Origin of the sequence: Actinomyces israelii DSM 43320 (genome assembly GCF_000711965.1) — a bacterium.
Taxonomy (GTDB): Bacteria; Actinomycetota; Actinomycetes; order Actinomycetales; family Actinomycetaceae; genus Actinomyces; species Actinomyces israelii.
Genome location: NZ_JONS01000001.1, coordinates 114,627 through 171,831, shown reverse-complemented (window position 1 = coordinate 171,831; position 57,205 = coordinate 114,627). Strand labels below are relative to the sequence as shown.

52 protein-coding genes (2 of these 52 only partly in view) are annotated in these 57,205 nt (G+C 72.6%); 33 read left to right on the top strand and 19 right to left on the bottom strand.

Annotated elements, in window-relative coordinates; genetic code table 11:
• Positions 1-1,422, bottom strand: partial view of an alpha/beta hydrolase family protein gene (locus O145_RS00755; protein ID WP_043558288.1) — the 5' portion only. 126 nt of this gene lie to the left of the window's left edge; only the first 1,422 of its 1,548 coding nucleotides appear in the window; the start codon lies at positions 1,420-1,422; its stop codon lies beyond the left edge, outside the window.
• Positions 1,423-1,579: 157 nt separating this feature from the next.
• Complete coding sequence (locus O145_RS00750; protein ID WP_411265932.1) at positions 1,580-2,647, bottom strand: DUF3097 domain-containing protein; 1,068 nt, start codon at positions 2,645-2,647, stop codon at positions 1,580-1,582.
• 149 nt (positions 2,648-2,796) lie between these two features.
• Between O145_RS00750 and hrcA the strand changes: the two genes are divergently transcribed.
• Positions 2,797-3,858: a heat-inducible transcriptional repressor HrcA gene (gene hrcA, locus O145_RS00745; RefSeq protein WP_043558282.1), complete on the top strand. Its 1,062-nt coding sequence runs from the start codon at positions 2,797-2,799 to the stop codon at positions 3,856-3,858.
• Positions 3,859-3,975: 117 nt separating this feature from the next.
• Positions 3,976-5,103 carry a molecular chaperone DnaJ gene (gene dnaJ, locus O145_RS00740; protein ID WP_043558280.1) on the top strand — a complete coding sequence of 376 codons (1,128 nt, stop codon included), beginning with the start codon at positions 3,976-3,978 and terminating at the stop codon, positions 5,101-5,103.
• Between the two features lie 85 nt (positions 5,104-5,188).
• Here the strand turns inward: dnaJ and O145_RS00735 are convergent, their stop codons facing one another.
• Positions 5,189-6,043 carry a LysR family transcriptional regulator substrate-binding protein gene (locus tag O145_RS00735; protein ID WP_156966557.1) on the bottom strand — a complete coding sequence of 285 codons (855 nt, stop codon included), beginning with the start codon at positions 6,041-6,043 and terminating at the stop codon, positions 5,189-5,191.
• Positions 6,044-6,091: 48 nt separating this feature from the next.
• Positions 6,092-6,919, bottom strand: coding sequence for a YggS family pyridoxal phosphate-dependent enzyme (locus O145_RS00725; protein ID WP_043558272.1), 828 nt, complete (start codon positions 6,917-6,919; stop codon positions 6,092-6,094).
• Positions 6,920-6,995: 76 nt separating this feature from the next.
• Between O145_RS00725 and O145_RS00720 the strand changes: the two genes are divergently transcribed.
• Positions 6,996-7,802 carry a 16S rRNA (uracil(1498)-N(3))-methyltransferase gene (locus tag O145_RS00720; protein ID WP_043558268.1) on the top strand — a complete coding sequence of 269 codons (807 nt, stop codon included), beginning with the start codon at positions 6,996-6,998 and terminating at the stop codon, positions 7,800-7,802.
• A gap of 85 nt (positions 7,803-7,887) precedes the next feature.
• Here the strand turns inward: O145_RS00720 and O145_RS00715 are convergent, their stop codons facing one another.
• Positions 7,888-8,493 carry an SMI1/KNR4 family protein gene (locus O145_RS00715; protein ID WP_156966556.1) on the bottom strand — a complete coding sequence of 202 codons (606 nt, stop codon included), beginning with the start codon at positions 8,491-8,493 and terminating at the stop codon, positions 7,888-7,890.
• A gap of 94 nt (positions 8,494-8,587) precedes the next feature.
• Between O145_RS00715 and O145_RS19500 the strand changes: the two genes are divergently transcribed.
• Entirely contained in the window at positions 8,588-8,713 is a 126-nt protein-coding gene (locus O145_RS19500; RefSeq protein ID WP_267489897.1) for a hypothetical protein, read from the top strand.
• Positions 8,704-9,333, top strand: coding sequence for a DUF4241 domain-containing protein (locus O145_RS00710; protein WP_043558266.1), 630 nt, complete (start codon positions 8,704-8,706; stop codon positions 9,331-9,333). Before O145_RS19500 ends, O145_RS00710 begins: the two co-directional genes overlap by 10 nt.
• 122 nt (positions 9,334-9,455) lie before the next feature.
• On the opposite strand, the gene O145_RS00705 is transcribed toward O145_RS00710, so the two are convergent.
• Together O145_RS00705 and O145_RS00700 are read right to left on the bottom strand one after the other, a co-directional pair.
• The gene (locus O145_RS00705) at positions 9,456-9,794 is read right to left on the bottom strand and encodes an Imm51 family immunity protein (protein ID WP_084682267.1); all 339 of its coding nucleotides are present in this window, start codon (positions 9,792-9,794) and stop codon (positions 9,456-9,458) included.
• 736 nt (positions 9,795-10,530) lie between these two features.
• Complete coding sequence (locus tag O145_RS00700; RefSeq protein ID WP_043558264.1) at positions 10,531-11,466, bottom strand: CPBP family intramembrane glutamic endopeptidase; 936 nt, start codon at positions 11,464-11,466, stop codon at positions 10,531-10,533.
• A 192-nt stretch (positions 11,467-11,658) separates the two neighbouring features.
• Between O145_RS00700 and O145_RS00695 the strand changes: the two genes are divergently transcribed.
• The 13 genes from O145_RS00695 (at position 11,659) to O145_RS00635 (ending at position 27,380) form a co-directional block, all read left to right on the top strand.
• Positions 11,659-12,222, top strand: coding sequence for an STM3941 family protein (locus O145_RS00695; RefSeq protein ID WP_043558261.1), 564 nt, complete (start codon positions 11,659-11,661; stop codon positions 12,220-12,222).
• A gap of 61 nt (positions 12,223-12,283) precedes the next feature.
• Complete coding sequence (locus O145_RS00690) at positions 12,284-12,886, top strand: TetR/AcrR family transcriptional regulator (RefSeq protein ID WP_043558259.1); 603 nt, start codon at positions 12,284-12,286, stop codon at positions 12,884-12,886.
• Between the two features lie 58 nt (positions 12,887-12,944).
• Entirely contained in the window at positions 12,945-13,736 is a 792-nt protein-coding gene (locus tag O145_RS00685; protein ID WP_411265934.1) for an ABC transporter ATP-binding protein, read from the top strand.
• Positions 13,733-14,479 (top strand): ABC transporter permease, encoded by a 747-nt coding sequence (locus O145_RS00680; RefSeq protein ID WP_043558256.1) that lies wholly within the window; start codon positions 13,733-13,735, stop codon positions 14,477-14,479. The genes O145_RS00685 and O145_RS00680 overlap by 4 nt, the downstream gene beginning before the upstream one ends.
• 88 nt (positions 14,480-14,567) lie before the next feature.
• Positions 14,568-15,086: an HXXEE domain-containing protein gene (locus O145_RS00675; protein ID WP_043558254.1), complete on the top strand. Its 519-nt coding sequence runs from the start codon at positions 14,568-14,570 to the stop codon at positions 15,084-15,086.
• A gap of 406 nt (positions 15,087-15,492) precedes the next feature.
• A complete protein-coding gene (locus O145_RS00670) occupies positions 15,493-16,362 on the top strand; it encodes an EamA family transporter (protein WP_043558251.1) in 870 nt (289 codons plus the stop codon).
• Positions 16,363-16,515: 153 nt separating this feature from the next.
• Positions 16,516-17,700: a PhoH family protein gene (locus tag O145_RS00665; protein ID WP_043558248.1), complete on the top strand. Its 1,185-nt coding sequence runs from the start codon at positions 16,516-16,518 to the stop codon at positions 17,698-17,700.
• Positions 17,697-18,155, top strand: coding sequence for an rRNA maturation RNase YbeY (ybeY, locus tag O145_RS00660; protein WP_043558245.1), 459 nt, complete (start codon positions 17,697-17,699; stop codon positions 18,153-18,155). Before O145_RS00665 ends, ybeY begins: the two co-directional genes overlap by 4 nt.
• Positions 18,152-19,432, top strand: coding sequence for a hemolysin family protein (locus O145_RS00655; protein ID WP_043558242.1), 1,281 nt, complete (start codon positions 18,152-18,154; stop codon positions 19,430-19,432). The genes ybeY and O145_RS00655 overlap by 4 nt, the downstream gene beginning before the upstream one ends.
• Before the next feature lie 9 nt (positions 19,433-19,441).
• Positions 19,442-20,524 carry a GTPase Era gene (gene era / locus O145_RS00650; RefSeq protein WP_052374442.1) on the top strand — a complete coding sequence of 361 codons (1,083 nt, stop codon included), beginning with the start codon at positions 19,442-19,444 and terminating at the stop codon, positions 20,522-20,524.
• Between the two features lie 57 nt (positions 20,525-20,581).
• Entirely contained in the window at positions 20,582-22,324 is a 1,743-nt protein-coding gene (locus O145_RS00645) for an alpha/beta hydrolase family protein (protein ID WP_043558239.1), read from the top strand.
• Between the two features lie 207 nt (positions 22,325-22,531).
• A complete protein-coding gene (locus tag O145_RS00640) occupies positions 22,532-26,098 on the top strand; it encodes a proline dehydrogenase family protein (protein ID WP_043558236.1) in 3,567 nt (1,188 codons plus the stop codon).
• 301 nt (positions 26,099-26,399) lie between these two features.
• Entirely contained in the window at positions 26,400-27,380 is a 981-nt protein-coding gene (locus O145_RS00635; protein ID WP_052374440.1) for an acyltransferase family protein, read from the top strand.
• Between the two features lie 169 nt (positions 27,381-27,549).
• Here O145_RS00635 and O145_RS00630 read toward each other — a convergent pair whose 3' ends face one another.
• From O145_RS00630 to O145_RS00620, 3 genes are read right to left on the bottom strand one after another with little or no spacing between them, the layout of a single operon-like run.
• The gene (locus O145_RS00630) at positions 27,550-27,774 is read right to left on the bottom strand and encodes a helix-turn-helix transcriptional regulator (protein ID WP_043558233.1); all 225 of its coding nucleotides are present in this window, start codon (positions 27,772-27,774) and stop codon (positions 27,550-27,552) included.
• The gene (locus tag O145_RS00625; protein WP_043558230.1) at positions 27,774-28,613 is read right to left on the bottom strand and encodes an ABC transporter permease; all 840 of its coding nucleotides are present in this window, start codon (positions 28,611-28,613) and stop codon (positions 27,774-27,776) included. Before O145_RS00625 ends, O145_RS00630 begins: the two co-directional genes overlap by 1 nt.
• Positions 28,610-29,461 (bottom strand): ABC transporter ATP-binding protein, encoded by an 852-nt coding sequence (locus O145_RS00620; protein WP_043558226.1) that lies wholly within the window; start codon positions 29,459-29,461, stop codon positions 28,610-28,612. Before O145_RS00620 ends, O145_RS00625 begins: the two co-directional genes overlap by 4 nt.
• A 366-nt stretch (positions 29,462-29,827) precedes the next feature.
• Between O145_RS00620 and leuA the strand changes: the two genes are divergently transcribed.
• The 3 genes from leuA to uppS are packed head-to-tail and all read left to right on the top strand — an operon-like array spanning position 29,828 to position 33,208.
• The gene (gene leuA / locus O145_RS00615; RefSeq protein ID WP_043558223.1) at positions 29,828-31,606 is read left to right on the top strand and encodes a 2-isopropylmalate synthase; all 1,779 of its coding nucleotides are present in this window, start codon (positions 29,828-29,830) and stop codon (positions 31,604-31,606) included.
• Positions 31,607-31,641: 35 nt separating this feature from the next.
• Complete coding sequence (gene recO / locus O145_RS00610) at positions 31,642-32,391, top strand: DNA repair protein RecO (protein WP_043558222.1); 750 nt, start codon at positions 31,642-31,644, stop codon at positions 32,389-32,391.
• Between the two features lies 1 nt (position 32,392).
• Positions 32,393-33,208 (top strand): polyprenyl diphosphate synthase, encoded by an 816-nt coding sequence (gene uppS, locus O145_RS00605; RefSeq protein WP_043558219.1) that lies wholly within the window; start codon positions 32,393-32,395, stop codon positions 33,206-33,208.
• A gap of 43 nt (positions 33,209-33,251) precedes the next feature.
• On the opposite strand, the gene O145_RS00600 is transcribed toward uppS, so the two are convergent.
• The 4 genes from O145_RS00600 to O145_RS00585 are packed head-to-tail and all read right to left on the bottom strand — an operon-like array spanning position 33,252 to position 36,719.
• Entirely contained in the window at positions 33,252-33,701 is a 450-nt protein-coding gene (locus O145_RS00600; protein WP_043558216.1) for a Fur family transcriptional regulator, read from the bottom strand.
• A gap of 24 nt (positions 33,702-33,725) precedes the next feature.
• Positions 33,726-34,691 (bottom strand): metal ABC transporter permease, encoded by a 966-nt coding sequence (locus tag O145_RS00595; RefSeq protein WP_052374438.1) that lies wholly within the window; start codon positions 34,689-34,691, stop codon positions 33,726-33,728.
• Positions 34,688-35,683 (bottom strand): metal ABC transporter ATP-binding protein, encoded by a 996-nt coding sequence (locus O145_RS00590; RefSeq protein WP_043558213.1) that lies wholly within the window; start codon positions 35,681-35,683, stop codon positions 34,688-34,690. Before O145_RS00590 ends, O145_RS00595 begins: the two co-directional genes overlap by 4 nt.
• Before the next feature lie 25 nt (positions 35,684-35,708).
• Positions 35,709-36,719, bottom strand: coding sequence for a metal ABC transporter substrate-binding protein (locus tag O145_RS00585; protein ID WP_043558504.1), 1,011 nt, complete (start codon positions 36,717-36,719; stop codon positions 35,709-35,711).
• A gap of 211 nt (positions 36,720-36,930) precedes the next feature.
• Here O145_RS00585 and O145_RS00580 point away from each other — a divergent pair, with 211 nt between their 5' ends.
• Both O145_RS00580 and O145_RS00575 read left to right on the top strand, forming a co-directional pair.
• A complete protein-coding gene (locus O145_RS00580; RefSeq protein ID WP_043558211.1) occupies positions 36,931-38,322 on the top strand; it encodes a glycine--tRNA ligase in 1,392 nt (463 codons plus the stop codon).
• A 263-nt stretch (positions 38,323-38,585) separates the two neighbouring features.
• Positions 38,586-39,824, top strand: a complete 1,239-nt coding sequence (locus O145_RS00575) for a YibE/F family protein (RefSeq protein ID WP_411265933.1) — start codon at positions 38,586-38,588, stop codon at positions 39,822-39,824.
• A 31-nt stretch (positions 39,825-39,855) separates the two neighbouring features.
• On the opposite strand, the gene dusB is transcribed toward O145_RS00575, so the two are convergent.
• Positions 39,856-41,046: a tRNA dihydrouridine synthase DusB gene (gene dusB, locus O145_RS00570; RefSeq protein ID WP_273165931.1), complete on the bottom strand. Its 1,191-nt coding sequence runs from the start codon at positions 41,044-41,046 to the stop codon at positions 39,856-39,858.
• Positions 41,047-41,238: 192 nt separating this feature from the next.
• Between dusB and O145_RS00565 the strand changes: the two genes are divergently transcribed.
• The gene (locus O145_RS00565; RefSeq protein ID WP_043558206.1) at positions 41,239-41,970 is read left to right on the top strand and encodes an SDR family oxidoreductase; all 732 of its coding nucleotides are present in this window, start codon (positions 41,239-41,241) and stop codon (positions 41,968-41,970) included.
• Positions 41,971-42,101: 131 nt separating this feature from the next.
• Positions 42,102-42,614, top strand: coding sequence for a SixA phosphatase family protein (locus tag O145_RS00560; RefSeq protein WP_043558203.1), 513 nt, complete (start codon positions 42,102-42,104; stop codon positions 42,612-42,614).
• Between the two features lie 36 nt (positions 42,615-42,650).
• Here O145_RS00560 and serB read toward each other — a convergent pair whose 3' ends face one another.
• Positions 42,651-43,355 carry a phosphoserine phosphatase SerB gene (gene serB / locus O145_RS00555; protein ID WP_043558201.1) on the bottom strand — a complete coding sequence of 235 codons (705 nt, stop codon included), beginning with the start codon at positions 43,353-43,355 and terminating at the stop codon, positions 42,651-42,653.
• Between the two features lie 232 nt (positions 43,356-43,587).
• Positions 43,588-44,832 (bottom strand): glucose-1-phosphate adenylyltransferase, encoded by a 1,245-nt coding sequence (locus tag O145_RS00550; RefSeq protein ID WP_043558198.1) that lies wholly within the window; start codon positions 44,830-44,832, stop codon positions 43,588-43,590.
• A 304-nt stretch (positions 44,833-45,136) separates the two neighbouring features.
• Between O145_RS00550 and glgA the strand changes: the two genes are divergently transcribed.
• Complete coding sequence (glgA, locus tag O145_RS00545) at positions 45,137-46,366, top strand: glycogen synthase (RefSeq protein ID WP_043558195.1); 1,230 nt, start codon at positions 45,137-45,139, stop codon at positions 46,364-46,366.
• A 33-nt stretch (positions 46,367-46,399) separates the two neighbouring features.
• Here the strand turns inward: glgA and O145_RS00540 are convergent, their stop codons facing one another.
• Positions 46,400-47,119 (bottom strand): hypothetical protein, encoded by a 720-nt coding sequence (locus O145_RS00540; protein ID WP_043558193.1) that lies wholly within the window; start codon positions 47,117-47,119, stop codon positions 46,400-46,402.
• 100 nt (positions 47,120-47,219) lie between these two features.
• On the opposite strand from O145_RS00540, the gene O145_RS00535 reads away from it, so the two are divergent.
• The 7 genes from O145_RS00535 (at position 47,220) to ppk2 (ending at position 55,531) form a co-directional block, all read left to right on the top strand.
• Positions 47,220-48,032, top strand: a complete 813-nt coding sequence (locus tag O145_RS00535; RefSeq protein WP_043558191.1) for an ABC transporter ATP-binding protein — start codon at positions 47,220-47,222, stop codon at positions 48,030-48,032.
• 41 nt (positions 48,033-48,073) lie between these two features.
• A complete protein-coding gene (locus O145_RS00530; RefSeq protein WP_043558189.1) occupies positions 48,074-48,538 on the top strand; it encodes an NfeD family protein in 465 nt (154 codons plus the stop codon).
• A gap of 136 nt (positions 48,539-48,674) precedes the next feature.
• On the top strand, positions 48,675-49,832 hold the full coding sequence (locus O145_RS00525) for an SPFH domain-containing protein (RefSeq protein WP_043558186.1): 1,158 nt from the start codon (positions 48,675-48,677) through the stop codon (positions 49,830-49,832).
• Between the two features lie 122 nt (positions 49,833-49,954).
• Entirely contained in the window at positions 49,955-51,703 is a 1,749-nt protein-coding gene (locus O145_RS00520; RefSeq protein ID WP_043558183.1) for an ABC transporter ATP-binding protein, read from the top strand.
• The gene (locus tag O145_RS00515; RefSeq protein ID WP_043558181.1) at positions 51,700-53,694 is read left to right on the top strand and encodes an ABC transporter ATP-binding protein; all 1,995 of its coding nucleotides are present in this window, start codon (positions 51,700-51,702) and stop codon (positions 53,692-53,694) included. The genes O145_RS00520 and O145_RS00515 overlap by 4 nt, the downstream gene beginning before the upstream one ends.
• Positions 53,691-54,575 carry a TrmH family RNA methyltransferase gene (locus tag O145_RS00510; RefSeq protein WP_043558178.1) on the top strand — a complete coding sequence of 295 codons (885 nt, stop codon included), beginning with the start codon at positions 53,691-53,693 and terminating at the stop codon, positions 54,573-54,575. Before O145_RS00515 ends, O145_RS00510 begins: the two co-directional genes overlap by 4 nt.
• Before the next feature lie 119 nt (positions 54,576-54,694).
• Positions 54,695-55,531 (top strand): polyphosphate kinase 2, encoded by an 837-nt coding sequence (gene ppk2 / locus O145_RS00505; RefSeq protein WP_043558498.1) that lies wholly within the window; start codon positions 54,695-54,697, stop codon positions 55,529-55,531.
• Between the two features lie 96 nt (positions 55,532-55,627).
• On the opposite strand, the gene O145_RS00500 is transcribed toward ppk2, so the two are convergent.
• Positions 55,628-57,205, bottom strand: partial view of a glucose PTS transporter subunit IIA gene (locus O145_RS00500; RefSeq protein WP_043558176.1) — the 3' portion only. 525 nt of this gene lie beyond the right edge of the window; only the last 1,578 of its 2,103 coding nucleotides appear in the window; the start codon falls outside the window, past its right edge — the gene reads right to left on this strand; it ends in the stop codon at positions 55,628-55,630.

The following is a 57,205-nucleotide window of genomic DNA, read 5'->3' as shown; positions in this document are numbered from 1 at the left end:
GGCGAGCGCCAGGTTGACCTCGACGGTGCTGGCCGTGTCGCCCTGCTGTATGCCGGTGCGGATGCGCCAGCTGGGGGCCACGGTCGAGCTTCCGGCGCCCGCGCCGGAGCCCAGGAAGTGCATGGGGTTGTACATCTGCTCGCGGGTCAGCACATCGACGCCGAGACCGTCGGCCGTGGTGAAGTCCGAGTCGTAGGAGGCCGAGCCGTAGTCCGACGACCATCCCGTCAGGGACGCGTACCCCGACTCCTTGGCGGCCAGGACGTCGCGCGAGACCCGCGAGAAGTGCCGGGTCTCCTGCCCGACGCCGAGCACCGTGTTCTCGGTCTGCCCGCGGTCGACGCCGTCCAGGGCGCCCACGTCCTTGCTCGGGCTCTTCTGGCTGGTCACGAAGTCCGCCAGCCCGGTGATCGTCGCCGTCTTCGTCGTCGAGTCGTAGGCGACCCACTGGGTGCCGGCGTTGAGCGAGGCGATGTAGTCCTCGACGGTGGCGTAGGTCGTGGCGTCGGCCGGCTGCGACGAGCCGGGGCCCTGGCCGCCCGAGGGCCCGCCGCCGCTGGGCGGGGCTCCGCCGTCGGGGCCGCCCGGCGCCCCGCCGCCCATGCCGGCCATCTGGGTCGCGTCGGGCGTGTAGGGGAACTCGGTGGCCGCGAGGAAGGCGTTGAGGGAGTCGGTGACGACTCCGACGAGGTGGTCGTAGTAGCTGCCCTTGAGGTAGACGCCGGTTCCGGAGGCCTCCAGGCTCAGTGCGGTTCCCGCGGCGTCGGTCAGGCCCATGGCGTTGACGTGCCCGGCGTAGGCGGCGGCCAGGTCCTTGGAGTAGGCCTCGGTCCAGGTGCCCGGGGCCCGAGCGCCCTCGGAGGAGAACTGGCCCATGTTCCACTCGTAGGCGGCGCTGGCCTCGTTCAGGCTGGTGATGGGGCACCAGCACATGGCGCCGGCGATCGCGTCGGACAGGGGCCCGCCGTCGGCGCCCGCCGTCGCCGCCCCGAGGGCCTCCAGGTAGGGCGTGTACAGCGCGGAGTCGCCCGAGGCACCCATGACGGCGGACTGGGCGCCGCCCCCGGAGTGCCCGAAGACGAAGACCCGTTCCACGTCCCCCGGCAGGCCGGCGGCGTTGTACCGCAGGTAGCGCACCGCGGCCTTGTTGTCGACGGCCGACAAGTAGGCGCCCGGGACGAAGATGCCGAGCGTCTCGTGGGCCGTGTCCTGCGGCGCCGTCACGTAGCTCAGGCCGAGCTGGTAGTAGACGTCGTTGTCGGCGTCGTGGCTCCAGGCGGCGGTGTCGAGCACGAGCGAGGCGGGCGCCGGTCCGACCGATGAATGCGGGTCCGACGCGGTGCCGGAGGAGCAGGCGGCCAGCGGCCCGAGGGCCGCGGCCAGGGGGGCGGCGCGCAGGAGAAGACGGCGTGACACGAGCATGATCGATCCTTTCCGCGAGCCGGGTGGTTCCCGGATGCGAGAAGCGTCGCGCGGCTCCACATGGGCTGCCGATGAGGTTCTTGTGCATCTCCTGTGAAAGTGAACCGATCTCGGCAAGAGGGGGCGGCCGGCTGTGTGCCGGGCTCGGGGCGGGGCGTCAGCGGGTACCCGGCGCGGTGACGAAGTCGATGAGCTCCTCCATGCGCCCCAGCAGGTTCGGCTCGAGGTCCTTGTAGGTGCGCACCGTCGCCAGGATCCGCTGCCAGCCGCGGGCCACGTCCGCCTGGGTGGCGTGCGGCCAGCCGAGCGTCTCGAGGGTGCCGCGCTTGATGTCGGTTCCCCGCGGCACCCGGGGCCACGCCTTCAGCCCCACGCGCTCGGGCTTGACCGCCTGCCACACGTCCACGTACGGGTGGCCCAGCACCAGCACGTTCTCGCCGCCGGGCATGGCCCGCACGCGCTGGGCGATCCGCGACTCCTTGGACCCGGCCACGAGGTGGTCCACGAGCACGCCGGCGCGCCGCTCAGGGCCGGGGCCGAAGCCGGCCATGACCTCCTGGAGGTTGTCCACGCCGTCGAGCATGAGGACGACGACACCCTCGTGGCGCAGGTCGTCTCCCCACACCTTCTCGACCAGCTCGGCGTCGTGCCTGCCCTCCACCCAGATGCGCGAGGCCCGGGCCACTCTCGCCCTGTCGCCCTCCACGGCGTATGAGCCCGACGCCGTGAGCCTGCGCCCGCCGGCGCTGACCGGCCCCCGGGGGGCCCGGGGGCGCGGTCGCGGCGGATCGAGGATCACGGGGCGCCCCTCCAGCCAGAAGCCGCCGCCCAGGGGGAAGCCGCGGCGCACGCCCCTGCGGTCCTCCAGGACGACGACGTGGCGTCCCCCGGACTTCTCCACGGACACCGCCGCCCCCACGAACCCGCTCTCCCGGTCCTCCAGGACCATGCCGCGCTCGACGGCCACGTGCGCCGACTCGGGGCGCGTCGCGTGCGGCCCCACCCGGTGCGGGTCGGCGGCCAGCACGTCGCCCCCGTAGCGGTCCGTGCTCGACGGCCGCGAGGGCCCCGAGGGCGGAGTGGCGGGCTCCGCGGCCGCCGGGAGCCGCTTCCCGGGGCGCGAGCCGGCGGCCCGTCCGGCGGCGGCCGCCTGGGCGCGCAGGGCCTTGCGGCGCTCGACGGTCGAGCCGGGGGCGGGGCGGGAGCGGTAGGGCATTGCGTTCACCCTGGGCACGGTAGGGGAACCTCACGCCAACGGGGCGACTGACCCGCCGGGCCCCGGCGTAGGATGGCACTCACACCCCGTGAGTGCTAACCAGCCGGTCACCAGCACCTACCAGCACCGCGGCCGCCGACGAGGAAAGGAGCACGACCATGGCCGACGACCGCCGCCTGAGGGTCCTCTCCGCCATCGTCACCGACTACGTGCGCACCCGTGAGCCCGTCGGCTCGCGGGCCCTGGCCGAGCGCTACCGGCTCGGCGTCTCCCCGGCCACGATCCGCAACGACATGGCCGCCCTGGAGGACGAGGGCTACATCCACCAGCCGCACACGAGCGCCGGACGCGTCCCCACCGAGAAGGGCTACCGGCTCTTCGTCGACGAGGTCGCCCGCGTCAAGCCCCTGTCCGGACCCGAGCGCCGCGCCATCACCGCCCTGCTGTCGGGCGCCGTCGACCTGGAGCAGGTCGTAGCCCGCACCGTGCGGGCGCTCGCCCAGCTCACCGGCCAGCTCGCCGTCGTGGAGTACCCCAGCCTGCGGCGCACCGCCCTGCGCCACCTCGAGCTCGTCGCCCTGGGGCCCACGCGCGTGCTGCTGGTCATCATCACCGATACCGGGCGCGTCGAGCAGCGCACGGTCTCCGTGCCCGCCGGGCGCCTGGTCGACCCGCTGGTCCTGGAGTCCCTGCGCACCCGCGTCAACGCCGCCCTGGCGGGCCGCATCGCCGCCGACGTCGTCCCCATCCTGACCTCGCTGGCCGAGCGTGCGCCCGAGGAGGAGCGGCTCCTGCTCACCGCCGTGGCCGACGAGCTCATCGAGGCGCTGCGTCCCGACGGCGAGGAGCGCATTGTCGTGGCCGGGACCGCCAACCTGGCCCGCTCCACCCTCGACTTCTCCTCGCTCGGCCCGCTGCTGGACGCCGTCGAGGAGCAGGTGGTGCTGCTGCGCCTGTTCGCCGAGGACGCCGCCTCGGGGCTGTCGCGCCCGCGGGCGAATGCGGGCATGCGGGTGTCCATCGGCAGCGAGAACCACGACGACGCCCTGGCCGAGGCCTCGGTCGTGACCGCCTCCTACGGGGCGGGGGACGGGGAGGTCGTCGCGCACCTGGGCGTCATCGGCCCCACCCGCATGGACTACCCCGCCGCCATGGCGGCAGTGCGGGCCGTGGCCCGCTACCTGTCCCGGTTCCTGACCGACAACGACGACTCTGCATGACAGCCCCATGAGACGCGTCCCAGAGCGCTGCCCGTACCTTCCTCCGGCCGCGGCCCCCGCCCCGGCCGGAGACCGTCCGGCACCTGTTCCACCACCGACCAGAGAGCACGACCAAGCGTGAGCGACTACTACAAGGTTCTCGGCGTGAGCCGTCAGGCCACCACCGACGAGATCAAGCGCGCCTACAAGAAGAAGGCCCGCAAGCTGCACCCCGATGTGGCCGGCCCCGGCCACGAGGACGAGTTCAAGGCCGTCAACGCCGCCTACGAGGTCCTCTCGGACTCCGACAAGCGCCAGATGTACGACCTCGGCGGAGAGGACGCCGTGCACGGGGGCGGCGGCTTCGGGCCGGGCGGCTTCACCGCCTCGGACCTGGGCGGCTTCGGGGACTTCCTCCAGCAGGCCTTCTTCGGCGGCGGAGCCTCGCGCGGCCCGGCCTCCCGGGCGCGCCGGGGCCAGGACTCCCTCGTGGCCCTCGAGGTGGACCTGGCCGACATCGCCTTCGGGGCGACCAAGACCCTGGCCGTCGACACCTACGTCACCTGCGAGACCTGCGACGGCACGTGCTGCGCCGAGGGCACCAGGCCCGTGACCTGCCCGGAGTGCAACGGGCGGGGCTCCGTCCAGCGCGTGCAGCGCTCCTTCCTGGGCGATGTCGTGACCTCCTCGCCGTGCCCGCGCTGCCAGGGCTTCGGCACCGTCATCGCCTCCCCGTGCCGCGACTGCGACGGCGAGGGCCGCAGGCGCGTGCGCACCACCATCGACGTCAACGTCCCGGCCGGGGTGTCCACGGGCACCCGCATCCGCATGTCCGGGCGCGGGGAGGCCGGTCCGGCCGGCGGGCCCAACGGCGACCTGTACGTCGAGATCCACGAGACGCGCGACGAGGCCCTCTCGCGCAGCGGCGACGACCTGTACACCGAGCTGCGCGTGCCCATGACCGCGGCGGCGCTGGGGGCGAGCTTCCCGCTGTCCACCCTGGACGGCGAGCGCACCGTGTCGGTCAAGGCCGGCACCCAGAACGGGGACGAGGTGGTCCTCTCGGGCCTGGGCGTCGGGCGCCTGCGGCGCTCCGGCCGCGGCGACCTGCACGTGCAGATCGTCGTGGAGACGCCCACCAGGCTCGATGACCGCCAGCGCCGGCTGCTCGCCGAGCTCGCCTCCCTGCGCGGCGAGGACGGCTACGTGCCCGCCCGCGACGAGACCCTGCTGGGCAAGCTCAAGGGCAAGTCCAGGCGCCGCTGAGGGCGGGGAGGGGCGCAGGCCTCCCCGCGCCCCGGTCGGCACCCTCGCCCGGGGAGCAGGCCCCGGGGAGCCGCGGTCGCGGCGCTCAGCCGGCCAGGGCCGCGCTGTCGCTCAGGGCGCTCAGGCAGGTGCTCAGCGCGGCGTTGCCGTGACGGGAGCGGTGCACGGCCCGGATCGTGCGGGGCGGCAGGACCGTTGAGGGTATGGGGGCGGACGGGCGGTGAAGGACCATGGGCGCCGGGAGGACGGCGTTGCCGAAGCCGGCCGCGCTCAGCCGGGCCAGCAGCCGGATGTCGCCGACCTCCGCAGCGACCACGGGGACCAGGTGCTGATCCGCCATGAGCCGGTCGAAGACCCCGCGGAGCCGGGTTCCGCGGCGCAGCGCGACCCAGGCGCGCCCGTCGACCTCGGCCGGTGCGACGGGCCCGGGCGGCAGCGCCGGGCCGGTGAGGCAGAAGGCCTCCTCGCAGACCGTCACCGACTCGAGCGCAGGGTCCGAGGGGCGGGCGGTGTCCACGATCGTCAGGTCGAGGCGGCCGTCGCGCACGTCCCCGATCATCTTGTCGGTGGCCTTCTGGACGACCGTGACCGACGGGTTCGGGTGGGCGAGGCGAACGCGCTCGAGCAGGGCGCAGAGGTCGATCGCGGTGAGCGAGGCGATGGCGCCCACCCGCAGCTCCAGGCGCGCGCCGACCGCCGCGGCCGCCCCCGCGAGCCTGGCGCTCATGGCCGCCTTCGGCGTCGCCGCGGTCTCGGCGAGCACGGCGGCGACGCTCACCACGGCGGCGGTCCCAGGCGCCCCGCCCGGCCGCGTCGGCGCCGTCATGACCTCCGCCCGGCAGCTCGGCACCAGCGTCGGGACCTGCGTCGTGGGCGCCCTGCTGGCGGCTCCCGTCGGCTCTTCCGGCAGGGTCTGCGGGCTCGTGATGGGAGCGGCCACAGTCGCACTGGGCGTCGTGCCCGTGAAGTCGGCCGGGCCGGACGGCCCTCAGGCCCCCGGAGCCGCCTCCGCGGCACCGGCCTCGGGCCAGTAGTGGGAGTCGGGGGTCGGGCGCGGCCCGAAGATCGCCTGGCCGACGCGCACGCAGGTCGAGCCGCCCTCGATGGCGAGCTCGAAGTCCCCGCTCATGCCCATGGACAGCTGCCCGTCGCCGACCGTGCCGGCCTGGAGCCCGGCGTCGCGCAGGTCGCGCATGGTCCGGAAGCACTCGCGGATGCGCGCCCGGTCCTCGGTGTGGGCGGCCAGCGTCATGAGCCCGCGAACCCGCAGCGAGGAGAAGGCGGGCAGCGCCTGAAGGAAAGCGGGCACATCGGCGGGCTCGAGGCCGAACTTGGAGGCCTCGCCCGAGGAGTTGACCTGCACGTAGACGTCCAGGCCCCGCCCCGCCGCCTGCAGGCGCCGGTCGAGGGTCTCGGCCACGCGCAGGGAGTCCAGGGCCTGGAACTCGTCGGCGAAGGCCGCCACGTCCTTCGCCTTGTTGGTCTGCAGGTGCCCGATGACGGCCCAGTGGATGCCCAGATCCGCCAGGGCCGCGGCCTTGCGCCTGGCCTCCTGGACCTTGTTCTCGCCCATCTGGGTGATGCCGGCGGCGTGGGCGACGCGCAGCCGCTCCTCGGGGACGGTCTTGGACACCGGCAGCAGGCGGATCTCGGCGGCGTCGCGCCCGGCGCGCTCGGCGGCGGAGGCGAGCCGGGCGCGCACGGCCGCCAGGTTGCGGCGGAAGTCCTCCACGGTGACGGCGGTGGTGAACCCGGGTGCGGGCTCGGACGGCGCGGGGGAGGGCGCCCGGTCGGGAAGCGGCTGCGGCTCGGTCATGCCCTCGACGCTAGCACCGGCGCGCCGGCGGCTGTGCCGGTTCCTGCGGGTCTCGCGGCGACCGTAGGCTGACCGGGTGAGCGCCCCCGTCTTCATCCTGACCCCCGACACGCTTGAGCCCGCCGGCGGCGCGGACGCGGCCCGCCCCGGCGAGACGCTGACCCTGACCGGCCCCGAGGCCCGCCACGCCGTGACGGTGCGACGGCTGCGGGCAGGGGAGCGGGTGGACCTGGTCGACGGCGCCGGGCTGCGGCTGGTGTGCGAGGCGGCGTCCGCGGTTGGCGAGGGCGGGCACAGGGATCGCCTGGCGGTAAGGGTGATCGAGCGCATTGCCGAGACGCCGCCGCCACTGCGCCTGACCCTGGTGCAGGCCCTGGCCAAGGGGGGCCGCGACGAGCAGGCCGTCCAGACCGCCACCGGGGTCGGGGTCGAGACGGTAGTGCCCTGGCAGGCCGAGCGGTGCGTGTCGGTGTGGAGGGGCCCGAAGGCCGCCAAGGGGCGGGCCCGGTGGCAGGCGACCGCCCGCGAGGCCGCCAAGCAGGCCCGCCGCGCCCGTGTGCCGCAGGTGGGGGAGCCGCGCTCCACGCGCGCTCTCACCCGATGGGTGCGCGAGACGACGCTGGCCGGGGGAGCGGTGCTCGTCCTCCACGAGGCGGCGACGACGCCCATCGGCGGGGCGGGCCTGCCCGAGCCGGGCGCGGGCGGACGGCCGGTGGCGGCCGTCGTCGTCGGCCCTGAGGGCGGCATCAGCGAGGCGGAGACGACGGCGCTCCGGGACGCCGGCGCGGTCGCGGTGCGGCTGGGCCCGCACATTCTGCGCACCGCCTCAGCCGGGCCGCTCGCCCTCGCGGTCCTGGCGCAGCGCGCCGGCCTGTGGGGCTGACAGCCGTCGGCCTCGGCGTGGCGGGCGGCACACTCGCCGACGACGAGGGCGGCGCGGGCCGCGCCGGGGCGGCCGCTGGCGTCCGTCAGGAGGCCTCAAGGGCCTCGGCGGTAAGCAGTCCCCTGATGAAGGTCGCGAAGTCGGGGGCGAGCACGGTTGCGCGGTAGTCGCGCTCCTGGTCGACGTGGACCACGCGCGGCTCGCCCCGGGGGCCGCACTCGGAGTAGTCGAGCATAACGACGTCGTGGCCCGCGCTGGGGCAGGCGCCGAACACGACGCCGATCTGCGGGTACCCCCACTCCTCGATCATGAAGCGCGAGCCGCTCTCCCCGGCGAGAGAGTCCTCCAGGGACATCCCGATCGGGGCGATCCGGGAGACGGCGACGTGGTCCTCGGCCCAGGAGGTCGGCGCCTCGACGGGGAAGCAGCCGCGTCGCAGGCCGCCGCCGTTGTGCAGGCGGCACAGCTCGACGTAGGCGTCGGGCAGGCGGTAGCCGAGGACCTCCTCCACCTCGGCGACGAGCTCGTCGGAAGGGGCCGGCTCGGGCCGCGTCTGTGCGTCGCGCACGTCGTCGGACCACAGGCCGTCGAGGTCCTCGGCGGTGAAGGAGCCGGTGCGGCGCCGCACGGACGGCGGCGCGGCGCCGTCGGCCGTGGGCGGGACTCCGGCGGGCGGGTGCGGCACTGGCATGCAGGACCTTTCGGGACGGCGGCGCGTGCCGTCAGCATAGGCGCCGAGACCGTTTCGCCGCATGCGTCTGCGCGCCCTGTCTAGGATGACGCGCATGAGTGATATCGACACCAACAACGGCGCCAATGAGGGCGACTTCTTCGCCCTTGTCTCCGGGCCGGTCCCCAGTCCCTTCGCTGCGGAGGACGCCGACTCCTTTCCCCGGACACGGTGGGCCTGACAGTTGTCGACCTCGGGGTGCTGCACGCGCCCTCGGGGCGCATTGAGGCCTGCGACCCCTTCTGCTGCTTGGGGGACGGCCCGGTCTTCGACGTCGAGCCCGGCGACTACCCTGTCGGGGTCACGATCGCTGACGTCTCCAAGGAGCAGGACGGCTCCCATGAGCGCGAGGCGTACCTGTCCCTCGTGCTGGGTGATGGCGAGCCGGTCGCCGTGGAGGAGGCGCAGGTGGCCTCTGGGCCGGACTGGGGCGTGGGCGTCGACTCGGGCACAGTCGCCTTCGTCGATCACGAGGCCGTCCCCGCCGCCATGCCCGCGAAGGAGGACGGCGCCGACTGGTACGACGACATCTTCGACTCCGGGGAGCCCGGGTCCTGGTTCAGCCTCATGGACTCCTCCGAGCACTACCGGGCGGGGGCAGCCAATATCGTCATGCCGCTGGCTGGGGACGGAGAGAACGTCGTCCTGTCGCACTCGGGCTGGGGCGACGGCGCCTACCCGGTCCTGCTCACCCGCGACGCCGAGGGCGCTCCCGTGGGACTGCACATCGACCTCGGCGTGGTCGGTGTGTTCGCCGGGGACGATGACGAGGACGACGAGGACGACGAGGACGAGCGCTGAGCCTGGCGCCGGGGCCGAGCCCCGCACAGAGACGCTGGAGATGCTCAGAGATGCTCATGGACCACGGGCCCTGACTCTTCCCAGGTTCCAGCGGGAGCGGACGGCGCCCGTCCCCGCCGGTCTCAGTCGTCGAAGTCGAACCCTTCGGCGTCGGCCTCCGTCACCAGGGCGGTGATGGCCCGCGAGTCGGTGAGGTAGGGGGTGAGGGCCTGGGCGAGCCGCTCCATGGCGGGGCGCGGCCCGCGGGCGCAGAACATGCCGCCCTCGGGATCGGCGTCCGGCTCGTCGAGCTCGCCCTTCTCGACGAGCCTGCGCACGACCCCCTCCCAGAAGTACCCGTTGGGCTCATGACCGAGGGACTCGACGACGCCGGCCGTGACGGGCTCGGCGGCGTAGAAGAAGCAGGAGGTGATCCCGTCCTCGAAGTCGAGCAGGCGGATGAAGTCGGGCGTGGTCGTCATGGCGGCCTTTCGGATCGGTGGTGAGATGCAGGCCCTCCCGGGCGCGGGGGAGGACGTTGGCGCGCTCACGGTACCGGCCGCGCCCGGCTTTCCGCGAATGCGCCGACGGGGCGCTGTCCCCGGCCCGGGGCCGGCTCTCGGCGCTCTCATCATCTTCACAGGCTGAGCGGGGGCGGATGTCCAGGTCCAGCAGGTTGCATAGTGTGTGCCGCCGGACGGAGAGGGTCACGAGGGTTGGGGAACCCGGTGACCGGCCCTCCTCCGAGATGGCCCGGGGTCTAAGGGAGCCCGGGGTCGATCGCTCTGGCGAAGGAGGGGGCTCCCCCGACTGGGAACACGGGAGCGGAGCCCCTCGACGACAAGGGCCCGCGGGCCGGGAGAGACAACCCGGCACCGCGGGCCACGTCACTCTCAATCTTCCCGCGTTCCCCGCGTCGAAGCCGAGCCGACGATATCGTTTGCTGTAACTGATATCGGAGGAGAGGGCTACGGCCGGCGTTGCCGCCCGTCGTCTTACGGGCTCTCCCGTCGCTGCTGCCGCCCGCTCACGGCGCTGTGCTCTGGCCACCCGCGGTGTCGACGACTTCGAGGCGGCAGGGGCTGAGACTTCTGAGACTCTTAGTCCACTAGTCCACGGCGGGCCGGTGACAAGTAGTCCCCGGGCGCGCCCGGGCCCGCAGGCCGCGCTCGATGGCGAGCTCGGGCGGGACGCTCTGCGCGCCGGTGCGCGGACGCGTCAGCTCTCGGTGGCCTTCCCCCTCGGCGCCACATTGACGCGCCCGGTGCTCAGCAGCGCTATTGCCACGATGGCGAAGAGAAGAACCCCGGGCAGCCCCACAATGCTCGATGTGACCGTGCGCCAGGTGTGCCCCGGGGCAAGCAGATTCATGGGGAAGAGCGCGCAAGCGTTGAGTGTTCCGTGCGTGATCGCCGCGGGCAGGATGCTCCCCGATCTCGTCCGCAGCCAGGCCAGCAGCGTGCCGAGTCCCATGCAGAAGAGAGTGAACAGTCCGATGCCTGCGACCGCCGGGATCTGGGACGCGTACTCATAGCCCATGACGATCAGCGGCGCGTGCCACAGGCCCCACACCGCACCCGTGAGTGCCACGGCCCGCCACGGCCCCAGCGGGGCCAGTGCGCCGAGGAGCCACCCGCGCCATCCCGTCTCCTCGCCGAGGGCCAGGGCGGCATTGATCGTGCACCCGCCGACGACGGTCTGGACAGCCAGGGCCGGCAGGAGGACTCCTGCCGGCGGCAACGGCCTTTCCGGGGCCTTCGCCGACGTCTGCGCCATGAGGCCGCCCATTGACCAGTCGACCTCCAGCCACCCCGCCATGATCGCCACCGTCAGGCAGGCCGCAGTCGCGACCAGGACCACGGCCACCCCTATGAGCGCCGAAGTCAGCACGCGGCCCCAGCCGCCCCTGCTCGACGAGTCGCGCCGCAGAGCCACGGCTCGCGGCCAGGGCCGGCCGGTGACGAAGCGGCAGACGACCCATGAGGCCAGCGCGGGGGAGAACATGCGGACGGACATGAGGGCCTGCGCCAGGGGCGTCCCCAGGCCGCCTGTTGCTGCGCAGGCCGCGTCCAGCACGAAGGCGGCCCCCATCGCCACCATGACGAACAGGCCGACCGCTCGCCATTGCACGGTGCCAGGGGCGGTCGCATCCATGGGCGGAGTACCTCCAGTCGGGGCCGGGCCATCGTCGTCCACCATAGCCCCGACAGGGTCCCGTGGTCCCGCTGCCGCTCTGCGCTGGCGCTGCCAGAGGCGCCCCGTCCCCTGGGCTCCGGGGCCCTTCAGAATGTGTTCGATCCCACCATCCTGTGGTGGGGTGGTCCCAGGGTGGGGGAGAATGCGGGCATGTCGAGTCTTCCTGCTCTTCGTCTTCCCCGCAAGAAGGGGCGCGCAGTCTTCCAGGTCGTCGGGTCCGCCTGCTTCGTGATCGCCGGCATCGTTCTGCTCATCATGGGCCTGACGTCCCAGTCCACCGGCCTCAGGTCCCTTGAGCTCACGGTCATAGGAGTCGTGGCGATCCTCGTCTTCGGCTTCTTCGGGTTCCTGGGCGCGCGCATGCTGACTCGTCCGGCCCTGGTCGTCGACGACCGCGGCATCTGGGACAACACCTCGGGTCTGTCGGTCGGCCTCATCCCGTGGGAGCAGACTTTGGGCTTCCAGCCGGTCAGAGTGGCGCTCAATGACCTTGTTGCGGTTCTCTGGGCCGATGAGCAGTGGGCCTGGGACCATATGAAGCCGACGGCTCGTCGGATGAATCGGCTCAACCACGGCATGGGCACGCCCGTCGGCCCGATCAGTGCGGACATGCTCAAGGTGACGGGCCCGCAGCTCGCCCTCATGCTGCTGGAGCAGCGTCGCCGGCGCCGCCCGGAGCTGTCCGAGGCGCCCGGCATGCCCTCAACGGCCTGATGATGCGGGCGATCCCAGCAGCCGGCTCTTCTGCTGGTCTCCTCGGACCAGGAGGTGCGGCATGACTCCGCGCGGACGCCGGCCCGCCGGCAGCCCGGACGCGCGCGAGGCGATCCTTGCGGCTGCCCGCACCGCCTTCGCCCGCGACGGGTACTCCACGTCCCTGCGCGGGATCGCCCGCGACGCCGGCGTCGACCCCGCCCTGGTGCACCACTACTTCCCCGGGCGCGCCCAGCTCTTCACCGCCGCGATCCTGGCGAGTCCGGAGGGTCAGGAGCTGGACGCGGCCGCGCTGATCGACGGCGTGCGCAACCTTCCCGACTCCAAGCAGGGCGAGGCCCTGGTCCGGCTGTTCGTCATCCAGTGGGACGACCTGGGAGGGGAGCGCTTCGCCGCGGTCGTCCGTGCCGCGCTGGGGGACGAGGCGATCATGTCCCGGATCCGCGCCATGCTCCTGGCCGGCCTGGTGACCCCGGTGGTGGCGCGTGCGGCGCCCGACCAGGCGGACCTGCGCGCTCAGCTGGTCGTGAGCCAGCTGGTCGGCCTCGGAGTCGCACGATGGGTGGCGCGGCTGGAAGCCGTGCGCACCGCGGACGCGGAGGTGCTGGCCGCCGCCGTCGGCCCGACCGTCCAGCGCTACATGACCGGCGACCTGGCCGGCTGAGTGATCTTCCGCGACGGCCTTGAACGTGGCGCCGCCCGCGCCCTATATTCATCACATGATGAAAAACGTGAGCGGCTCCCCGCTCTCCATCATGTTGTCGCCGGCCGATCGCGGCCCCGCCTCCCCGGCAGACCCGGCGGTCCGTGTCTGCGACCTGCGTGTGAGGCGCAGCGGCAGCGAGATCCTGCACGGGCTGGCCTTCGCCCTGCCCACCGGCACCATCACCGGCCTGCTCGGCCCCTCCGGCTGCGGCAAGACCACCCTCATGCGCGTGCTCGTCGGCGTCCAGCGCTACGACGGCGAGGTCGCCGTTCTCGGCGCCGAGCCCGGTGCCCCGGCGGTGCGGGACCGCATCGGCTACGTCACCCAGGAGGCCGCCGTCTACAAGGACCTCACCGCCCGGCAGAACCTGCGCTACTTCGCCTCGCTGGCCGGCTCCCGCGCCCGAGCCATCGACGAGGTCCTGGAGACGGTGGGACTCGCGTCCCTCGCCGACCGGCCGGTCGGCACCTACTCGGGCGGCGAGGCCAACCGGGTGTCGCTGGCCTGCGCCCTGGTGGCCGGGCCCGAGCTCCTCGTCCTCGACGAGCCCACCGTCGGCCTGGACCCCCTGACCCGCGAGGACCTGTGGGCCACCTTCCACGCCCTGGCCTCCCAGGGCGCCACGCTCCTGGTCTCCAGCCACGTCATGGACGAGGCCTTCCGCTGCGACTGCGTCCTGCTCATGAGGGACGGGAACCTGCTCGACACGACCACCGCCTCCGCGCTCCTGGAGCGCACCGGGGTCGAGACCCTCGACGAGGCCTTCCTCACCGTCATCCGCGAGTCCGAGAAGGAGGGCGCCCGATGAACGCCCGCACCTACGCCGCCACCGTCCGCCGCGTGCTGGCACAGCTGGTTGCCGACCGGCGCACCCTCGCCCTGATCATGGCCGTGCCCACCGCCCTGCTCACCCTGCTGTACTTCGTCTACTACGACTACCCCGGCGCCGGCGCGCTGTTCAACCGCATTGCCGTGTCCATGATGGCGGTCCTCCCCATGATCGTCATGTTCCTCGTCACCAGCGTCACCATGCTGCGCGAGCGCGGCTCCGGCACCCTGGAGCGCCTGTGGACCACGCCCCTGCACCGCGCGGACCTCCTCCTCGGCTACGCCACCGCCTTCACCGCCACCGTCGTGGGGCAGTCCCTCATCCTGTGCGCGGTGGCCGCCTGGTTCCTCGACGTCGAGATCGCCGCCTCCTGGGCCTGGGTCATTCTGACCGCCCTTATTGACGGCTTCCTGGGGGTGGCCATGGGCCTGTTCGTCTCGGCCTTCGCCCGCACCGAGTTCCAGGCCGTCCAGTTCATGCCTGTGGTCGTCGGCCCGCAGATCTTCCTGTGCGGGCTGCTCGTCGCCCGCGACCAGCTGCCCCGCGTCCTGGAGCTGTGCAGCAACGTCCTGCCCATGAGCTGGGCCGTCGACGCCGTAGGCGAGCTGGCCGCCAACGAGACGCCGACGGCGGACTTCTCCGCGGACCTGGCCCTTCTGGCGGCCGCCGGGCTCGCGGTCCTCGCCGTAGCGGCCCTTACCGTGCCGCGCAGAGCCCGCTGAGGCCGGGCCCCTGCCCGGCGTGGTACCGTGGCCATCGGCTCCGCCGCGAGTCGGCATCCTGCGGCGGCGCCGGGGCAGGGGGGGCGCGATGGGTGTTGGCGGATTCGCGTTTGTCACGATCGTGCTGTTCATGGTGCACGAGTTCGACGAGATCGTCTTCATCCGCCGATATATCGACAAGCACTCGGGCGACGACCGCTACAGGTCGGAGATGTTCGTCGCGGGAGCGCACCGCTATCCGTCCACCGAGCTCATATCGGCGATGATCTGCGAGGAGCTCATCGTCTCGAGCCTCATCCTGCTGGTCGGGACTCTTCTGGGCTCGATCGAGGTGGTGGCGGCCACGTTCATCGCCTACGCGCTGCATCTGCTCGCCCATATCCGCGAGGCGCTCGTCTTCCCCGGGTGGGCGCCGGGCAGCCGGACCGCCGTGTTGACGTCTCCGCTGGTCATCGTGGTGCTGGGCGCCATGCTCATAATGTTCACCGTCAACTGGCCGCTGCTGGCGGTCCTCACGATCGTGATCGGCGCGGGGCTGCTTGCGAACCTGAACCTCATGTACAGGCTGACGGGCAGGGTCGATGCGGCGATCACAAGCGCAGCGTGAGGCTCCCAGGGCCGCCGAGGCCTCCTGAGCTCGAGCCCCGGGTTCGATCCCGGAACCCCCGCCCATGGGGGGCAGGCCTTGGCGTCCTCGGCGTCCTTTTTGCCTTTGTTCCGGAACCCCCGCCCATGGGGGGCAGGCGGTGTCTCGTGCTCTGGGACGCCACAGCGAGGGGGTCGGGCTGTGTGTTGGGTGCTGCCGGGGCCGGTCTCCAGGAGATCATGGAGAACCGGCTGGGAGGCCACCCGGCGGCCGCCCGACCCCGCGAACCGGTCTCGAGCCGGAAGTGACCGATCTCGACGCGGAATACGACCGAATACGACCGATCTCGGCGAACATGGGCGGCCTCCCAGGCGCCTCGATCTGACACCCCTGGTCGCGGTGGCCCCTCACGACTACCGTCGCATCCGTGTGGCTCCTGTTCGCCTGCGCCTCCGCCCTGTTCGCCGGGCTGACCGCCGTCCTGGCCAAGCAGGGCGTGCGCACCACCGACTCCACCCTCGCCACCGCCCTGCGCACGCCCGTCGTCCTCGTCGGCGCCTGGGGCATGACCCTGCTCAGCGGCTCGATCCGCGAGCTCGGGCAGGTCGACGCCCGCAGCCTCGCCTACCTGGTTCTGTCGGGCCTGGCCACCGGCGCCTCCTGGCTGTGCTACTTCAAGGCGCTCCAGCTCGGGGACGTCAGCAGGGTCGCCCCCGTCGACAAGATGAGCACGGTCCTCACGGTGATCATGGCCGTGCTGCTCCTGGGGGAGGGCCTGAGCGCCCTCGGCGCCGTCGGGCTGGTCCTGGTCACCATCGGCACGCTCCTCATGCTGCGCGCCGAGGACCTGCGCGCCCTGCCGCGGGCGCTGGCCGGAGGCGGCGGGTGGCTGCTGTACGCGCTCGGTGCCGCCCTGTTCGCGGCCCTCACCGCGATCCTCGGCAAGATCGGTATCGCCGCGGTGCCCTCCGACCTCGGCACCGCCATCCGCACAGGAGTCGTCCTGGTCATGGCCTGGGCCATGGTCGGCGTCGCCGGACGGCTCGGGAGCGCCACCCGCGTGCCGCGCGGCGAGATGACCTGGATCCTGCTGTCGGGCCTGGCCACCTGCGCCTCCTGGCTGTGCTACTTCCGCGCCCTCCAGGACGGGCCCGCCAGCGTCGTCGTCCCCATCGACAAGCTCAGCGTCCTGGTCTCCGTGGCCTTCTCGGTCCTCGTCCTGCGCGAGCACGTGGGCGTCCGGGCGCTGCTCGGCCTGGCCGTCCTCGTGGCGGGAACAGTCGCCCTCGCCCTCTGAACAGGGCGGGCCGCAGGACCCCGGCGCCCTGCGGGTGCCTCGAACCGGTCTCGAGCCGGAAGTGAACCGATCTCGGCGCGGGTCTCCACCGATCTCGGCGAAAGGGAGCCGCGGGCCCGGACGCTCGGAATCAATCATCTAGGATCAAGGGCAATGACGAGCATGCCGATCAGTTCACCAGCCGCACCGCCGGCGATCACCTCCGCCGGCCCCGCGGCCTCCGGGCCCGCGCGCTCACCCGGTGCGCACGACGACGTCACGCGCAGCCTCGTCCTGCCCGCTGGGCTCGCCCCTGTGGCCCTTCTCGGCGTCCGCGACGAGGTCCTGCGCGCCGTTGAGAAGGGCTTCCCGGACGTCGACCTCTACGTGCGCGGCAGCACCATCACCGCGACCGGCGAGCAGTCCCGCGTCGACGTCGTCGTCCTGCTCCTGTCCGAGCTCATCGACGTCGCCCGCGCGGACACGCCCCTGACCGCGGACGCCGTCGAGCGCGCCATCGGCCTGCTGGAGACCGCCGCGTGCCCCGCCGAGGTCCTGGCCGACGACGTCCTGACCGCCCACGGCCGCACCATCCGCCCCAAGTCGCTCGGCCAGAAGGCCTACACCGACGCCATCGAGGAATCCACCATCACCTTCGGCATCGGCCCCGCCGGAACCGGCAAGACCTACCTGGCCATGGCCAAGGCCGTGGACGCGCTGACCCGCAAGCGGGTCTCCCGCATCATCCTCACCCGCCCCGCCGTCGAGGCGGGTGAGAACCTCGGCTTCCTGCCCGGAAGCCTGACTGACAAGATCGACCCCTACCTGCGGCCCCTCTACGACGCCCTGCACGACATGCTCGCCCCCGAGGCCCTGCCCCGCCTCATGGCGGCCGGCACCATCGAGGTGGCGCCCCTGGCCTACATGCGCGGGCGCACGCTCAGCGACGCCTTCGTCATCCTCGACGAGGCCCAGAACACCAGCCCCGAGCAGATGAAGATGTTCCTCACCCGTCTCGGCTTCGGCTCGCGCATGGTCGTCACCGGCGATGTCTCCCAGATCGACCTGCCCGGCGGGCGCGAGTCCGGCCTGCTCGTCGTGCGCCGGATCCTCGACGGCGTGGACGGCATCGCCTTCTGCGAGCTGGGGGCCGACGACGTCGTGCGGCACCGGCTCGTGGGCCGCATCGTCGAGGCCTACGCCCGCTACGAGGCGCGGGCCGCCGGGGACGCCGAGGCCGTTGGATCCACCGGGCCGACGGCGCCCGCCGCCCGCGCCGACGGCCACGGCCACAACCACGGGCGCGGAAGCCGCCGCGGCCGCACGCCCTCAGAATTCCGCGGGAGGAACCGCCTGTGAGCACCGAGGTCCTCAACGAGACCCAGACCGTCATCGACGGCACCGAGTTCGCCGCGCTGGCCGACCACGTCCTGCGCGCCCTGCACGTCAACCCGCTGGCCGAGCTGAACATCCTGTTCGTGGACCCCGAGCCCATGGCAGAGCTGCACATGCGCTGGCTCGAGCTGCCCGGCCCCACCGACGTCATGAGCTTCCCCATGGACGAGCTGCGTCCCGGCACCGTGGACAACGAGACGCCGGCCGGGACCCTGGGCGACATCGTGCTGTGCCCGCAGGTCGCCGCCAAGCAGGCCATCGAGGCGGGCCACTCCGCCGTCGAGGAGATGCTCCTGCTGACCACCCACGGGATCCTCCACCTCCTGGGCTACGACCACGCCGAGCCGCAGGAGAAGAAGGAGATGTTCGACCTGCAGCGCACCCTGCTCCTGACCTTCCTCGCGGAGCGGGGACAGTGACCGGCACGCCCGTCGCCCTCCTGGTCGTCCTGGCCGTCGTCGTCCTCGTCTTCGGCGCCCTGCTGTCCGCCGGGGAGGCGGCCCTGACGCGCATGACCCGCGCCGCCGCAGAGGACCTCGTCGAGGACGGGCGCCGCGGGGCGGGCAGGGTCCTGGCCCTGGCCGAGAGGCGCGGCCAGGTGCTCGGCTCCGTCGCCCCCATCCGCGTCGCCGTCGACATGCTCGCCGCCGTCCTGCTGACCCTGGCCGTCTCCGGCCTGCTGAGCCGGTGGTGGCAGGTGCTGGTGGTCGCCGTCGTGCTCAATATCGTCCTGCTCGGCCTGGTCGTCGGCTTCTCGCCGCGCTCGGTGGGGCGCCGCAACCCCGACGGCACCCTTCTCATCCTGGCCGGGGCGCTGCTCAAGGTCGACGCCCTGGGCGCCCCGTGGCGCTGGATCGAGTCCCACTACGGTCGCTCGTCCGCCCTGACCGACGCCGAGGCGCGCGCCGAGGTCACTGAGGACCTGCGCGAGATGATCGACGAGATCGGCGAGGCCGAGACCATTGAGGACGAGGACCGCGAGATGATGCGCAGCGTCGTCGAGCTCGGCCAGACCCTCGTGCGCGAGGTCATGGTGCCCCGCCCCGACATGGTGACGATCGACGCCGACAAGACGGCCTCCGCGGCGATGCGCCTGTTCGTGCGCTCCGGCTACTCGCGCGTGCCCGTGGTGGGGGAGGACGCCGACGACGTGCGCGGCATCCTCTACCTCAAGGACGTCCTGCGGCGCCTGTCCGACCACCCCGAGCACGAGATGCGCCCCGTGTCCTCCTTCACCCGCGAGGCCCTCTGGATCCCCGAGACCAAGCTCGCCGACGACCTGCTGCGCGAGATGCAGACCGACCACGTCCACATGGTCCTGGCCGTCGACGAGTACGGGGGCACGGCCGGGCTGGTCACCATGGAGGACCTCCTGGAGGAGGTCGTCGGCGATCTCACCGACGAGCACGACCACGCCGAGCCCGAGGTCGAGGACCTGGGGCAGGGGCGCTACCGCGTGCCCGTGCGCCTGGGCCTGGACGCGCTCGGCGAGCTGTTCGACCTGGAGATCGATGACGACGACGTCGACACCGCGGGCGGCCTGCTCACCAAGGCCATCGGCCGCGTCCCCCTGCCCGGCGCCCGCGGCAGCGCCCAGGGCGTCGACCTGGTCGCCGAGGAGGCCGTCGGCAGGCGCCGCCAGGTCGCCACCCTCATCGCCAGCCGCACCCCCGAGCCCGCCGACCACCACGAGTGAGGACCGCCCATGACCAACACATCCGACACATCCGACACGTCCGACACGTCCGACACGCCCGACACGCCCTTCCGCTTCCCCGGCGACGCCGAGCCCACGGACGGCCCCGGCGCCCCGGGGGGCCTCGCGGGCCCCGACGGCGAGGCCCGCGCCGAGATCGTCGCCCCCGAGATCCCCGAGGGCTTCCGCGCGGGCTTCGCCTGCCTGGTCGGGCGCCCCAACGCCGGCAAGTCCACGCTGACCAACGCCCTGGTCGGCGCCAAGGTCGCCATCACCTCCGGGCGCCCCCAGACCACCCGCCACAATGTGCGCGGCGTCGTCCACCGCGACGACTCCCAGCTGGTGCTGGTCGACACCCCCGGCCTGCACCGCCCCCGGACCCTGCTCGGCAAGCGCCTCAACAACCTGGTGCGCGAGACCCTCGCCGACGTCGATGTCATCGCCTTCTGCGTCCCGGCCAACGAGAAGATCGGCCCCGGCGACCGTTTCATCGCCCGCGACCTGGCCGAGACGCGCACCCCCGTCGTCGTCGTGGTCACCAAGACCGACACCGTCTCCAGGGCCGCGGTCGCCGCCCAGCTCCTGGCCGTCGACCGGCTCGGCGAGTGGGCCGACATCGTCCCCGTCTCCGCCAGGCGCGGCGAGCAGGTCGACGTCCTGACCGGTGTCCTCGTCTCCCACCTGCCGCCCTCCCCGCCGCTGTACCCCACCGGCGAGATCACCGACGAGCCGCAGGCGGTCATGATCGGCGAGCTCGTCCGCGAGGCCGCCCTGGAGGGCGTGCGCGAGGAGCTGCCCCACTCCCTGGCCGTCGTCGTCGACGAGATCCTGGACCCGACCACGGACACCACCGGTTCGCGCGTCAAGGGCGCGGGCGCCCGCCTCCAGGTGCGGGTGAGCCTCGTCGTCGAGCGCGACTCCCAGAAGGCCATCATCATCGGCAGGGGAGGATCCCGCCTCAAGGAGATCGGTATCACGGCGCGCCGGGGCATTGAGAAGCTGGTGGGGCGGAAGGTCTACCTCGACCTGCATGTGCGGACCGCCAAGGACTGGCAGTCCGACCCCAAGGCCCTGGCCAAGCTGGGCTTCTGACCTGTGCCTCCTCGTCCTCGTCCCAGGGGGGAGCCGGCCCACCCGACCCTCGCCCAGGTGCGGTCGGGCTGGGCCTGGGCGCGCGCCCTCCCGCGGCGCTCGCTCGCGCTCGGGTCGCGCCTGTGGCGCACCGAGCGGCGGCGCACCGCCCTGGGCCTTCTGGCGGTGCTGGCGGCCGCGCTCGCCCTGGCCCTCCTGGGCGCGGACGGCCAGACGATCTGGGAGATCCTGGCGACCCTGGGCCTGGGCGCCCTGGTCGTGGCCGTCTCGGCCGACCACCGCACCTCGGGGACCGTCGTCGTGACCGTGCTGGCCCTGAGCCTCGTGGGCACCCTCGCGGGTCCGCGCTGGTCGCCCGAGCCCCTCACCGAGCCGCCGGCCCTCCCCACCGCCGACACCGCCATCGGTGGTGAGGCGACCACGCCCGCGACCGGCACCTATCGCATCGAGGCCTCCACGGTGACCATCACCCAGGCCGACGGCGAGCAGGTCCCCGCCCTCCTGCGCCGCCCCGTCGGCGTCACCGCCACCACGCCCGGCGTGGTCTTCCTGCACGGCGCGGGAACCCATGACCTCCGGGGCTTCGCCGGTCAGGCGGAGGCGCTGTCCTCCGCCGGCGTCACGACCCTCGTGCCCTCCAAGCCCATGGAGGACTACTCGCTGACTTCCCGCGACTACCAGGCCATGGCCGCCGACTACCAGCGCAGCGTGGACTACCTGATCGCGCTTAACGGCGTGGACCCGACGCGGGTGGGCCTCTACGCCGAGTCCGAGGGCGCCATCCCCGGGGCGGTGCTCACCGCCGACGACGAGCGCATCGCCTTCCTCGTGATGGCCAGCGCCCCGGTGGTGCCGCTGCGCGAGCAGATGGCGCTGGCCATGGACTCCTACATGCGCAATGTCGGCGTGCCCGAGCCCATGCTCGTCCTCATCCCGCGGCTGCTGGGCTCCACCCGGGTTCCGGGGGGCGGCTTCGAGTACGCCGATTTCGACTCCGTGCCCTACCTGGAGAGGATCACCGTCCCCGTCCTCATGCTCTACGGAACGGCCGACGCCTCCATGCCGCTGGTCCAGGGGCCGACGACGGCGCGGCAGGCCCTGCACTCCGGCGGCGCCGCGCTGACCGTGCGCTACTACGACGGCGCCAACCACGGGCTCAAGCTCGGCAGCAGCACCGACGGCGACCTCGCCCCCGGCGTCGCCCGCGACCTCGCCCGCTGGGTGACCGGGCTGCCCGCCACCGCCGACGCGGCCCCGCACGTCGCCGGAGCCGCCCCGAGCCAGGCCTACTGGGCGCGCACTCCCGACCCGACCCGCTGGTACGCCTCGGGCGATCTCATGCTCGCCGCCTTCGTCGTGGGCTTCGGCCTGCTCGCCCTGGCCGGGCTCCTGTGGGCGGCCGGCCAGGCGCCCAGGCTGCGCGACCGGCGCGGCCTCCACCTGCCCGATCCGATCGGGCGCTGGACGGTCTCGCTGAGCCTGAGCATTGTGGCGGCCTGGGTGCTGTACCTCGCCTACATCGCAGAGGTGGTCTCGCTGGCGACGAGCTACCGCACCAACTACCTGGTCTCCTACGGCGGCTGGATGCTCGCCCAGGTCGTCGCCCTGGGCACCGTCGTCCTGTACGTCAGGCTCGTCCAGCGCGTCTGGCTCATGCGCGGGCACATGCGGCACGACCGCGAGGAGGGCGGCCGCTGGCTCACGGTGCCCGCGGGCTGCGTCCTCGGCTCCGCCCTGTGCGGGACGGCCGTTCTTCTGACGGCCCTGGCGTACTGGGGCCTGTTCCCGCTCCTGTACTGAGTCCCCGCCCCCGCGCCGAGCCGTCTCCGGCGGGCGGAACCAGTACGGGACCGGTACGGGACCGCCGTCGTCCGTGCCGGCGCGCACTCCCCGCACAGCCTCCCCGCAGCGCGGCACCAGACATCCAGTTGGGACTTTTCGCCCACGGGGCGTGCGGGATGGGGCACACTTAGAGGCGTTTCGTACCCCGAGCCAGGAGCACTACGCATGTTAACCACCGTCGATCACCCCCTGCCCGGCGACGCTGAGCGCCGTTGCCCCGCGGAGCTGTGGGAGCTCGGTGAGAAGGCGGCCGCACGCGCGCGCCGCTGGGCCGACGAGTCGGCCTCCCAGCCCGTTCCCCGCACAGCGCGGCTTCTGGCGCGCATCCTGTCGGATCCGGACGGTCTGGGGTTCACAACCCGCTTCGTCGATGACGTCGTGCGACCCATCGACCTCGACGTCGCCAGTCATGCTCTGGCGCGGCTGGCCGCTGGGCGCACCGACTTCCTGCCGCGCTCCCTGGCCGCGGCCATGGGCCTGGGAGGCCGGGCGACCCGCCTGGCGCCCCGCTCGGTGACCACCGTGGCCCGGCGCGTCTTCCGCGAGATCGTCGGCGACCTCGTCGTGGACGCCACCGACCGGGGGCTGGGCCCCGCCCTGGCCCGGCTGCGCACCGGCGGCAACCGTCTCAATGTCAACCTTCTGGGCGAGGCCGTCCTGGGGGACAGGGAGGCCTCCCGCCGGCTGGCGGAGGTCTCCCGCCTCGTGGCCCGCGAGGACGTCGACTACGTGTCGGTCAAGGTCTCGGCCGTCACCGGCCCGCACAACCCCTGGGGCTTCGAGGAGGTCGTCGCCCACGGCGTGGAGGTGCTCTCCCCGCTGTACCGCCTGGCCCGCGACCACGGCACCTTCCTCAACCTCGACATGGAGGACTACAAGGACCTCGACCTGACCATCGCGGTGTTCACCGCCATCCTCGACCAGGAGGACCTGACCGGCTACGAGGCCGGCATCGTGCTGCAGGCCTACCTGCCGGACTCCCTGGCCGCCATGGAGCGTCTCCAGGCCTGGGCGACCGCCCGCGTGGACGCCGGCGGGTCGCGCATCAAGGTGCGCGTGGTCAAGGGCGCCAACCTGTCCATGGAGCGGGTGGACGCCGAGATCCACGGCTGGGAGCTGACCACCTGGCCGACCAAGCAAGCCACGGACACGAGCTACAAGCGCATCCTCTCCTGGGCCATGACCCCCGAGCGCACCCGCGCCATCCGTCTGGGGGTGGCGGGGCAGAACCTGTTCGACATCGCCTTCGCCCACGAGCTGCGGGAGGCCCGGGGCGTGGCGGACGACGTCGAGTTCGAGATGCTCGCGGGCATGGCCACCGGCCTGCAGGAGGTCGTGCGCCATGAGACGGGCCACCTTCTGCTGTACGTGCCCGTGGTCGACCCGGGCGAGTTCGACGTCGCCATCTCCTACCTCGTGCGACGTCTGGAGGAGAACGCCGCCCCCGAGAACTTCATGTCGGGCGTCTTCGACCTGGCCGCCGACGAGGCCGTCTTCGCCCGTGAGGAGGGGCGCTTCCTGGCCGCTCTGGCCGACCTCGACCCCGCCGCGCCCGCGCCGGCCCCCAACCGCTCCCAGGACCGGCTCGCCGAGCGCGAGGCGGGCGTCCCGACCGCCACCGCCTCGGCCGAGCGCATTCGGCGTCCTTTCGTCTCGACACCGGACTCGGACCCCTCGCTGGCCGCCAACCGCCGGTGGGCCCGCGACATCGCCGCCGCCGTGCCGGCCTCCGAGAGGGGCGCCGCCCAGGTCGAGGCGGGCGCCGCCCGCATGGGAACCGTCGCGAGGTGCGACGCGGTCGTGAGGGCGACCGCGGCCGCCGCCGCGGCCTGGCAGGGGCGCGACCCCGACGAGCGCGCCGTCGTCCTGAACCGGGTCGGGGACGTCCTGGAGGCCCGCCGCCACGAGCTCATCGAGGTCGCCGCCTCCGAGGCGGGCAAGACCATCGACCAGTCCGATCCCGAGGTCAGCGAGGCCATCGACTTCTGCCGCCACTACGCCGAGGCCTCCCTGCTGCTGCACGACCCGGAGCACATGACCGGCGCCCGCTTCGCGCCGGTGGACCTGACCGTGGTCGCCTCGCCGTGGAACTTCCCCCTGGCGATCCCCACCGGGGGAGTGGCGGCCGCCCTGGCCGCGGGCAGCGCCGTCATCCTCAAGCCGGCTCCGCCCGCCAAGCGCTGCGCCGCCGAGCTCGTGCGCGCCTTCCACGACGCCGGCCTGCCGGAGGACCTCGTGGTCCTCGCCCCGCTGGAGGACGGCGAGGTCTCGCGCCACCTGGTGACCCACGAGCAGGTGGGCCGCGTGGTGCTCACCGGCTCCTACGACACCGCGCGGCTCTTCCGCTCCTGGAGGCCGGACATGCGCCTGCTGGGGGAGACCAGCGGCAAGAACGCCATTATTGTCACGCCTTCGGCCGATCCGGATCTCGCCGTGCGCGACGTGGTGGCCTCCGCCTTCGCCCACGCCGGACAGAAGTGCTCGGCGAGCTCCCTGCTCATCCTGGTCGGCTCGGCCGGGACCTCGGAGCGCATCGCCCGCCAGCTGGTGGACGCGACCTCCTCCCTGCGGGTGCGCGGCCCCGAGCACCTGGACTCCCAGGTCGGCCCCGTCGTCGTCCCCGACGACGAGAAGGCGCTGCACGGCCTGACGACGCTGGGAGCCGGCGAGCACTGGGTGCTGACTCCGCGGGATCTGGGCGACGGCCTGTGGCGCCCCGGCATCCGCGCCGGTGTCGTCCCCGGCAGCGAGTTCCACCTGACCGAGTACTTCGCCCCGGTGCTGGGCGTCATGCGGGTGGAGACTCTCCAGGAGGCCATCGACGCCGTCAACGCCGTCGACTACGGCCTGACCTCGGGGCTGCACACGCTTGACGCCGACGAGCTCGCGGTCTGGCTGGACTCGGTCGAGGCCGGGAACCTCTACGTCAACCGCGGCATCACCGGCGCGATCGTGCGACGCCAGCCCTTCGGGGGCTGGAAGCGCTCGGCGATCGGGTCGACGACCAAGGCCGGCGGGCCGTCCTACCTGCTCGGGCTGGGCGAGGTCGTTCCGGCCGCCGGCCGGAACCACGAGGAGGCCTACGAGGGCCACCACGACCTGGTGTCCACCCTGGACGCGCGCGTGTCCGCCCTCTACGACGCCGTGCGCACCCACCTGGAGCGTCGCGACATGACCGAGCTGCGCCGCGCGCTCGTGGCCGACGCCGAGGCGTGGCGGTCCCAGTACGGCGCGAGCCGGGACGTCACCGGCCTGGTCTGCGAGCGCAACGTGCTGCGCTACCGGCCCACGCCCGTCGTCGTGCGGGCCGCGGGCGGCACCCACCCCGCCGACCTGGTGCGCGTCGTGGCGGCCGGCGTGCGTGCGGGCGCCTTCGTGAGCCTGTCCGTGGCGGACAGGCTCCCGGCCGAGCTGGCGAGCGCGCTGGCCGCCGCCAATGTCGAGGTGGATGTCGAGGCGCCGGGCGTGTGGAGCGCACGCCTGGCGGACCTGGCGGCCTCCGAGGCGCTCGGGCTGCGCGTGCGCGTGCTGGGGCCGCGTGAGCAGACCGCTGCCTGCCGGTGGCGGGAGGCGAGTCGCCTCACCGGCGGCAGCCCCGACGTCGCCCTGTACACGGGGGCCGTGACGACCTGCCCGCACTCCGAGCTGCTGCCCTTCCTGCACGAGCAGGCGGTCGCGGTCACCAACCACCGCTTCGGCACGCCGCTCGACCTGGCCGCCGGGCTGCTCTGAGGGCGGCGCGGGGCCGGCCCGCGCCGCCCGGCCCCGCGCCCGCAGGCCCCTTCGCCGAGATCGGTAGGTCACCGGCTCCAGACCGGTTCGGGGTACCTGCCGGGCGCCGCAGGCGCGCCCCGGCGGCGCGGCCACGAGGGTCGGACAGAACCGGCACCGCCCGGGACCAGCCATCTGGAGTCTGCGCCCATAGGCCGCGCCTCCCGGCCGAGTCAGCCCATGGGCGCCGGCTGTGTAGTCTCTGGGGCATGGCTGCTCTTCCCGCGTGGTCCCCTGCCTACCTCCCCGTCAGGCCGGTGTGATGCGCCTGGACTCGCTGACCGGCTTGCGCTGGTGGGCGGCGTTCGCCGTCTTCTGCTACCACATGATGAGCTTCGCGCCCGTGCCCGGCCTCGGAGCCGTCGCACGTTTCGGCAACCACGGCGTCGCCTTCTTCTTCCTGCTCTCCGGCTTCGTGCTCACCTGGTCCGCCGGCATCTCGGGCACGACGGTCGCCAACTTCTACTGGCGGCGCTTCGCCCGCATCTACCCGGCCCACGTCCTCGCCCTGCTCGTGGCGGTCCCCGTGTTCTACTCAGTGACGTCAGTGACGCCGGATCCCAGCCAGTTCTGGGTCAAGCCCTTCGCCGTCGTGCCGCTGCTGCTGTCCCTGACGCTGCTCCAGAGCTGGTTCAAGGAGCCGAGCATCCTCTTCTCCGGCAACCCGGCCGCCTGGACGCTCGGCGTCGAGGCCTTCTTCTACGCCCTCCACCCCTGGCTGAGCCGCCTGCTGGTCCGGGTCTCGCGGCGCGGGGCTCTGCTCGCCCTGGGCGCCGTCACCGCCGTCGTCGTGCTCCATCGCGTCGTCGTGATCCGCGACCCCTCGGGCCTCCTGGCCGACCTGCCCATCCCCGTGGCCCGCCTTGAGGAGTTCGTCATGGGCATGGTGGTGGCCCGCCTCGTCCAGCTCGGCGCCGGCAGGCGGATCCGCCCCTGGATGGGGTACACGACCATTGCCGTCTTCGTCACCTGGTCCGCGCTCTCCCGCTGCTACGGGTGGGCGGATCCCTGGTCCGTCTGGGCCCGGAACCTGGAGCTGCAGATTCTCGCGGTCCTCTTCGCGCTGACCATCCTCGGGGTCGCCAACAACGACCTCGCCCGGAGGCGGTCCTGGCTGCGCCACCGGGTCCTGGTGACCCTGGGGACGTGGTCCTTCGCCTTCTACCTCGTGCACGCCACCGTCATGTACGCGGTGAGCGGCGCTGTCGGGCTCCGGCCCATGTCCGTGGAGAACCTCTGGTAGTACCCGGTGGTCTTCGCGGCGGCCCTGGCGACGGCGTGGGCCCTCTACCGCTTCGTCGAGCATCCCGTGGAACGGCGACTGCGGCACTGGGGGAACGCGCACCTGGGCTGACGGCGGGCCGCCGGCACCCGGCCTGACCGTCGGGCCGGTGCGAGCCCCGGCCCCCGTCTCACCTCAGGCGGGGGAACTCCTCCAGGGAGAACACCGACTCCACGGGCACGTCGAAGTACCGGGCGATGCGCAGCGCCAGGTGGAGGGAGGGGGCGTACTCTCCGCGCTCCAGGTAGCCCACCGTCTGGTAGTGCACGCCCAGCGCCTCGGCCAGCTCGCGGCGGCTGACCCTGCGGTCGGCGCGCAGGACGGCGATCCGGTTGTGGATGCTCTCCCCGGCCATCACAGGCCCGACTGCGAGCGGATGGTGGACTGCATGCGGGACAGGGCGCCGATGCTCTCCCTGCGGAAGGAGCGGCGGATGACCGCGGGCGCCGCCGCGAAGCCGACGACGGCCCAGGCCGCCAGGACTCCTGCGGCCAGGGCCGGGGCGAAGGCGCCGCCGACCTCCCAGGCGGGGTCGCCCGCCAGCGCCCACCGGGTCAGGTGCCCCGACCAGTACGTGGGCAGGACGAGCTGGACCCCCCGGGCCCAGCCCGGCAGCCAGGCCAGGGGGAAGAAGGAGCCGCTGGTGACGACGAGGGCGAAGACGACCAGGTAGGCGACCATCATGCTGTAGACGCCCCGGACCAGGGCGCCCGCGAGGAAGCCCAGGGGGGCCGCGGCGACGGCGGACAGTGCGATGAGCGGCAGGCAGGTCAGGACCTGGGGCGCGTTCACGGGCAGGGCGGTGACGAAGACCATCATTCCGACGAGCATGGCCGCCTGGATCACAATGGTCTGCACAATGGTGGAGGCGGCTTTGCCGATCGCCCACGTCAGGGGGCCGTGGGGCAGGATCCGCACCCGCAGCAGGGCGCCGCCGACGCGGTCGGTGTAGGTCTCCCCGAGGATCTGCATGGTGGCGAAGCAGCCGAACGCGCCGATGCTGCCGGCGACGAGCATGGGGCCGAACGCCGTGCGCGCGTCGACGGCCCCGTCGCTGAGCCTGCCGACCAGGATGACGGGGACGATTGCGAGCAGCAGCGAGACGGCCCCCGTCCCCAGGATGACCGGCCGCAGGTCGCCGGCCGCCTGACGGGCGGCCGCACGCAGGATCGCGGGGACGGTGCGCATACTCATGACTGCTCCTCCTTGCTCACCAGGGCGAGGTAGGTCTCCTCCAGGGTGGGGCGGGTGACGGTGAGACCGGTGATGGCGCCCAGGTCGAGCTGGGCCAGGAAGCGCTCGGGGGCGGCGGTGGCGTGGACGTGGTGCTCGCCGTCCTGGACCCAGGTGACCTCGGCGTCGTGGCTCAGGCGCTCGCGCAGCTCGGTCACCGAGCCGTCGGCGACGACGCGCCCCCGGCTCATAATGAGCACGCGCGAGGTGATGCGCTCGGCCTCGGCCAGGTCGTGGGTGGTCATGAGGACGGTGGCGTTGTCGTCGTCGACGTGCTGGAGGATGAGGTCGTGCAGGTGGGTCTTGGAGGCCGGGTCCAGGCCCGTGGTCGGCTCGTCGAGGACGAGGAGCTCGGGGCGGGCCATGAATGCCGCCGCGAAGTCGATGGTGCGCCGCTGCCCGCCCGACAGGCGGGACAGGCGGGAGGCCGCCTTGCCGGCCAGCCCGACGGCGTCGAGCGCCTCGGCGACGCTCATGGCGCCGGGGGAGGCGGTCAGCTGCATGGCGCGGATCCACTCCAGCTGGTCGGTGACCCGCCACTTGGCGTGGTCGGTCCAGTTCTGCTGGACCAGGCCCACGCGCGCCCAGAAGGCTGCGCCCGCCCGGCGCGGGTCGGTCCCCAGGACCCGGACCGAGCCGGCGGTGGGGGCCAGGGAGCCCAGCAGGTTCTCCACCAGGGTCGTCTTGCCGACCCCGTTGGGGCCCAGCAGGCAGACGACCTCGCCGGCCTCGACCGACAGGGTCAGGCCCCGCAGGACCGGCTCCGCCCCGTAGGAGAACTCGAGGTTCTCTGTAGTGATGACGGGCAATCTGAACCTCCTCAGTATCTCCTCAGTAGTCCTGCCATTATATATAGTACTTATGCTACAAGTTGGCGAAGAGGTTCGCTACTTCTTGTGCTCATCCGCACCGCGCCCGCCCCTCGTCCGTGCGCCCGCCCGGTCGGCGGGCACCGGCCCGCGGGGCGGCGCGTCCTGACGCGCGCCGCGTCGTGCGGTAGTGTCGTCCTCGTGCGAGCGACCACGCGCCCGGAGGCGAGCCTCCTGCTTAGTCGCCGCGGCGGGGCCTGACCGAGGCCGGCACCCCGACCGCGGCTCATTCGCGTTGCCAGCCGACGGGGGACGCGCCCACCCTGCGGCGCCTCCCGAGCAGAGCGCCACCCCTAGGAGAAGATCATGCGCACCGCCCGCCCCGCACCCCAGCAGCCCTCCGGAATGCCCTTCGGCAAGTACGTCCCCTTCCTCGACACGGTCGACACCGACCTGCCCGACCGCACCTGGCCCACCAGGCGCATCACCCGCGCCCCCCGCTGGCTGACCACCGACCTGCGCGACGGCAACCAGAGCCTCATCGAGCCCATGGACCCGGACGCCAAGCGCGCGATCTTCGACCTGCTGGTGGCCATGGGCTTCAAGGAGATCGAGGTCGGCTTCCCCGCCGCCTCCCAGACCGACTACGACTTCGTGCGCTCGCTGGTGGACGACGACGCCATCCCCGCCGACGTCACCATCTCAGTGCTCACCCAGTCCCGCGGCGACCTCATCGACCGCACGCTGGACGCCTGCGTCGGCATGCCGCGCGCCACCGTCCACCTCTACAACGCCCTGTCGCCGCTGTTCCGCGGGATCGTCTTCCGCATGGGCCGCGACGACATCCGCGAGCTCGCCGTGGACGGCACCCGCCAGGTCATGGCCCGGGCCGAGAAGGTCCTCACCGAGGAGACGGTCTTCGGCTTCGAGTACTCCCCGGAGATCTTCGTGGACACCGAGCGCGAGTACGCCCTGGAGGTCTGCGAGGCCGTCATGGGCGTGTGGCAGCCCGAGGACGACCGCGAGATCATTATCAACCTGCCCGCCACCGTCGAGCGCGCCACCCCCAACGTCTACGCCGACCAGATCGAGTGGATGAGCCGCAACCTGCCCCACCGGGAGCACGTGTGCCTGTCCCTGCACAACCACAACGACCGCGGCTCCGGCGTGGCCGCCGCCGAGCTCGGCCTGCTGGCCGGGGCCGACCGCGTCGAGGGCTGCCTGTTCGGCCACGGCGAGCGCACCGGCAACGTCGACCTGGTCACCCTGGCCCTCAACCTCTTCAGCCAGGGCGTGGACCCCATGCTCGACATCTCCGACATCGACGAGATCCGCCGCACCGTCGAGCGCGCTACCGGCATGGACGTGCCCCCGCGCACCCCCTACGTCGGCGAGCTCGTCTACACATCCTTCTCCGGCTCCCACCAGGACGCCATCAAGAAGGGCTTCCTGGCCCGGGCCAAGCAGGTCGAGGCCAAGATGGCCGAGGGACTCGACGCCGAGGCCGCGGAGGCCGCCGTGCCCTGGTCCATGCCCTACCTGCCCATCGACCCGCACGACGTCGGCCGCTCCTACGAGGCGGTCGTGCGCGTCAACTCCCAGTCCGGCAAGGGCGGGGTCGCCTACCTGCTCAAGCAGGTCCACAACCTCGACCTGCCGCGCCGCCTCCAGATCGAGTTCTCCAGGATCGTCCAGCGCCACGCCGACACCTACGGCGGCGAGGTGGACGCCCGCAGCATGTGGTCGATCTTCACCGACGAGTACCTGCCGGCGGCCGCCGCGCCCGACGCCGAGCTGCCCGCCTGGGGGCGCTTCTCGCTCAAGGGCGCCACGCTGACCGCCGCCAGCGAGGGCGAGGCGATCCTCACCGTGACGATCGCCGACGGGCCGGAGCGCAGGCTCCTGACCGCCTCCGGCAACGGCCCGCTCGACGCCTTCGTCGCGGCCCTGGAGCAGACCGGCGTACGCGTGCGCATCCTCGACTACGTCGAGCACGCGCTCAGCGAGGGGCGCGACGCCAGGGCCGCCTCCTACGTCGAGTGCGAGGTCGACGGGCAGGTCCTGTGGGGCGTGGGCATCGACCCGTCGATCACCACGTCCTCCTTCAAGGCCGTCATCTCCGCGGTCAACCGCGCGCTGCGCTGAGGGGGCTCGACCGGGGTGCGGGGCGGGGGCGCCCGATGACGAGCAGGCTCTACCGGGACGAGGCCGTCGTCCTGCGCACCTACAGGCTGGGGGAGGCCGACCGCATCGTCGTCATGCTCACCCGCTCCCACGGGCAGGTGCGCGCCGTCGCCAGGGGAGTGCGCCGCACGACCTCGCGCTTCGGCGCGCGCCTGGAGCCCTTCTCCATGATCGACGTCCAGCTCCACCGCGGGCGCAGCCTGGACGTGGTCGCCCAGGTCGAGACGCTGCACCCCTTCGCGCGCGCCATCATGGGCGACTACGCCGTGTTCACCTGCGCCTCCACCATGGTCGAGACGGCCGAGCGGCTCACGCAGGACGACGGCGACCTGGGCACCACCGACTCCCCCCAGCAGCACCTCCTGCTCTACGGGGCCCTGTCCGCCCTCGCCCGCAGGCGCCACGCGCCGGGGCTCGTCCTGGACTCCTACCTGCTGCGCGCCCTGGCCCTGGCCGGGTGGGCGCCGTCGTGCTACGACTGCGCCCGCTGCGGCGCCCCCGGGCCGCACGCCGCCTTCCACGTCCAGACGGGCGGGGCGGTGTGCGCCGTCTGCCGGCCCGCGGGCTCCGTCGACGTCGAGCCCGCCGCCATGGCGCTGCTCGGCGCGCTGCTGAGCGGCGACTGGGGCGTGGCCGACGCCTCCGGCGGGCGGGAGCGCGCCCAGGCCTCCGGGATCGTGTCGGCATACTTGACCTGGCACCTGGAGCGCCGTCTGCGCTCCCTCTCCCTCGTCGAAAGGGCCTGATGTGACCGATCAGCCTTCCACCGCGCCGGACCCGGCGCCCTCCGGCGGCCGTGTCGCCCTGCACCGGCCGGGCCTGACCCCGCCGGACCTGCCGGCCCAGGCGGTTCCCGCCCACGTCGCCTGCGTCATGGACGGCAACGGGCGCTGGGCCAACGCGCGCGGCCTGGCCCGCACCGAGGGGCACCGCGTGGGGGAGACGACCATGATGGACGTCATCGCCGGCGCCGTCGAGATCGGGATCGAGGAGCTGAGCGTCTACGCCTTCTCCACCGAGAACTGGAGGCGCTCGCCGGCCGAGGTCCGCTTCCTCATGGGCTTCACCCGGCAGGTGCTGCGCGCACAGACCGACGACCTGCTCGCCTGGGGCGTGCGCGTCAACTGGGTGGGGCGCGAGCCCCGCCTGTGGAAGTCGGTCCTGTCCGAGGTGCGCCGCTCCGAGCGCATCACCGCGGGCAACGAGGCCCTCGTGCTCAACATGTGCCTGAACTACGGTGGGAGGGCCGAGATCGCCGACGCCGCCCGCGCCATTGCCGAGGAGGCGGCCGCCGGGCGCCTCAAGGCCTCGGCGGTGAGCGAGCGCACCGTCCAGCGCCACCTCTACTCGCCCGCCATGCGCGACGTGGACCTGCTGATCCGCACCGGCGGGGAGCAGCGCACGAGCAACTTCCTCATGTGGGAGGCGGCCTACGCCGAGCTGTACTTCTCGCCCCTGCCCTGGCCGGAGTTCGACCGGACCCAGCTGTGGCGGGCCTGCCAGGCCTACGCGAGCCGCGACCGGCGCTTCGGCGGCGCCGTCGACCGGGTCGCCGGCGCCTGACGCGCGGCGACGCGGCCTCGACCGCGGCTCGCGGGGCGGCGGCCTACTTCTCGGCCCGGCCGGCGCCGGGCTCGGTCGAGCAGCTGGAGCACAGCCCGAAGAACTCCGCCGTGTGCTCCATCTGGGTGAAGCCGTGGGCGGCGGAGACGGAGGTGATCCAGTCCTCCAGCTCGCCCCCGCTGACCTCGACCGTGCGGCCGCAGGAGCGGCACACGATGTGGTGGTGGTGCTCGGGCCTGTGGCAGCGCCGGTAGAGCGTCTCGCCCTCGGCGTTGCGCACCTGGTCCACCTCGCCGGCCTCGGCCATGGCCGTCAGGTTACGGTAGACCGTGGCCAGCCCCACCCTGGTGCCCTCGGCCTCCAGGGCGGCGTGTATCTGCTGGGCGGAGCGGAACTCCTCCGTGCGCTGAAGGATGTCGGCCACCGCCGCGCGCTGCCAGGTCGCCCTGGGGCGCGCCGCGGTGGAGCCTGCGGTGCTGCGGGTCATGGTCATGACTGTGCCTCCTGTGCCGGGGCCTCATCGGTTGGTCGGGCGGTCTGCGCCGGACGGCCCCCGGGCCGGGGCGGGCGGGGCCGATGGCGGCAGCGGGCGTGCCGGCGCGGGCCGCAGGCGTGCCCACAGGCGCACCAGCAGGTGGACCAGGGCGGTCGTCACCGCCACCACAGCGTACAGGCCGACGAGCAGGACCACGATCATGGCGCCCGAGGACGCCGACACCACGTAGGTGATCAGCAGGCCGGTCACGCAGACGACGACGCCGATCCCCATGGACAGCCGCATGGTCACGACGAAGGAGCGGGACAGCAGCTGGGCGGTGGCGACCGGCACGATCATGACCGCGGAGACCAGCAGCGCGCCCACCACCCGCATGGACACCGAGACGGTCAGGGCGGCGACCACGGCGATGGTCACATTGAGCACGCCGGTGGGCAGGCCGATGGAGCGGGTGAACTCCTCGTCGTGGCACAGGGCGAACAGGGGGCCCCGCAGGCCGAGCCCCACGAGCAGGATGACGGCGGCCAGAACAATGGTGAACCAGGCGTCGGACACGGAGACGGTGACGATCGACCCGAAGAGGTAGCTGGTGAGGTTGGTGGTCGTGCCTCCCGCGATCTTGATGAGGATGACGCCGCCGGCGATGCCGCCGTAGAACAGGATGGCCAGGGCGACATCGCCGCGGGTCCGCCCGTAGGAGCGGATGAGCTCGATGAGGATCGCGCCGAGGACGCTGACGACGATCGCGCCGGGGACCGCCCAGGCGTCGTGCGGGGAGACATTGGCCGCTGCGCCGGCGATCCAGCCCAGGGCCACGCCGGTCAGCGCGATGTGGCCGATGCCGTCGCCCAGGAGGGCGAGCCCGCGCTGGACGAGGTAGGTGCCGATGACGGGGGCGGACAGCCCCACGAGGACGGCGACGATGAGCGCGCGCTGCATGAGCGGGCTCTGGAGCATCTCGCTGTAGGCGGCGAACAGGTCGCTCATGGGCGCTCTCCGCGGCGTTCGGATCCGGGGGGCGAGGGGACGCGGGTGGTGAGCGTCGGCGCGTGGTGGACCACGGGCGCGGCCCGGCCGTGCGGGTGCCCGTGCTCGCAGTCGTCGAGGCGGTCGTGGCCCACGACGTCGTGCCGGGCGGGGTCGTGCCGCAGGGGGGCGAGGTCGCGGGCGGGGCCGTCGAAGGAGACCCGCCCCTCGTCCAGGACGACGGCGCGCCTGACGACGTCGCTCAGCTCGCCCATCTCGTGCAGCACGGTGATGAGCGTGAGTCCCGTCTCGTGCAGTGAGGTGAGGATCTCGGCGAGGGCCCGGCGCGAATCGCGGTCGATGCCGGCCAGGGGCTCGTCGAGGACGAGCAGCTCCGGGTCCCGCACGAGGGCGCGGGCGATGAGGACGCGCTGGGCCTGGCCCCCGGAGAAGACCTGGACGTGGTCGCGGGCGCGGTGGGCCAGCCCGACGGACTCCAGAGCAGCCATCGCCCGCTCGTGGGCGCGCCGGCCGCGGTCGGCGAAGGGGCGGCGCGGGCCCAGCAGTCCTGAGCGCACGACCTCCAGGGCGGTTGCGGGCACGCCGGAGGCGGCTGCGACGCGCTGGGGCACGTAGCCGATCCGGTTCCAGGGCACGCGCGAGCGGTGCTCGACGTCGTGGCCGAACAGGCGCACGCTGCCCGTGCGGATCGGGTTGAGGCCGAGGATCGCCTTGACCAGGGTCGACTTGCCCGAGCCGTTGGCGCCCAGAAGCGCCACCGACTCGCCGCCGGCCACGGTCAGGTCGATGCCGGAGAGGATGAGGGCCGAGCCGAGCACGACCGACAGGCCGGTCACGACGACGGGCGGCGCCGGGGCGGAGCCGGTGGGCCGGGCCCCGGCGCCGCCCGCTGTCGGGGCCCCGCCCGGGCGCGCGGACGACGCCGCCCGGCCCCGCCCGGACGGCGTCGTCCGCTCATCCCCGCCAGAGGCGGAGGGAGGATCGGAGGTCATGGGTTCCCTGCCCTGCGCGGAGACGTCACTTGCAGGCCAGCGCCGTGCGCAGCGCCTCAAGGTTGTTGGACATGGCGCCGGCGTAGTCAGCGCCTTCCGGAGCGGACTCGATCGGGCTGAGAACGGCGGTGGTGGCGCCGGTCTCGCCGGCGACCGTGTCGGCGACCTCGGTGGACAGGAGCTCCTCGGTGAAGATCGTGGTGGAGCCGGTGTCCTTGACAGCCTTCTTGGCCGCGGCGATCTCGGCGGCGCTCGGCTCGGACTCGGGATCGATGCCGGAGATGGAGACCTGGGTGAGCCCGTAGCGGTCGGCGAGGTAGCCGAAGGCGGCGTGGGAGGTGATGAAGGTCTTGCGCTCGCACTGGGTGAGGCCGCCCTGGTAGGAGGAGTCCAGCCCGTCGAGGGTGGAGGTCAGGGAGTCGAGGTTGGTCTTGTAGTCGTCGGCGTTGTCGGGGTCGGCGGCGGCCAGGGCCTCCTCGATGGCGGTGGCGGCGGACTTCATGCGGACCGGGTCGAGCCAGAAGTGCGGGTCGAGGGATCCCGCATCATGGTCGTGGCCCGCGTGGCCCTCGTGGCCGGCCTCGCCGGTGGCGCCGCCGGTGGCCTCGTCTCCGTGCTCGTCCTCGTCCTCGACGCCCTCGTGGTGCCGGAGGTCGACCTTGTCGGACAGGTCGACCACCGTCGGGCCGTTGACCTGGCTGACCGCCTTGTCGAGCGAGGGCTGGAAGCCCGAGACGTAGGCGACCAGGGAGGAGCCCTCCAGGGTGGAGATGACCTCCTTGCCGGACAGGTCGTAGTCGTGGGGCTCGGCGTTGGTGGGCGTCAGGCTGGTGACGCTGACGTGGTCGCCGCCGATGGTCTCGGTCAGGTACTGGATCGGGTAGAAGGAGACCGACACCGACAGGGCGCCCGAGGCGTCCTTCGGGGCGCCGGAGCCGGAGGACTCCGGGGACAGGGCCGAGCAGGCGGTCAGGGACAGGCCCAGTGCTGCTGCGGCGACAGCGGACAGGACGCGGCGGGCGACGGGAACGTTCATGAGCGCCATTGTCAAGGCGATAATGATTCTCGTCAAGCTGTGCTGTCGCCGCGGATCCGAGTGTGACGCGTCAGACTCGAAGACGCCTCCGGCCGCCCGTCCGAGGAGCGGGGCGGCCGCGGCCGTAGGATGGCCGTATTCTTTCCCAGTTCGTTCCCGACTCGTTCCCACCAACCAGGTGCGGACAACGACGACATCAGGAGACACTACGGTGGCACAGACCCCCTCCGCGCTCGAGCGCGTGATCAACCTGGCCAAGCGCCGCGGCTTCGTCTTCCCCTGCGGGGAGATCTACGGCGGGACCCGCTCGGCCTGGGACTACGGGCCGCTCGGCGTCGAGCTCAAGGAGAACATCAAGCGCCAGTGGTGGCAGTACATGGTCCGCTCCCGCGACGACGTCGTCGGCCTGGACTCCTCGGTCATCCTGCCGCGCGAGGCGTGGGTCGCCTCCGGGCACGTGAGCGCCTTCACCGACCCGCTCGTGGAGTCCCTCCACACCCACAGGCGCTACCGCGCCGACGAGCTCATCGAGGCCTACGCCGAGCGCAAGGGCCTGGACCCCGACGCCGTCCGGCTGGACGACGTGCCCGACCCGGTCACCGGCCAGGCCGGGGCGTGGACCGAGCCGCGCGCCTTCTCCGGCCTGCTCAAGACCTACCTCGGCCCCGTCGACGACGAGGCCGGCCTGCACTACCTGCGCCCCGAGACCGCCCAGGGCATCTTCATCAACTTCGTCAACGTCATGAGCGCCGCCCGCAAGAAGCCCCCCTTCGGCATCGGCCAGGTCGGCAAGTCCTTCCGCAACGAGATCACGCCGGGCAACTTCATCTTCCGCACCCGCGAGTTCGAGCAGATGGAGATGGAGTTCTTCTGCGAGCCGGGCACGGACGAGCAGTGGCACCAGTACTGGATCGACCACCGCAGGGCCTGGTACGTGGACCTGGGCATCAGCGAGGGCAACCTGCGCCTGTACGAGCACCCCAAGGAGAAGCTCTCCCACTACTCCAAGCGCACCGTGGACCTGGAGTACCGCTTCGGGTTCTCCGGCGGCGAGTGGGGCGAGCTGGAGGGCATCGCCAACCGCACCGACTTCGACCTGACCACCCACGCGAAGCACTCCGGCAAGGACCTGTCCTACTTCGACCAGACGAGGAACGAGCGATGGGTGCCCTACGTCATCGAGCCCGCCGCGGGCCTGACCCGCTCGCTCATGGCCTTCCTGGTGGAGGCCTACACCGAGGACGAGGCCCCCAACACCAAGGGCGGGGTGGACAAGCGCATTGTCCTCAGGCTCGACCCGCGCCTGGCCCCCGTCAAGGCCGCCGTGCTGCCGCTGAGCCGCAAGGAGGAGCTCACCGGCCCCGCCCGGGAGCTGGCCGCGCGCCTGCGCCGCAGCTGGAACGTGGACTACGACGACGCCGGCGCCATCGGACGCCGCTACCGCCGCCAGGACGAGGTGGGGACGCCCTTCTGCCTCACCTACGACTTCGACTCCCCGGACGACGGCGCCGTCACGGTGCGCGACCGCGACACCATGACCCAGGACCGCGTCCCGCTCGACGGCGTGGAGCGCTACCTCGCCGAGCGCCTCATCGGCTGCTGACGCCGGCCCGGGACGGCGCCGACCCGTCCGCGGCCCTGGCGCCCCGGTCCCCGCAGGGCCACGGCGCCGCCCGCTGACCCGCTTCGCCGCTGCGCCTCCGTCCCGCCTCCGCGTTGCTCCGCGTGCGCGCCCGCGGTTCGGACCATCATGGACCCATGACGAGCGAGGAGACTCCCGTGCCCCCATCCTCAGCGCACACGACCCCGGCCCATCACCCCCATTCCTCCACGTCTTCCCATGGCCACAGCCACGGCGACGTGGCCGTGCCCGCGCACGAGCGGCGGCGTGCGCGGATCGTGCTGACCGCGATCGTCGTCCCCATCATTATCGCCACCCTCGTCGGCCTGGTGGTGCTGTGGCCCGGGAAGAGCTCGCTGGTCGGCTCCCAGCCCTTCGGGGCGGAGGGGACCAGCCTGGAGACCGCCACCATCACCTCCAAGTCGGTCGCCGACTGCCAGGGGGCGGTCCAGTCGCTGGGCGACGCCTCCACGGGAGGGCTGCTCACCGACGCGGTGTGCGCCCGCATCACCTCGGGCAAGGGCAAGGGCCTCGTCCTGCCGGTCCACGTGCCCGCCGAGTCCATGAGCGCCGCCGACGTCGGCGACGGGATGCGCGTCATGTACACCCCGGCCGCCGTGACCTCGGGCACGCCCTACGTGTTCGTGGACTACCAGCGCCAGACCCCCGTGCTGGGGCTGGCGGTCGTCTACCTCGTGCTGGTGGTGGCCGTGGCCGGCCGCAAGGGCATCCTCAGCGCCCTGGGCCTGGTCCTGGCGACGGCGGTGCTCGTGTTCTTCATGATCCCCGCCCTGCTGGACCTCGCCTCGCCCATGTGGGTGACGCTGGTGGGCGCCAGCGCCATGATGCTGCTGGCGGTCTACATCGCCCACGGCGTCTCGGTGCGCACGACCACCGCCCTGCTGGGCACGATCGTGGGCGTGGTCATCACCGTCGCGCTGTCCCTGTGGGGCGTGGGGGCGGCCAACCTGACGGGGGCGACCGAGGAGACCTCGGTGACCCTGGCCGCGGCCGTGCCGGGGCTGAGCCTGCGGGCGCTGCTGACCTGCGGCATGGTCATCGCCGGCCTCGGCGTGCTCAACGACGTCACCATCACCCAGGCCTCGGCCGTGTGGGAGCTGCACGCCGCCAACCCGGCGCTCAGCCGGGTGCGCCTGTTCACCGGCGGCATGCGCATCGGGCGCGACCACATCGCCTCGACCGTCTACACCCTCGCCTTCGCCTACGCGGGGACCGCGCTGCCGCTCATCCTGGCGGCCTCGCTCATCGACCGCTCTATGATCGACACCGTGCTCTCGGGCGAGATCGCCGAGGAGATCGTCCGCACGCTGGTGTCCTCCATCGGACTGGTGCTGGCGATCCCGGCGACCACGGCGGTCGCCGCGCTCCTGTGCCGCACGACCCCGGTGGACGACGTCGCCGAGCCCGCCCCGCGGCGGGCCCGCCACCGGGCGCGCTCCCCGTACCCCGGGGCCGGGCGCTGACAGGACGCCGGGAGGGCGCCGGGGACGGGGCTCAGCCCCCGGAGGCGTCCGACTCCGCATCCAGCAGGAGCCGCCTGTGCTCCTCGCTGAGACAGGGGGAGTCGAGCCAGCCGTCGGGCAGGTGCGGGCGCCTGGGCGAGCCGGCCCGGCCGCGGGGCCCCTCGACCGTCTCGCCCGGGTAGGGCACCGCCTCGGGCAGCCGGGCGCGCATCGCCGCCAGCGCCTCGTGCAGGCCCGCCAGTGTGCTCACGTGCACGAGATCGTCGCGCGCCCGCCCGCCCACGGGGTAGCCCCTGAGGTACCAGCCCACGTGCTTGCGCAGGTCCCGCACGCCCCGCTCCTCGCCCATCTCGGCGGCCAGCAGCCGCCCGTGCTCCTCGACGACGGCGATGACCTCGTCCAGGTCGGGGCGGGTGCGCGCCGTCGAGCCGTGGAGGGCGGCCACAATGTCCGCGAAGAGCCACGGGCGCCCCTGGCAGCCGCGCCCCACCACGACGCCGTCGCAGCCGGTGGCGCGCATCATCTCCAGCGCATCGTCCCCGGTCCAGATGTCCCCGTTGCCGAGCACCGGCAGGCTCGTGGCCTCCTTGAGCCTGGCGATCGCCTCCCACCTCGCCCTGCCCGCGTAGTGCTGGCGGGCCGTGCGGCCGTGCAGGGCGATCGCCGCCACGCCGGCGTCCTCCGCCGCGCGCGCGACATCCAGGAAGGTCTCGTGGTCCTCGTCGATGCCGATGCGGGTCTTGACGGTCACCGGCACGGCGCGCTCGCGGCGGGCCGCCCGCACGGCCCGCTCGCCGGCGCGCACGGTCTCGCGCAGGATCGCCGCCAGCAGGTCCCTCTTCCACGGCAGGGCCGCGCCCCCGCCCCTGCGCGTGACCTTGGGCGCCGGGCAGCCGAAGTTCAGGTCGATGTGGTCGGCCAGGTCCTCCTCGACCAGGATCCGCACCGCTGCGCCCGCGACCGCCGGGTCGACCCCGTAGAGCTGGATGGAGCGCACCCGCTCGCCGGGGTCGGAGCGCACCATGGCCAGGGTCTTCTCGTTGCGCTCCACCAGGGCGCGCGTCGTGACCATCTCGGTGGCGTACAGGCCCGCGGGCGCGATCAGGCCCCCGCCCGCAGCCGGCACCGCGCCGTCGTGCGCGGGGCGCAGCGCGGCGGGCAGCGCGGACTCTCCCGCCAGGCGGCACAGGCGCCGGAAGGACGCGTTGGTCACCCCCGCCATCGGGGCGAGCTCGACGGGCGTGGCGACCTCGATCGGACCGATGCGCAGCGGCGCAGCGCCCGCCCGGCCCCCGTCGGACGGCGCGGGGGGCGGGGCGGCGGAGGTCTCGAGGGTCACCGGGCCATGCTGGCACACGGCCGGCGCGGGACGGCGCGCGCCGCGGGCCGTGGGGCGTCTCGTAGGCTTGTGCCCGTGAGCATCCCGCACGCCTCGCCGTCGAGCGCCCGATCGGTCCTGGTCACCGGGGCGTCGCGGGGAATCGGCCGCGCCGTCGCGGCCGCCTTCGCCGCTGCCGGGGAGCGGGTGGCCGGCCTGTCCCGCTCCGGCGACGCGCCCGACGGCGTCGTGGGCATGAGCGTCGATGTGACCGATACCTCCGCCCTGCGGCGGGCGGTGGCGCGCGCCCGCATGCTGCACGGCCCGATCGAGGTCCTCGTGGCGTGCGCCGGAGCCAGCCGCGACGCCCTGGCCATCCGCAGCCCTGAACCGGTGTGGGCCGACACGATCGCGGTCAACCTCACCGCCGCCTTCACCTCCGCCTCCGCCGTCCTGCCGGACATGCTGCGCGCCCGGCGCGGCCGCATCGTGCTGGTCTCCTCCGTCGTCGCGGCCCGCGGCGGCACTGGGCAGGCCGCTTACGCCGCCTCCAAGGGCGGGGTCGAGGGGCTGACGCGGGCCCTCGCCCGCGAGGTCGCCTCCCGCGGGGTGGGCGTCAACGCCGTCGCGCCCGGCTTCGTGGACACCGGCATGACCGCGGGACTGTCCCAAGAGGCGCGCGCCGCGCACCTGGCCGCCATCCCCATGGGGCGTCTGGCGGCGCCCCGGGAGGTTGTCGCCCCCATCCTCTTCCTGGCCTCGTCGGAGGCCTCCTACGTCACCGGCACCGTCCTGGGCGTCGACGGCGGCATGGGCATGGGGCGCTGAGCGCCGAGGCGCCCGCGGGAGGGCGCGGCTCCCGTCCGCCGCGGGACGGGCCGCGCTCGCAAGACGGTTGTGAGGCGCGGGGCACGCCGGCTGACGTCGCACGGGCCGCGTGCGTGCCGTAGGGTTGCGGTGTGACGACTGAGAAGCTCGGGAAGACCCTGGTCCTGGTCCGCCACTCCAAGGCGTCCCATGACGCGCCCACCGACCTCGAGCGCCCGCTGACCTCCAAGGGCCGCACGCTGGCGGACAGGCTGGCCCGCTCACTGGGCAGGCGCCTGGGCCATCTCGACCTCCTGCTCGTGTCGCCCGCCGCGCGCGCCAGGCAGACCGCCCGCCCCGTGCAGCAGCGTCTTGAACCGGCCGAGATCCGCGTCGAGCCGGAGATCTACCACAACGGAGCCTTGAAGATCCTCGATCTGCTGACTCCGCTGCCCGAGGCCACGAGCACGGTGGTCCTCGTCGGCCACGAGCCCACGGTCTCGATCCTGGCCCACATGCTTCACGACGCTGACGACGACCTGGCCGCCCAGGCCTCCTTCGGGGTGCCCACGGCCACGGCGCTGATGCTCACCGTCCTGGGCCCCTGGACGGACCTCGCCCCCCAGGGGGCCCACCTGACCGAGATCGTCACCGCGCCGCGCTGACAGGCGCCGAGGATCGGACGCCGCGGCACCGGTTTTTCAGGGCAGCAGGTCGAGCACGGCCGCCAGGTCGCGCACGTGCACGGCGGCGTCGGCCTGCTCGACGACGACCGGCTTGGCGCAGAAGGCGATCCCCAGGCCCGCCGCGGCGATCATGCCCAGGTCATTGGCGCCGTCCCCCACGGCGACGACGCGTTCCATGGGCACGCCATCGGCCTCGGCCCAGGCGCGCAGGCGGCGAACCTTCTCCTCCCGGTCCACGATCCGTCCCAGCACCCGGCCTGTCAGCACGCCGTCGCAGGCCTCCAGACGGTTGGCCGCCACGTGATCGATCCCCAGACGGTCGGCCAGGGGCGCCACGACCTCCTCGAAGCCGCCCGAGACGACCCCCACCCGGCAGCCGCGGGCGTGCAGCGTATTGATGAGCGTCCTCGCCCCCCGGGTCGGCCTCGCCTCGGCCCGGACCTGAGACAGGACCTTCTGCGGAAGCCCGGCCAGGGTGGCCACGCGCTCGCGCAGGGACGCGGCGAAGTCCAGCTCCCCGCGCATCGCCCGCGCGGTGATCTCGGCGACCTGCCCGCGGGTGCCCGCGTGCTCGGCGATGAGCTCGATGACCTCCTGCTCGATGAGCGTGGAGTCCACGTCCATGACCAGCAGGCCGGGCCCGGCCAGGGGGCCCGCGGCCCGGGTGCCGGAGACCCGCGGGCCCGCAGCGTGCTGCCTGTCGGTCTGCTCATCAGCCATGGGCCGATGCTAGACGACCGATTCCAGCGGGGTGCGGGGCCGGTTGAGTGGAGCGGGGCGCGGCCGCCCCCTCCGTCGGGACCGGTTCACTTCCGCACCGATCTCGGTGCGGAAGTGAACCGATCTCGGTGCGGAATACGACCGATCTCGGCTAAGGGGGCGGTGGCCAGAACGCCGCCGCCCCGGTACCGAGACGGCCCGAGGCGGCGGCGCAGGCGGGTTCGCGGGCCGGTCAGCGGGCGACCTTCTGCCCCTTGGCCACGACGGTGATGCCGGACTCGGTCACGGTGAAGCCGCGCTCGCGGTCGCGCTCGGCGTCGATGCCGACCATGGCGCCCTCCTCGACGACCACGTACTTGTCGAGGATGGCGCGGCTGACGACCGTGTTGCGCCCGACGTTGACCCCGTCCATGAGGACGGACTCGCGCACCGAGGACCAGGAGTTCACCCGCACGCCCGGGGACAGCACCGAGGAGATGACCTCGCCGCCGGACACGATGACGCCGGGGGAGACGATCGAGTCGACTGCGTGGCCGAGGCGCTCGTGGTGCCCGTAGACGAACTTGGCCGGAGGCATGGAGTTCGTGTAGCCGGCGAACAGCGGCCACCGGTCGTTGTACAGGTTGAACACCGGGGTGACCGAGATCAGGTCCTGGTGGGCCTCGTAGAAGGCGTCCACCGTGCCCACGTCGCGCCAGTAGTCGCGGTCCCGGTCGGTGGCGCCGGGGACGTCGTTGTCCTTGAAGTCGTAGACGCCGGCGGAGCCCTGGCCCACGAACCACGGGACGATGTTGCCGCCCATGTCGTGCTTGGAGTCCTCGTCGGCGGCGTCGACCGTCACGGCCTGCGAGAGGGCGTCGGCGTCCATGATGTAGTTGCCCATGGAGGCCAGGATCTCGTCGGGGGAGTCGGGCAGGCCCGGGGTGTCCTTGGGCTTCTCGACGAAGGCCTTGATCTTCCTGCGGTCCTCGGGGTCGGTCTCGATCACGCCGAACTGGTCCGCCAGGGAGCGCGGCTGGCGGATGCCCGCCACGGTGCACGGCAGGCCCGAGGCGATGTGGTGGTCCAGCATCTGGGAGAAGTCCATGCGGTAGATGTTGTCCGCGCCGGTGATGACGACGTAGTCGGGCCGCTCGTCGTCGAGCAGGTTCAGCGACTGGTAGATGGCGTCGGCGGACCCCAGGAACCAGTGCTTGCCCACACGCTGCTGGGCGGGCACCGGGGCGATGTAGTTGCCCAGCATGTCCGACATGCGCCAGGTCTTGGAGATGTGGCGGTCCAGCGAGTGCGACTTGTACTGGGTCAGCACCACGGCCTTGAGGAAGCCGGAGTTGATCATGTTCGACAGTGAGAAGTCGATGAGGCGATAGATCCCGCCGAAGGGCACGGCCGGTTTGGCGCGGTCGACCGTCAAGGGCATGAGGCGCTTGCCTTCGCCGCCGGCGAGAATGATTGCAAGAACACGAGGGGAAGCCATGGGGCCACCTTACGTGACCCGAGCCACCCTGTGGGGCGAATCGCACGATGTTCCTCACATGTTTCCCGAGGAGCGGACCGCGGGCCCGGGCCGGGAGCCGCCGGGGGCCGAGCGGCGGTCGAAGGCCCTGCCCGGCGGCCGGCGCGGCGCGGCACGGGTATCGAATGGCGCAAACCGCCCCATCGGCGGCGCAAAGCCGATACCGTCGGACGTGGGACGGCTCACGTTCCGCGAGCCCGCCCCACCCCGGACCAGCCACCAGATTCACACAGCGCGCAGGGGCGCGAGCGAGGAGACGCAACCCATGAGGGTCGACCTGCTGACCAAGGAATACCCACCCTTCATCTACGGCGGGGCCGGAGTCCACGTCAACGAGCTGGCCAAGGTGCTCCGCCCGCTGGCCGACGTGCGCGTGCACGCCTTCGGCGGACCCCGCGAGCCCGGCACCGAGGGCGCGGACCCGGGCGTGATCGGCTACCCGGAGGTCGCCGAGCTCGACGGCGCCAACGCGGCCCTGAAGACCTTCGGCGTCGACCTGGAGATGGTCCCCGGCGTCGAGGGCGCCGACATCGTCCACTCCCACACCTGGTACGCCAACCTGGCCGGGCACCTGTCCGGTCTGCTCTACAGCATCCCGCACATCCTGTCCGCCCACTCCCTGGAGCCGATGCGCCCGTGGAAGGCCGAGCAGCTCGGCGGCGGCTACGCCCTGTCCTCCTGGGCGGAGCGCCAGGCCTACGAGGGGGCGACCGCCGTCATCGCCGTCTCCCGCGGCATGCGCGAGGACATCCTGCGCTCCTACCCGCAGGTCGACCCCGAGCGGGTCAAGGTCGTCCACAACGGCATCGACCTGGACGCCTGGGCCCGGCCCACCGACGCCGACTGGGAGGCGGACAGCCAGAAGGTCCTGGAGCACTACGGCATCGACACCTCCCGGCCCACGGTGGTCTTCGTCGGGCGCATCACCCGCCAGAAGGGCCTGCCCCACCTGCTGCGGGCCGTCGAGAAGTTGCCCGCCGAGATCCAGGTCGTCCTGTGCGCTGGCGCCCCCGACACCGCGGAGATCAAGGCCGAGGTCGACTCCCTCGTGGCCGGCCTCCAGGCCAAGCGCACCGGCGTCATCCTCATTGAGGAGATGCTCCCGCACCGCCAGCTCCAGGCCATCCTGGGCGCCTCCGACGTCTTCGTGTGCCCGTCGGTCTACGAGCCCCTGGGCATCGTCAACCTGGAGGCCATGGCCATGGGGCTGCCCGTGGTCGGCTCGGCCACCGGCGGCATCCCGGACGTCATCGTCGACGGCGAGACCGGCCTGCTGGTCCCCATCGACCAGGTGCAGGACGGAACCGGCACGCCGATCGACCCCGAGCGCTTCGTGACCGACCTCGCCGAGCGCCTGGCCGCGGTGGCCACCGACGAGGCCAAGGCCAAGAAGATGGGGGCCGCCTCCCGCAAGCGGGTGGAGGAGCACTTCGCCTGGACGGCGATCGCCGAGCGGACCATGGAGGTCTACCGCTGGGCCCTGGACAACGGCTGAGCCCGGTCCCGCGGCAGGGGGCCGCCGCCGTCGTCACGACTGCCGCGGCCCCCACCACTCGGTCGCGGCCGCGACCCCGCGGCGCGCCGTCGTCAGCAGCGGGCGCAGCACCTGCGCGCGGCGCCCGGCCTGGAGGGCCGTCGCCGAGGCGCCGTCGTCGGCCAGGGCCAGCTCGCAGATCGCCGCCAGCCGCAGCGAGCGCTCCAGCAGGGTGCGGCGCCTGGCGTCCAGGGACGGCGGGAGGAGGCGCGGGTCGATCACCGCGGTCACCAGGTCGGTGAGGGTGTCGGCGAGGTCGGGGCGCTCGCGGGCGAGGTCCAGCTCGGTGAGGGCGTCGATCGCCTCCTGCGTGGCCGCGTGGACGTCCCGGCGGGCCTGCCCGGCGTCGAGCGGAGGCGGAGGAGTCAGCAGCTCCTCGGCCCGCCACACCGCGCTCGTGCCGGCCCCCTCCGGGATGAGCAGCACCCTGCGGCCGGTGGTCGCCTCGAGCAGGACGCACTCGCCGGCGTCGACGGCGGCGGCCAGGCCGGGCAGCGGATCGGCGGGGGAGACGAGCGCCGCGCAGGCCCGCCCCAGCGAGCCGAAGGCCGTCAGCCACCGCTCCAGCGGCAGCCGCCCCAGCCCCCACGGGGAGGCCGAGTCATCGACCTCATGAGCGCCGTCGGGGCCCTCGACGACGGCGGTGCCGCGGGAGGAGGGCAGAGGCGCCCACAGGGCCAGGACGACGGATGCGGGCAGGTCGAAGAGGCTCACGGCGCTGCACCCTAGCCGCTGCGGCGGCGACCGTGCCCCGCGACAGTCTGCGGCCGTGGACGTGGGACTCAAGTCACCCTTGCACGATAGGGTAGGGCCCATGACCACCGTGCTCCGCCTCGACGACGTCTCGCTCCACCGTGGGACCACGCAGATCCTCGCCCACATGAGCTGGGGCGTCGAGGAGGGGCAGCACTGGGTGCTGCTGGGGCCCAACGGGGCCGGGAAGACCACCGTCTGCCGCATCGCCGCGGCGCGCCTGTTCCCCTCCTCGGGGACGGTCGAGGTCCTGGGCGAGCGGATGGGGCGCGTGGACGTCTCCGAGCTCCATCCCCGCATCGGCCTGTGCTCCTCGGCCCTGGCCGGCCGGGTCCTGGGGGGAGAGCCCGTGCTGAGCATCGTGCTGTCCGCCTCCTACGGGCGCATCGGCGTGTGGCGCGAGGCGTACGACGAGTTCGACATCGAGCGCGCACGCGCCCTGCTGGATGCGCTCGGCGCCGGCGAGCTGGCCGGGCGCGCCTGGGCCACCCTGTCCTCCGGGGAGCGCAAGCGGGTCGAGATCGCCCGCGCGCTCATGCCCGACCCCGAGCTCCTCATCCTGGACGAGCCCGCCGCGGGCCTCGACGTCGGCGGCCGCGAGCAGCTGCTGGCCGCCCTGACCGATATCATCTCCGGACCGGGGGCGCCGCTGATGCTCATGGCGACCCACCACCTCGAGGAGATCCCGACCGGCTTCACCCACGCCCTCGCGCTGCGCGGCGGCCAGGTGGTGGCCGCCGGCCCCCTGCCCGAGGTCCTCACCGGCCCCGTCATGTCGGCGACCTTCGGCCTGCCGCTGGAGATCGGCCAGGACCGCGGCCGCTACACCGCGCGCGGGGTCCCCGCCGGCCCCACGGGCCGGCACACCGCCTGAGCCACGGCTCGGGCGTCGCATCTCACACTAGGAGGAATCCAATGGCTTGGCTCTGGTGGCTTGGCGCATCCCTGGTGATGGGCGTCGTTGAGACGCTCACCGTTGACCTGACGTTCCTCATGCTCGCAGGCGGAGCGCTCGGGGGCGCCGCCGCGGCCGCCCTCGGCGGCCCCCTGTGGGTCCAGGCCCTCGTCTTCGCCATCGTCTCGGTGCTCCTCCTGGTGGCCGTCAGGCCCTGGGCGAGGCGCCGCCTGACCAGGGGGTCACCCGACGCGCGGACCAACGCCGAGGGCCTCATCGGGCGCGAGGCCGTCGCGCTGACGGCCGTGGACGCCCACGGGGGGCGCGTCCGCCTGGGCGGCGAGGAGTGGAGCGCCCGCCTGTCCAAGGAGAACGGCGGGGTCTCGCGCCTGAGCGTGGGCGATCCCGTGCGCGTGACCGACATCGACGGCGCCATCGCCGTGGTGGCTCCGGCGGGAGCCCCCGCAGGCGCGCAGCCGGCGTGAGCCAGGGACACCGGGTGAACGGTGCGCCGGACGCCCCGGGGCGGGCGGGCCGTCGTGCGCGGGCGCCGGCCTCCCGGTCCGACTCGGACCCGATCAGCATGACAGACCATTCCAACCACGTCAGGAGACATCTCGCGTGAACGACTTCGCCATTGTCCCGATCATCATCCTTCTGCTGCTGGCGCTGTTCATCGTCATCGCCATCTTCCGCGCGGTGCGGATCGTCCCGCAGTCCTACGCGATCATTGTGGAGCGGCTGGGGAAGTTCCAGGCCGAGTACGGCGCCGGCATGCACTTCCTCATGCCCTTCATCGACCGCGTGCGCAATACGGTGGACCTGCGCGAGCAGGTGGTCTCCTTCCCGCCGCAGCCGGTGATCACCTCCGACAACCTCGTGGTGTCCATCGACTCGGTCATCTACTACCAGGTGACCGACCCCATGCGCGCCACCTACGAGATCTCCAACTATCTGCAGGCCATCGAGCAGCTGACCGTCACCACGCTGCGCAACGTCATCGGCGCCATGGACCTGGAGCAGACGCTGACCAGCCGCGACCAGATCAACGGACAGCTGCGCGGCGTCCTGGACCAGGCGACCGGCCGCTGGGGCATCCGCGTGGGCAATGTCGAGCTGAAGTCCATCGACCCGCCCGCTTCCATCCAGGGCGCCATGGAGCAGCAGATGCGCGCCGAGCGCGACCGCCGTGCCGCGATCCTGACCGCCGAGGGCGTCAAGCAGTCCCAGATCCTGACCGCCGAGGGCGACAAGCAGTCCGCCATCCTGCGAGCCGAGGGCCAGGCCCAGTCCGCGATCCTCAAGGCCCAGGGCGAGTCCCGCGCCATCCTCCAGGTCTTCGACGCCATCCACCGCGGCAACGCCGACCCCAAGCTGCTGGCCTACCAGTACCTGCAGACCCTGCCCAAGATCGCCAACGGCAACAGCTCCAAGATGTGGATCGTCCCCACCGAGTTCACCGCCGCCCTGGACGGCATCGCCGGCGCGCTGGGCGGCAGGCCGCCGTCGGGCCCGGGCTCGAGCGCCTTCAGCTCCGGGTCGGACAACGTCAGGGTCGACCTGTCCGGCATGAGCTCCGGCCTCGACATCGCCTCCGACCTGGCGGCCACCAACCTCCAGACGCCCGAGGAGGCGCTGGCGCAGGCCCGCGGCGAGGCCGAGTCCGCCTCCCAGGAGGCGTCCGACGACCGCCCCTCGGAGGGCGCTCGCGGCCGCTACGGCTCCCGGCCGGGCGACGGCTACCCCCCGTCGATGCCGCCCACCAGCCACCGCGGCTGAGCCGCCTCGCTCACGCTGCTCGCGCCGGTCGCATTGATCAACGGCGTGAACCGCGTCCCAAAACGCCTCCGCCGCCGGGGAGATCAGGACAGTGTTCAATGAACGGTCTTAGTCTCCCTGGTGTGCTGCTCACGACCCTTCGTCGCTATCTGGGCCCCTACAGGGGTTTTCTGCTGACGATCCTGCTGCTCAAGATCGTCGAGACGATCGCGGCGCTGTCCCTGCCGACCCTGAACGCCGGCATTATCAACGACGGCGTCGTGGCCGGTGACACGAACAAGATCTGGAGCCTCGGCGCCCAGATGCTCGCCATCACGGTCGTCCAGGGGAGCGTCGCCATTGTCGGGGCCTACCTCGCGGCCAGGGCCTCCATGGGGCTCGGCCGGCAGATGCGCAAGGACATCTTCGGCCACGTCCAGCGCTTCAACCTCGAGGAGGTCTCGCGCTTCGGCGCCCCCTCACTCATCACGCGCTCCACCAACGACATCCAGCAGATCCAGATGGTCGTCTTCATGGTCGCGACCATGATGCTCATGGCGCCGATCATGCTCGTGGGCGGCACGGTGATGGCCCTGCGCGTGGACGTGCCCCTGTCCTCCCTGCTGCTCGTGCTCATCCCCCTGCTGCTCGCCGTCGTCGGCGTCCTCGCCGGCCGCCTTCTGCCGCGCTTCCGCACCATGCAGGACCGCATCGACCGCGTCAACCTGGTCATGCGCGAGCAGATCCAGGGCGTGCGCGTCATCCGCGCCTTCGTGCGCCAGAAGGAGCGCGGCGAGGTCTTCGCCCGCGCCAACGACGAGCTGACCGACACGTCCCTGCGCATCGGCTACCTCTTCGCCCTGCTCTTCCCCTCGGTCACGATCATTATGAATCTCGCCTCCCTGGGCGTCATGTGGTTCGGCGGGCTGCGCATCGGCGACGGCCAGATGGAGGTCGGCGACCTCACGGCCTTCCTCAACTACATGATGCAGATCCTCTTCTCGGTCATTATCGCCGTCATGCTCGTGACGCTCCTGCCGCGCGCCCAGGTCGCGGCCGACCGCTTCCAGGAGGTCCTCGCCGTCGAACCCGCCATCAGGGCCCCGGCCGAGCCCGCGCACCTGCCTGTCGCCGCCGGGCCGGGCCGCGGGCGCCGCGTCCGCCTGGACGGCGTCACCTTCCGCTACCCGGGCGCCGCCTCCCGCGTCCTGGCCGACATCACCCTCGACATGGCCCCGGGCACCACGACCGCCTTCATCGGCTCCACCGGCTCGGGCAAGACGACGCTGGTCAACCTCCTGCCCCGCCTGCTCGACGTCACCGAGGGGGCGGTGAGTCTCGACGGCGTCGACGTGCGCGACCTCGACCCCGTCGAGCTGCGCCGGGCCGTCGCCACCGTGCCCCAGAAGGCCTACCTGTTCTCCGGCACCATCCGCTCCACCCTCCGGCACGGCAGGCAGGACGCCACCGACGCCGAGCTGTGGAGCGCCCTCGAGGCCGCCCAGGCCGCGGGCTTCGTCCAGGGCCTCGACGACGGCCTCGACCACGAGGTCGACTCCGGGGGCGTCAACTTCTCCGGCGGGCAGCGCCAGCGCCTCGCCATCGCCCGCGCCCTCGTGCGCGAGGCGGGCGTCTACATCTTCGACGACGCCTTCTCCGCCCTGGACTACGCCACCGACGCGCGCCTGCGCGCCGGCCTGCCCAGGGCCACCGGTGGGGCCACGGTCGTGATCGTCGCCCAGCGCGTGGCCTCCATCCGGGGCGCCGACCAGATCGTCGTCCTCGACGAGGGGCACGTCGTCGGCATCGGCACCCATGACGAGCTCATGACCGGCTGCCCGACCTACGCCGAGATCGTCCTGTCCCAGATCAGCGCGCAGGAGGCGGCATGAGCCAGGGACCCGGGCCCGCCGCGGCCCCCACCGAGAAGGCCAAGAACTTCACCGGCACCTGGAGGCGGCTCCTTGGCGAGCTGAGCCCCGAGCGGTGGCGCATCGCTGCTGTCGTCACCCTCACCGCCGTGGCGGTCGTCCTCAACGTCGTCGCCCCCAGGGTGCTGGCCCGCGCCACCAATATCATCTTCGAGGGCGTCCTCGGCACGCTCCTGGGCGCACGCGGCCTGCCCGACGGCCTGGCCGGCGACCAGCTCGCCCAGGTGCTGCGAGACGGCGGGCAGGACGGCTACGCCGACATGCTCTCCGCCTACGACGTCGTCGTCGGCCGCGGGCTCGACACCCGCGCCCTCATGGTCGTCCTCCTGCAGGTTCTCGCCCTCTACCTCGCCTCCGCGGTCTTCCTGTGGATCCAGGGGCGGATCCTGGCCGGCGTCGTCCAGCGCACCGGCAGGCGCATGCGCGCCGAGGTCGAGGACAAGCTCACCCGCATGCCCCTGTCCTACATCGACCGCGGCTCGCGCGGCGACATGCTCTCGCGCGTGACCAACGACGTCGACAACGTCACCCAGACGCTCCAGCAGACCCTCTCCCAGGCGCTCAACTCGGTCATCACGGTCGTCGGCGTCTTCGCCATGATGCTCACCGTCTCCGTGCAGCTCTCCCTGGTCGCCCTGGTGACCCTCCCGGTCGCCGCGGCCATCACCCTCCTGATCGCCCGCAGGGCCCGGCCCCACTTCACCGAGCAGTGGGACGCCACCGGGAAGGTGTCCGGCGTCGTCGAGGAGGCCTTCACCGGGCGCGAGGCCGTCGCCCTGTTCAGCTCCGAGGAGACCTTCAACCGCCTCTTCGAGACGGAGAACGCCCGCCTCTACGAGGGCTCCTACAGGGCCCAGTGGATCTCCGGCACCATCCAGCCGGCCATGCGCGTGGTGGCCAACCTCAACTTCGTGATCATCGCCGTCGTCGGCGGCATCAAGATCACCAGCGGCACCATGACGCTCGGCGACGTCCAGGCCTTCATCCAGTACTCCCAGCAGTACACCCAGCCCATCACCCAGCTCGCCTCCATGACGAACCTCCTGCAGTCCGGGGCCGCCAGCGCCGAGCGCGTCTTCGAGATCATGGACGCGCCCGAGGAGACCGACACGGCCGCCGCCTCCCTCCCGGAGCGGGTCGCCGGCCGCGTCGTCTTCGACCACGTCCGCTTCTCCTACAGCCCCGGCACCGAGCTCATCACGGACCTGAACCTCGTGGTCGAGCCCGGGCAGACCGTCGCCATCGTCGGCCCCACCGGCGCCGGCAAGACGACCCTGGTCAACCTCCTGCTGCGCTTCTACGACCCCCAGTCCGGCGCCATCACCCTCGACGGCGTCGACACGCGCGAGCTGTCGCGCGACGAGCTGCGCGGGCAGATCGGCATGGTCCTCCAGGACACGTGGCTCTTCGAGGGCACGATCGGCCAGAACATCGCCTTCGGCGCCGACGGCGCCACCCGGGACCAGGTCCTCGCCGCCGCGAGGGCCGCCAGCGTCGACCACATTGTGCGGGCCCTGCCCGAGGGCTACGACACCGTCATCGACGACTCCGGCGCGGGCGTCTCCGCAGGGGAGAAGCAGCTCATCACGATCGCGCGCGCCTTCCTGGCCGACCGGCAGATCCTGGTGCTGGACGAGGCGACCAGCTCGGTGGACACCCGCACCGAGCTGCTCGTCCAGAAGGCCATGGTGGGGCTGCGCGAGGGCCGCACGAGCTTCGTCATCGCCCACCGCCTGTCCACCATCCGCGACGCGGACATCATCCTGGTCATGGAGCACGGCGACATTGTCGAGCAGGGCAGCCACGACGAGCTCATCGCCGCCCGCGGCGCCTACTACGAACTCTACCAGAGCCAGTTCCACGGTCCCGCCGTCGCCGAGGCCCCCGCGGCCGAGCGCAACCCGCTGCTCGCCGACGTCGGCCGCGACTCCAGGGGCGCGCGCCGCTCGTGATCATCCGCCTCGACAGCCCTGATGGGGCCGACGGCCCCGGGCCGGCCGCCCTGCTCGCGGACTACACGAGCCTGACCGACGTCGCCCTGCGCCGCCGCCTGGAGACCGAGCGGGGCCTGTACATGGCCGAGTCCACCAAGGTCATCGCCCGCGCCGTCGAGGCCGGCCACGCGCCCCGCTCCTTCCTCATGGCCCAGCGCCACTACCAGCAGATGCGGCCCCTCATTGCCGCCGCCGTGGGCTGCGGGGGAGCGGACGACGGCGGGGACGTGCCCGTGTTCCTGGCGCCGGAGGAGGTACTGGAGTCCATCACCGGCTTCCACCTGCACCGCGGCGCCCTGGCGGCCATGAACCGACCCGCACCGGCCGACGTCGGCGCGCTGCTCGCCTCCGCCCGCGGCTCGCGCGGCGCCCGGCGCGTGGCCGTGCTGGAGGACCTGGTCGACCACACCAATGTCGGCGCCGCCTTCCGCTCGGCGGCGGCGCTGGGCATCGACGCCGTCCTGGTCACCCCCCGGTGCGCCGACCCCCTGTACCGGCGCAGCGTGCGGGTGTCCATGGGCGCCGTCTTCCAGGTGCCGTGGACGCGGATCGCCCGCTGGCCCGCTGTGGATGAGCTGCACGATGCCGGCTTCGCGGTGGCGGCCCTGGCCCTGGGCGAGGACTCGGTGAGCCTGGACGACTTCGCCTCCTCGCCGGCGTGCACGGCGGCCGGCTCGAAGGTCGCCGTCGTGCTGGGGACCGAGGGCGACGGGCTGTCCCGGCGCGCCCTGGCCGCGGCCGATGAGGTCGTGCGCATCCCCATGGCCGGGGGAGTGGACTCCCTCAACGTGGCCGCCGCGGCCGCGGTCGCCTTCTGGGCGCTGCGCATCCGCGACTGACGGGCGGGGCCCTCCTGCGGGCCTTCCGCCCGGATGCCGCCATGGAAAGGACAGCGAAGAGCCTGTGCGGTGACGTGATCCGTGCCATACTCGGGCACATGGCGAAGAAGCACCACAAGATGGATCGTTCCCTGTACGAGGCGGAGCTGCTGCGGCTGCAGGCGGAACTGGTCGAGATGCAAGAATGGGTCAAGTCCACCGGAGCCCGGGTCGTCGTGGTATTCGAGGGCCGCGACGCCGCGGGCAAGGGCGGGGCGATCAAACGGATCACCGAGTACCTCAACCCCCGTATTGCGCGGGTGGTCGCGCTTCCCGCGCCCACCGAGCGCGAGCAGACCCAGTGGTACTTCCAGCGCTACATCGAGCACCTGCCCGCGGCGGGGGAGATCCGGCTGTTCGACCGCTCCTGGTACAACCGGGGCGGCGTGGAGCACGTGATGGGCTACTGCACCCCCGAGGAGCACCGGCGCTTCCTGCAGCAGTGCCCGATCTTCGAGCGGATGCTCGTCGACGACGGCATTCTGCTGCTCAAGTACTGGTTCTCCGTGTCCGACAAGGAGCAGTACAAGAGGTTCAAGTCGCGCCTGACCGACCCTATGCGGCGCTGGAAGCTCTCTCCCACCGACCTGGAGTCCGTCACCCGCTGGGAGGACTACTCGCGGGCCAAGGACGACATGTTCGTCCACACCGACATCGAGTCCGCGCGCTGGCACGTGGTGGAGTCCGAGGACAAGCGCAAGGCGCGCATCAACGTGATCCACCACATGCTCAATGCCATCCCCTACCACCACGTCGACCGGCCCAAGATGAAGTTCCCGAAGCGGCCGCCGTCCACCGGCTACCAGCGCACCGATCGCTCCCTGCAGCTGGAGGTCCCCGACTACGCCGCGACGCTGAGCGCCGACAAGGCTCCCGCCGAGCGCTACGTGGACGTCGAGGACGAGGGCATCGGCTGACAGGCCTGCAACGCCGGTTCCCCCGGCCCGCGAGCTGATCGTGGGCCGGGGGAACCGGCGTTGTGTCCCGGCGGCCCCGGGACTGCTGCCAGGGGCTCAGCCCTCCTCGGCCGGTGCGGTGACGCGGATGAGGGGGGCGCCGGTGGTGACGTCGCCGTCGGGGATGATGTCCACGGAGGCGAACTTGGCGGTGTTGGTGATCAGGACCGGCGTGGTCAGGGGGTAGCCGGCCTCCTCGATGACGGCGCGGTCGACGCGGACGAGCTCCTGTCCGGCGGTGACGCGGTCGCCCTGCTTGACCTTGACGTCGAAGCCCTTGCCCTCGAGGTTGACGGTGTCCAGGCCGACGTGGATGAGCAGCTCGATGCCGTTGTCCAGGTTGATGCCGAAGGCGTGACCGGAGGCGGGGGCGACGACGACGGTGCCGTCCGCGGGGGCGGTCACCACGATGTCGCCGGTGGGGGTCAGTCCTGCGCCCTTGCCGACGGCGCCGGAGGAGAACACCGGGTCGGAGACGTCCTCCAGGGCCATGACCGAGCCGGTCAGCGGGGCGGCCACCTCGGTGACGGCGCCCGGTGCGAGCGCCGGCTTGACCTCCTCGGCGGCGCCCGCTGCGGCCGCCTCGTTGGCGGCCGCGGAGGACGCGGAGGACTCCAGGGCGAGGTCCGCGGCGGCCTGGGACGGGTCGGCATCGACGACGCCGGCTGCGGCGAGCGCCTCGGCCCTCTCCTCCTTGGTGCGGTAGCCGAAGGTGACAATGAGGAAGAAGGCCGTGGCGAAGGCCGCGGCGACGGCGATCGCGTAGAGGGCCATCGGGTTGAAGACCGGGATGGTGAGCAGCGAGGTGAAGGCGAAGGTGCCGGTCTTGACGCCGCCGCCGATGCCCTCGATGATGCCGCCGACGGCGCAGCCGACGAGCATGAACGGGTAGATGCGCTTGAATCGCAGGTGGATACCGTAGAGGGACGGCTCGGAGATACCGCCGAGCAGACCGGCGAACAGCGCGCCCGTGGCGGTCTGGCGCATCTCATTGTCCTTGTCGCGGAAGGACCAGACGAGGACGGCGGCCGTGGCGCCGAAGCAGGCGAAGTTCCAGGCGCCCATGGGGCCCTGGATGAAGTCGGTGTGGCCGGTGGAGTCCGAGGCGATGTTCGCCAGCATGAGGGCGTTGAGCGGCCAGTGCAGGCCCAGCGGCACCAGGAAGGGGTAGACCATGGGGATGATAATGGCGAACACGATGGGGGCGTGGCTGTTGAGCCAGAAGAGCGCCGTGCCCAGGCCGGTGCCGATCCACACGCCCAGAGGGCCGATGAGGAAGGCCGTCACCGGCATCATAATGCAGAAGGACAGGAAGGGCACGAAGACCATCTGGACATTGTCCGGAACGACCTTGACCAGGCCCTTGTAGACCAGGGCGAGCACCGCCACCATCATGAGCGGGACGAAAACCTGGCCGCCATAGGCGTTGAGCTGCATGGGCAGGCCGAGAATGTGGGCGGTGCACAGGTCGGAGTTAATGGTGTCGTTGTGGACGCAGGTGGTGCTCGGGTGGTTGGTCAGGTCCAGGAACTCCGGCGTGAGGAGCGCCGTCATAATGGCGGTCCCCACCCACGGGTCGATCTTCAGCTTCTTGGAGGCGTTGTAGGCCACCATGATCGGCAGGAAGTAGAAGAC

What these genes read in the sequence shown, in the direction of transcription:
- hrcA (WP_043558282.1), top strand. Translation starts at nt 2,797, where the DNA reads ATGGCCGACGACCGCCGCCTGAGGGTCCTCTCCGCCATCGTCACCGAC.
- O145_RS00725 (WP_043558272.1), bottom strand. Translation starts at nt 6,919, where the DNA reads ATGACCGAGCCGCAGCCGCTTCCCGACCGGGCGCCCTCCCCCGCGCCG.
- O145_RS00715 (WP_156966556.1), bottom strand. Translation starts at nt 8,493, where the DNA reads ATGCCAGTGCCGCACCCGCCCGCCGGAGTCCCGCCCACGGCCGACGGC.
- O145_RS19500 (WP_267489897.1), top strand. Translation starts at nt 8,588, where the DNA reads ATGAGTGATATCGACACCAACAACGGCGCCAATGAGGGCGACTTCTTC.
- O145_RS00705 (WP_084682267.1), bottom strand. Translation starts at nt 9,794, where the DNA reads ATGACGACCACGCCCGACTTCATCCGCCTGCTCGACTTCGAGGACGGG.
- O145_RS00700 (WP_043558264.1), bottom strand. Translation starts at nt 11,466, where the DNA reads ATGGATGCGACCGCCCCTGGCACCGTGCAATGGCGAGCGGTCGGCCTG.
- O145_RS00695 (WP_043558261.1), top strand. Translation starts at nt 11,659, where the DNA reads ATGTCGAGTCTTCCTGCTCTTCGTCTTCCCCGCAAGAAGGGGCGCGCA.
- O145_RS00690 (WP_043558259.1), top strand. Translation starts at nt 12,284, where the DNA reads ATGACTCCGCGCGGACGCCGGCCCGCCGGCAGCCCGGACGCGCGCGAG.
- O145_RS00685 (WP_411265934.1), top strand. Translation starts at nt 12,945, where the DNA reads ATGAAAAACGTGAGCGGCTCCCCGCTCTCCATCATGTTGTCGCCGGCC.
- O145_RS00680 (WP_043558256.1), top strand. Translation starts at nt 13,733, where the DNA reads ATGAACGCCCGCACCTACGCCGCCACCGTCCGCCGCGTGCTGGCACAG.
- O145_RS00675 (WP_043558254.1), top strand. Translation starts at nt 14,568, where the DNA reads ATGGGTGTTGGCGGATTCGCGTTTGTCACGATCGTGCTGTTCATGGTG.
- O145_RS00665 (WP_043558248.1), top strand. Translation starts at nt 16,516, where the DNA reads ATGACGAGCATGCCGATCAGTTCACCAGCCGCACCGCCGGCGATCACC.
- era (WP_052374442.1), top strand. Translation starts at nt 19,442, where the DNA reads ATGACCAACACATCCGACACATCCGACACGTCCGACACGTCCGACACG.
- O145_RS00640 (WP_043558236.1), top strand. Translation starts at nt 22,532, where the DNA reads ATGTTAACCACCGTCGATCACCCCCTGCCCGGCGACGCTGAGCGCCGT.
- O145_RS00635 (WP_052374440.1), top strand. Translation starts at nt 26,400, where the DNA reads ATGCGCCTGGACTCGCTGACCGGCTTGCGCTGGTGGGCGGCGTTCGCC.
- O145_RS00630 (WP_043558233.1), bottom strand. Translation starts at nt 27,774, where the DNA reads ATGGCCGGGGAGAGCATCCACAACCGGATCGCCGTCCTGCGCGCCGAC.
- O145_RS00625 (WP_043558230.1), bottom strand. Translation starts at nt 28,613, where the DNA reads ATGAGTATGCGCACCGTCCCCGCGATCCTGCGTGCGGCCGCCCGTCAG.
- leuA (WP_043558223.1), top strand. Translation starts at nt 29,828, where the DNA reads ATGCGCACCGCCCGCCCCGCACCCCAGCAGCCCTCCGGAATGCCCTTC.
- recO (WP_043558222.1), top strand. Translation starts at nt 31,642, where the DNA reads ATGACGAGCAGGCTCTACCGGGACGAGGCCGTCGTCCTGCGCACCTAC.
- O145_RS00600 (WP_043558216.1), bottom strand. Translation starts at nt 33,701, where the DNA reads ATGACCATGACCCGCAGCACCGCAGGCTCCACCGCGGCGCGCCCCAGG.
- O145_RS00595 (WP_052374438.1), bottom strand. Translation starts at nt 34,691, where the DNA reads ATGAGCGACCTGTTCGCCGCCTACAGCGAGATGCTCCAGAGCCCGCTC.
- O145_RS00590 (WP_043558213.1), bottom strand. Translation starts at nt 35,683, where the DNA reads ATGACCTCCGATCCTCCCTCCGCCTCTGGCGGGGATGAGCGGACGACG.
- O145_RS00585 (WP_043558504.1), bottom strand. Translation starts at nt 36,719, where the DNA reads ATGAACGTTCCCGTCGCCCGCCGCGTCCTGTCCGCTGTCGCCGCAGCA.
- dusB (WP_273165931.1), bottom strand. Translation starts at nt 41,046, where the DNA reads ATGGCGGGGGTGACCAACGCGTCCTTCCGGCGCCTGTGCCGCCTGGCG.
- serB (WP_043558201.1), bottom strand. Translation starts at nt 43,355, where the DNA reads ATGGCTGATGAGCAGACCGACAGGCAGCACGCTGCGGGCCCGCGGGTC.
- O145_RS00550 (WP_043558198.1), bottom strand. Translation starts at nt 44,832, where the DNA reads ATGGCTTCCCCTCGTGTTCTTGCAATCATTCTCGCCGGCGGCGAAGGC.
- glgA (WP_043558195.1), top strand. Translation starts at nt 45,137, where the DNA reads ATGAGGGTCGACCTGCTGACCAAGGAATACCCACCCTTCATCTACGGC.
- O145_RS00535 (WP_043558191.1), top strand. Translation starts at nt 47,220, where the DNA reads ATGACCACCGTGCTCCGCCTCGACGACGTCTCGCTCCACCGTGGGACC.
- O145_RS00530 (WP_043558189.1), top strand. Translation starts at nt 48,074, where the DNA reads ATGGCTTGGCTCTGGTGGCTTGGCGCATCCCTGGTGATGGGCGTCGTT.
- O145_RS00515 (WP_043558181.1), top strand. Translation starts at nt 51,700, where the DNA reads ATGAGCCAGGGACCCGGGCCCGCCGCGGCCCCCACCGAGAAGGCCAAG.
- ppk2 (WP_043558498.1), top strand. Translation starts at nt 54,695, where the DNA reads ATGGATCGTTCCCTGTACGAGGCGGAGCTGCTGCGGCTGCAGGCGGAA.